The organism is Acrocarpospora sp. B8E8, from assembly GCF_039871605.1.
GTDB lineage: Bacteria > Actinomycetota > Actinomycetes > Streptosporangiales > Streptosporangiaceae > Acrocarpospora > Acrocarpospora macrocephala.
In genome coordinates, this window is the sequence record NZ_JBDPLV010000041.1 from 55264 (window position 1) to 99715 (window position 44452).

Genomic DNA, 44452 nt, shown 5'->3' on the forward strand with positions numbered 1-44452 from the left:
TCACGATCCACGCGTCCACTCTATTCGGCGTCCGCGACCACCTGTCCAGCGGATTTCCGCTCGCGGGACTCGGTCTCGCCGCGTTCCTGGTCGGCCCCGACGATGATCTGCACGGCCTCGGCCACGTCGTCCACGCACCTGATCAGGTCAACGTCCGGCGGCGAGATCTTGCCGTCGGCCAGCAGCGTGCCCTTGATCCAGTCGATCATCGGCCCCCAGAACCGGGTGCCCATCAGGACCACGGGGAAGGAGGTGACCTTGCGGGTCTGCACCAGGGTGAGCGCCTCGAACAGCTCGTCCAGGGTGCCGAAGCCGCCCGGCAGGGTGATGAAGCCGGAGGAGTACTTCACGAACATGGTCTTGCGGACGAAGAAGTAGCGGAACTCGACGCCGAGGTCCACGAACTCGTTCATGCGCTGCTCGTGCGGGAGCTCGATGCCGAGGCCGACCGAGATGCCGCCCGCTTCCAGGGCGCCCCGGTTGGCGGCCTCCATGCAGCCGGGGCCGCCGCCGGTGATGACCGCGTAGCCCTCCTCGGCGAGCGCGCGGCCGAGCCGCACGCCCATCTCGTACTCGGGCGCGTCCGGTTTGGTACGGGCCGAGCCGAAGACGGTGACCGCAGGCGGCAGTTCGGCGAGGGCGCCGAAGCCCTCCACGAACTCGGCCTGGATGCGGAGCACCCGCCACGGGTCCATGTGCACCCAGTCGGCGGGGCCACGGCGGTCGAGGAGGCGCTGGTCGTGGGTGGATTGGGACACCATGCTGCCGCGCAGGAGGGCCGGTCCCTGGCGTCGTTCAGGGCGGATCGTGTTCATGCCGACCCACCGTACCCGCGGCTCGGAAAGAATCTTGAAATTCTTCGGAAACGAGCGGAACCGGTTTTCGCGGAGGCCGCGTCTAAGAGTCGAGGGTGCTGCTCGGGACTGAAAGTGGCTTTCCCCGCCAAATGGCCGGCGAGGAAAGCCACTTTCTCCGTTCTGGGGGTGTTTCCTCAGGTCAGCCAGCTGGTCATTACGCGCTCGGCTTCGACGATCTTGGCAAGTTCGACGTACTCGTCCCGTTTGTGGGCGACTTCCGGATTGCCGGGTCCGTAGTTCACGGCAGGCACGCCGAGCGCGGAGAAACGCGCCACATCCGTCCATGCCACCTTCGCCTGGGGCGTACCCCCGACAATGGCCGCGAACGCCGAGGCGATCGGGTTGTCCAGGCCGGGCCGGGCGCCGGGCGCGCTGTCCACGATCCGGACCTCGAAGCCGTCGAAAACCTCGGCCAGGTACGCCTGCGCCTCCTCCTCGGTGCGATCCGGGGCGAACCGGTAGTTCACCGTCACCACACACTCGTCGGGGATCACGTTCCCGGCATGCCCGCCGTTGATCAGGACCGCGTTCAGGCCCTCGTGGTACCGCAGGCCGTCCACCACCGGCCGGCGGGGCTCATGAGCGCGCAGCCTGCTCATGATCTCGGCGGCCTCGTGGATCGCGTTCACGCCCAGCCACGAGCGGGCGCTGTGCGCGCGCACGCCGGTGGCGATCACGTCGGCCCGGACGGTGCCCTGGCAGCCGCCCTCGATCGCGCCGTCGGTGGGCTCCATCAGCACCGCGAAGTCGCCGCGCACCCAGTCGGGGTGGTCACGGACCAGGCGGGCGAGGCCGTTGCGGGCCGCCTCGACCTCCTCGCAGTCGTAGAAGACCAGAGTGAGGTCGCGGTTGGGCTCGGCCAGCAGGGCCAGTTTGAGCTGGACGGCCACACCGCTCTTCATGTCGGTGGTGCCGCAGCCCCACAGGCGGTCGCCCTCGACGCGGCTCGGCACGTTCCCGGCGATGGGGACGGTGTCCAGGTGCCCGGCCACCACCACCCGCTGGGCCAGGCCGAGGTGGGTGCGGGCCACGATGTTCGCCCCGTCCCGGTCCACGGTGAGGTGGCCGAGCCCGGCCAGCGCCCGTTCTATGGCGTCGGCGAGCGGTTTTTCCTGGCCGCTCTCGGAGGCGATGTCCACCAGTTCGGCGGCGAGCGTCCTGACGTCCTGATCCAATCGCATGGGACACCAGCCTAGGGACTGCGGGTAGGTTCTGGGACGTGACAACGCGCGTCCCCAGAACAGCTCTGATCATCCTGACCATCGTCGTCGTTCTGGGCGCCGGCATCTTCTTCGCGGTCTCCCAGCTGATCCGCCAGGCGGAACCGTACGTGCGGGGCGAGAACTGCCGGATCACCACTCCGGACGGCACGCTCGAACTCGACATCGAGCAGTCCCAGGTGGCCTCGACCATCGCCGCCGTGGCGTCCCGGCGCAAGCTCCCCGAGCGGGCCCTGGAGATCGCCTACATCACCGCCATCCAGGAGTCCAAGCTCAGCAACATCCCGTACGGCGACCGCGACTCGGTCGGCGTCTTCCAGCAGCGCCCCTCCCAGGGCTGGGGCACGGTGGAGCAGCTGATGGACCCGGTCTACGCGACCAGGAAGTTCTTCGCCGCCCTGGAGAAGGTGGAGGGCTACCTGGACATGCCGCTGCACGACGCCGCCCAGGAGGTGCAACGTTCCGCCGACGGCGGCGCGTACGCCGACCACCGGGCCATGGCGATCATCCTGGCCGGGGCGTTCGGCGGCCGGGTCCCGAAGGCGGTGCACTGCTGGTACCCGCCCGCCGAGAAGCCGGTCAAGACCACCCTCGACAAGGCCCGCACCGAGCTCGCCCGCGCGCTGGGCGCCGCCGCCAGGAAGGACAGCTGGCTGGTCGCGACCTGGTACGTCACCCACGCCCAGAAGTACGGCCTCCACCAGATCAGCTACCAGGGCGTGAAATGGACCGCGGAATCCGGCTACGACGGCTGGCAGCAGGACGAGTCCGGCAAGGACGCCCCGATGGCGGTCGCCTAACCCAGCCGTTCCACTTGGATCGAACCAGGGGTCAGCGGCGAGGCGTAGGAGGCCACCCACTGCCCGCCCTGCACCCGCTGGAACGACAACAACCGCCCGTCATTGGCCCGGTAGTCGGCGAAGTCGAGCAGCCCTCGGTCGGGCAGGCCGGTCATGCCCTCGGCCCGGAACGCGACAGTGCCCCGTTCGGTGGGGAAGAACTCCACGCCCTCCATGATGAGCATGCTCTTGGCGGGCACCATGCCCTGCGCCGGGACCTGGGTCCAGAGCAGGACCTCCAGGTGAACGGCCTCGTCCCGCTCGCCGCGCTCCTGGACCGAGAGCCACTGGTAGCGGCGGGTGCCGTCGTCCAGCAGGTGCTCGGTCCACTGCTCGCCGTGCCAGGAAAGATGCAACGCTCCCATGGCTTTGTAGCGCACACCCGCGATATGCACGGTGTCGCCCACCTTGATAGTTCGAGGGTCGAAGAACGCCGGTCCGTCGTTAGAGCCGAAGTCCAGTCCCCCGTTCGCCGGAACCACCCGCCGGTCCTGGCGGGTGGTGGCGATGAACGCGCCCAGCACGACGATAAGCGTCGCGACGCTCAGTCCGAGCACCACCGCTGTCGTCATGGCGCGCGATCCTACTGGAGCCGACGCACAACCGCATTTATCCGTTCATCTGTGGCGGTAATCGCGATGCGAATGTGTTGCTTTCCGGCCACTCCATAGAAATCTCCCGGAGCCACTAGGATCCCGGACTCCGACAGCCGCCGCACCTGCTCCCAGCAGCCGGAACCGTCGCTCGCCCACAGATAGAGACCGGCGGTGGAATGCTCGATCCGCCATCCCGCCGATACCAATGCGGTCCTGAGCGCGCTTCGGCGCGCCGCGTATCTGGCCCGCTGTTCCTCGGCGTGCGCGTCGTCGTCGAGGGCGACGGTCATGGCGGCCTGGACCGGTCCCGGCATGATCATCCCGGCATGCTTGCGGACTTCCAGCAGGTGCGCCACGAGATCGGGATCACCGGTGACGAAACCGGCGCGATACCCGGCCAGATTGGACCGTTTCGACAGTGAATGCACCGCCAGCAGGCCTTCGTGGGAGCCGCCGCAGACGTCCGGGTGCAGGATCGAGACCGGCTGTTCCTCCCAGCCGAGGCCGATGTAGCACTCGTCGGAGGCGACGATCGCGCCGCGCTCGCGGGCCCAGGCCACCACCTTGGCCAGGTGCCCGGCCGGGAGCACCCGCCCGGTCGGGTTGGACGGCGAGTTCACCCACACCAGCGGCACCCGCTCCGGCCCGAGCGCGACCAGCCCGTCGCTCGCGAACGGCTCCGCCCCCGCCAGCCGCGCGCCCACGTCATAGGTCGGGTAGGCGAGCTCGGGGAAGATCACCCGGTCGCCCGCGCGGACGTCGAGCAGGGTGGGCAGCCAGGCGACGAGTTCCTTGGTGCCGATGACGGGGAGCACATTGTCCGGGTCGACCGTGACCCCGTGGTGCCGGGCCAGCCAGCCCGCCGCCGCGGCGCGCAGGCCGGGCGTGCCGTGCGTCTGGGGGTAGCCGGGGCTGTCGGAGGCGGCGGCGAGCGCTTGCCGTACCACCTCGGGCACGGAATCCACCGGCGTGCCGATCGACAGGTCGGCGATGCCGTCCGGGTGGGCCTGGGCCACCTCCTTGTACGGTGTGAGCCGATCCCACGGAAAATCAGGCAGTTTGATCATTAAACTCCCCCAAACGGGCATGCGGAAGCCGCCCACCGAGGGATCAGCGGGCGGCCGAAGCGATATTCAAAACTATTAATCAGAAACCCGTCCCATAGACAGCCGCAGCGCCGCCGACCAGACGACTCACGGCTGCGGCTGTCCAGATCACGACTTTCTAATTATCAGTGGTCCTCAGCCTGCGGGGGCAGCACGGCGACGACCTCGTGGTCTCTTTCGATCTTGCCGACCTTGGAGGCGCCGCCCGGCGACCCCAGCTCCTCGAAGAAGTCCACGTTGGCGCGGTAGAAGTCCTTCCACTGCTCGGGCAGGTCGTCCTCGTAGAAGATGGCCTCCACCGGGCAGACCGGCTCGCACGCGCCGCAGTCCACACACTCGTCGGGGTGAATGTAGAGCATGCGGTTGCCCTCGTAGATGCAGTCGACGGGGCATTCCTCGATGCACGCCTTGTCCAGGACGTCCACGCAGGGCTGCGCGATGACGTAGGTCACCTCAGGCTCCTTCTCTCCAGCACGACATGGGCCGCGGGTTGCTAAGGCCTAGTATTGCGTTGCCTGCCAGGTGGCTGAAACAGGAGGGGGTCAAACCTGTGTCCTTTCGCCTTACGGTGAGCATTTCCGCGGAAGACGTGGGTCGTAAGGTGACCGTGCGCCGCCAGGTTCCGGAGGGTTTTCGCGACGTCGTCGGCATCCTGGAGGCCTGGTCAGACGGCACGCTGGCGGTCCGCAAACGGGACGGCACGCTGGTGGAGTTTCCCGAGAACACCATGGTGGCGGCAAAGGTCGTCCCCAGCTGACGGCGTGCCTCCTCGACCGGCCGGAAAATCACGCCAAGTATTCGAATCGTGACCACACGTGCTCTAGGTCTGGTAGCCCTGCTCGCGGTGGCCGCGGCCGCCTGCTCCGCCCCGGCTCCGGACAACAAGAACCTGCCGCCGGTGAACCCCAAGGCCGCCAGCCTGCAGTCGGGCTTCACCACCATGGACCGGCTGATCGAGGCGGCGCAGAAGGAGGGCCAGCTCGTCCTCGTCGGGGTGCCCAGGGACTGGGTGAACTACGGCGAGATCATCGACGAGTTCTCGGACAAGTACGACGTGAAGGTGACCGCCCTCAAGCCGGAGGCCACCAGCGCCCAGCAACTGTCCGCCACCGAGAACCCCGACGTGTACGACCTGAGCCTGGACGTGGCCGTCGCCAACGCGGCCAGGTTCGCCCCCTACCGAGTGCTCGGCTGGCAGGACATCGCCGACGACCTCAAGGACGCCGCCGGCGCCTGGTACGCGGGCTACGGCGGCTACATGTCGATCGGCTACGACCCCGCCAAGATGGCCGCCCCGGCCTCGTTCGCCGCCCTGCTGAAGCCGGGCACCACGGTGGCCCTGCCCGGCGACCCGATCCGCACCGCCTCCGGGTTCGGCGGCGTGATGGCCACCTCGCTGGTGGGCGGCAAGCCGGACGCCGCGCGCGGCCTGAAGTTCTTCGCCGACCTGAAGAAGGCGGGCGTGCTGGCCACCCCTGACCGGGCGGCCGCGCTGCTCGACTGGGACTACCTCAACATGGCCAGGGCCGCCACCGCGGCCGAGCAGGACAAGCCGGAGCTGCGGGTGACGATCCCGAAGGACACCGTGCTCGCCTCGCACTACGTGCAGGCCATCAACGCCAACGCCAAGCACCCGGCCGCCGCCCGGCTGTGGCAGGAGTTCCTGTTCTCCAACGAGGGCCAGAACTTGTTCCTGCGCGGGTACGCCAGGCCGGTCCGGCTGGAGGCCATGGAGATGCGCGGCGGGCTCGACCAGGAGGCGGCCGCCAAGCTGCCCAAAGTGTACGGAACCCCGGTGACCCTCACGATTCCCCAGCAGGACGCCGCGAAGACCTACCTCCAGCAACATTGGCCGCAGCAGATAGGCTGACCACCATCCATTCCACGAAGGCCGTACAGTATGCCATCAACGAGAAATTCGTTCCATAGACAGCCGCATAGCCGCCGACCAGGCGACTCACCCGTGCGGTGTCCAGATCACGAATTTCTCATTGAACCGTGGAATGAGAGCCGATCTTGCGATATGACACCCCTAGTCTCATACGGTGGAACGCTCGCGCCTATGACAGCTCGTTCGGCTATGTCTCGGCGCAGGGGGCTCCGCTGGTGGACCTGCTGGATCCGCAGCCGGGCGAGCGCGTGCTCGACCTGGGCTGCGGGACCGGCGTGCTGACCGCCGAGATCGCTTCACGCGGCGCCAGGGTGCTCGGCATCGACGGCTCGCACTCGATGATCGAGACCGCCATCGCCCAGTTCCCCGGCCTGGACTTCACGGTCGGGGACGGGCACGACTTCACCGTCGCCGAGCCGTACGACGCGGTCTTCTCCAACGCGGCGCTGCACTGGTTGAGCCGCGACCCGGACGCGGTGATCGAGTGTGTCCGGATGGCGCTGCAGCCGGGCGGCCGGTTCGTGGGCGAGCTGGGCGGCGCGGGCAACTGCGCCGCGCTCGTCGCCGCGATGCTCACCGCCTGGCGGGAACACGGCCTGCGCGACCCGCACCTGCCGTGGTACTTCCCCAGCCCCGCCGAGTATGCCGTGCGCCTGGAGCGTGCCGGTTTCACGCTTCGCCTGGTGGAGAACTTCGACCGGCCGACCCCGCTGGACGACTGCCCCAACGGCGCCGCCGACTGGGTGCGCATGTTCGCTCCCTCGCTGCTGGAGGGCGTGCCGGTGGCCACAGTGGAGCCGCTGCTGCGGCGGGTGAACGAGCTGGCCGCCCCCGCGCTGCGGCGGGAGTCCGGCTGGATGGCCGACTATGTGCGCCTGCGGTTCGCGGCGGTTCGGCAGTAGCCGCCAAGAGAGCTGAATCAAGGTCGTCACTGAGAAACTCCCGCCAACGCGGGGGATTTGCCAGACTATGGTCTGGTCTTACGTACGTGATGGGGATGGCGATGAACTTCTGCCTGAGTGACCTTGTGCCACCGCTGCGCTGGAGTGATGCCGCCACCATTCCCACCCCACCGGAGTTACCCGCGGCCTGGTGGCGGAGCCTGCCCATGAGCCGGGTGCTGGCCGCCGTCGGACCCGGCAACCTCGCCGAGCTGCTGACCGATCTGACGCTGAGCCAGTGGCGGGCCGCGGCGGTCGGCGACATCCTGCCCGCCCTGCACGTGCTCCACCCCGACGAGGCCGACGATCCGCAGGTGGCGATCGCGCTGGACCGGGCCGGGTCCTGGACCGGGCTGCTGGCGCTGACCGGCAGAGAGCTGGCCGACCAGCCGTTCGTGAAGGTGCGGCCGGTGCTGATCGCCCTGTTCGGCGCGGTGTTCAACCGGCTCGGGCAGACCCAGGGCGCGCGGCCCGCGCTGACGGTGCGGCCCGCCCTGGCGGCGGACGATGTGGCCGTGGTGCTGCCGCCCGCCGCCGGGGATCTGTGCGCGCTGCTGGACGGGGTGTTCGCGGCGCTGGACGACCAGACCTGGATGGTGGCGCAGAACAGGGTCTTCACCGACACGCCGACGGCGGTGGAGGAGCTGGGGCGGCTGCTGGCCGTGCCGGCCGGGCTGATCGAGGCGATGGAGAAGGCGCTGCGGGCCCGGCTGGAGGAGTGGCTGGAGTCGGCCGAGTCGGCGCCGTTCCGGGCCCACCTGGAGCGGGTGGCCGAGTTGCTGGGGGTGGCCGCGCCGAAGACGCGGCTCATCAACGCGGCCGACTGGCACGAGGAGGAGCTGCGCTCGCTGGACGTGCTGGCCTGGCAGTTCGTGCTGGCCTCGCTGCCCGGTTACCAGGTGTCCGGCGAGTGGCTGGTGGCCGGGGACATGGCCGAGCTGCAGGAGAAGACCCGCAAGCTGATCGTGAACTCCGACCGGCCGCCGACGGTGAACCGGGCCCGCGAGCTGGTCTCCAGCCTGGGGATCCGGCCCGAGGTGGCCAAGGAGTGGCTGGAGAACGTGCCCCAGCTGCGCATCCAGAGCGGCAGCAACGGCGCCCCGCCGCCGCCCAGACCCAAGCCCCGGCCGCGCCCCAAGCCCGCTCCCCCGCCGAAACCGGCGATCGACGTCGAACCCGAGCCGAAGCCGGAGCCGGAACCCGAGACCAAGGCGGTTCCGAGGCCCGTCCCCAAGCCGCCGCCGCGGACCGAACCGAAGCCCAAGGCCGAGCCGGGACTGAAGGACGTGGCGCACACCGTACGCTGCTTCCGGCAGCCCGACGGGCGGTGGTGGCTGCGGGTGGACGTCACCGCCGACCACCTGGCGGGCGCGGAGATCCCGCTGCCCAGCGGCTTCGCCTCCTATCTGGGGCTGACCCCCGGCGAGAGCAGGAGCGTGCGGAGCGCGGCCGGGGACGTGGAGCTGACCTGGGACGGCCGCCCGGCGGTGGGCTCGCTCCAGCGCATCCTGACCGAGGTCGCCGCCAAGGAGGGCGGCCACATCTTCCTGACCCTCTCCGAGGAGGGCATGCTCCGGGTCAGGCACCTGCCCTCGGCCACCGGCGGTGACGCCACCTCGCGGGCGCTGCGCCTGGTCGGCTACACCGCCCCCGGCGGCACCCCCGACCAGGCCACCAGGGTGATCGCCACCCGGATCGGCCTGACCGGACCGGTCGGCACCGTGGAACTCCTGGCCCGACTCCGAGAACGCGGGGACCGCGATCTGCTGTCCCTGCTCGGGTAGCCGCCCATGCCCCGGCTCGCGGTCTCCCTGGAGTTCACCAAGGAACTCGGCGCGCTGGCCCGGCCAGTCCGCCGAGACGCCGTGGTCGCGGTGCGCCGTTTCCTGCACAACTCCCCCGCCGGGCCCACTCCAGAACGGGTGCGCAACGCCCGCGACCCCCGCGTCTTCACGCTGCGCCTCAGCGACCGCTACCGGGGCGTGGTGCTGCGCCAGCGCGACGTCTACTGGCTGGTCGCGATCCTGCCCGACGCCGAGGCCTGGACCTACGCGCAGCGCCACCGGTTCACCGTCAACCCCGCCATCGGCGTGATCGAGGTCTGGGACGCCGAGGCGCTGGAGCGGGTCGAGCCCGCGCTGCGCCGCTCCTCGGCCGGCTCCCCCCGCCGCCTGTACGGCCACGTCTGCGACAGCGACCTGCTCAGCATCGGCATCGACCCCCAGCTGCTGCCGCTGCTGCGGCTGATGAGCACCGACGCGCACCTGGCGGCGGTGGAGCCGCTGCTGCCGGAGAGCCAGTTCGCGCCGCTGAGCGCGTTGGCCCAGGGCGGCTCGCTGGCCGAGGCCTGGCGGGAGCTGGACGGCTGCCGGTGCGTGCTGGCCGACGTGATCGACACCGAGGACCTGGCCACCGCGCTGCTGCGCAGCCCCGGCAAGGCCGCGTTCGCCGCCGACCGGATCGAGCTGGACCGGATCCTGACCGTGCCGGACTGGTGCACGTTCCTGTATCCGCCGCAGCACACGTACTCCAACTGGGAGAACTACGAGCAGCCCGCGCTGATCACCGGGGGCGCGGGCACCGGGAAGACGATCATCGCGCTGCACCGGGCCGCCCATCTGGCCCGCCACGGCACCGGGCCGGTGCTGCTGGCCACCTTCTCCCAGGTGCTGGTGAACGAGCTGGCCACCAAGCTGGACATGATCATCGACGACGAGGTGCTGCGCAAGCGCGTCGAGGTGACCAACGTGGACCGGCTGGCGTACCGGATCGTGGCCGAGCACGAGGGGCGGCCGCCGAAGGTGGTCGGGGATGTGGCCAAGCTCTGGCAGGAGGCGGCCGGGAGCAGGTTCGGGGCCGCGTTCCTGTTGCGCGAGTGGGAGCAGGTGATCCTGTCGCAGAACCTGCGCTCGCTGGAGGAGTATCTGGCGGCCGAGCGCCCTGGCCGGGGCACCCAGCTGTCGCCGGAGATCAAGAGCAATGTGTGGCGGGCGGTCGAGCACGTGGAGGGGCAGTTGCGGGCCTCGGGGCGGCGCACGCTGCTGCAGCTGGTCAGCGAGGCCGCCGATCTGCTCGGGCAGGCCACCGGGGACATGCTGGGGGATCAGGCGCCGGGGCGTGAGCCGTACAAGCATGTGGTGGTGGACGAGGCGCAGGACCTGCACCCGGCGCAGTGGCGGCTGCTGCGGGCGGCGGTGCCGCCGGGGCCCAACGACCTGTTCGTGGTGGGCGACCCGCACCAGCGCATGTTCGACACCCGGGCGGCGCTGGCCGGGATGGGCATCCCGGTCCGGCGGTTCCACCTGAAGATCTCGCACCGGCTGCCGCACGAGATCCTCTCCTTCGGCGTACGGCTGCGCGGCGGCGGCCCGGTGGACGGCCTCGCCGAGGGCGTCTCCGAGATGTACGGCTACCGCTCGCTCCAGCACGGCCCTCGGCCGATGGTGCGCAACTACGTCAGCCCGGAGGCGGAGATCGCCGGGCTGGTCGCGCATGTGACCGACTGGCTGGCCGACGGGGTGCCGCCGAACCAGGTCGCGGTGGCGGCCAGGACCGTGGAACTGGTCAGGACCGCGCGGGCGGCGCTGCGCGCGGCGGGCATCGAGGTGAAGGTGACGATGCTGCACGGCATGAAGGGTCTGGAGTTTCGCCGGGTGGCCGTGATAGGCGTTGCAGACGGGATCGTTCCGGCGCCGGAGCAGCTCACTCCGGCCTCGGAAGACCCCACGGCCCGAGCCCATGACCTGCAACGAGAACGGGGGCTGCTCTATGTGGCCTGCACGCGGGCGAACGAGCTGCTCTACGTGTCCTACTCCGGCCGGGCGAGTCCCTTCCTGCCCACCTGATCCCCTAATCTGAACTGCGGAGATACTCCCCTTGCCGGTTGGACCTGCATGAATCTAAGCCTGAGCGACATCGTGCCCTCCCTGCGCTGGACCGCGCCCAGCCAGGTCGAGCCGATCGCCAGCGACCCCGGCCTCCCCGACGCGTGGTGGCAGGCGCTTCCGCTGGACCGCGCGTGCGCGGCGGTGGGCACGGAGCGGGTGGCGTCGCGGCTGGCCGATCTGACCACAGCGTGCTGGGGTCATCTGGTGCTGGGCGACATCATGCCGTTGCTGAGGTTCACCAATCCGGTGGAGAGCCAGCAGCTGCCGGGGACCAGGGAGAGTGTGCTCCAGCTTTTCTCCGGCGTGCTGGACAAGCTGCTGGAGACCGAGCCGGGTGACCGGGTCGCGGCCCCGCCCGCGGTGCCGGAGCGGCCGCTGCCCGAGCTGGTGGACGAGGTCTTCGCCCGGCTCGACGACCGCCAGCGCGCCATCGCCAGGGACCGGCTGTACGCCGAGCAGCGCGCCACCCTGGACGAGCTGGCCCAGCGTTTCTCCGTCACCCGGGAGCGGATCAGGCAGATCGAGCGGGACCTGCGCGACCACGTGGACGCCTGGCTGTCCAGCCAGGACGCGGCGCCGCTGAGCGCGCACCTGAGCTGGCTGCGCACCCGGCTCGGCTCGGCCGTGCCGGCCGACGATCTGACCGCCGCCGTGCCGTGGCACCGCACCGAGCTGGCCACCCTGGGGATCCCGGCCTGGCGGTTCGTGCGCACCCTGCTGACCGGCTACGAGCAGGTGGACGGCTGGCTGATCGCGGGCGGCGCGGACGAGCTGCGGGAGAAGACCCGGGGCCTGTTCACCGACGGGCCGGTGCCGCTGGCCGAGGCGATCGTGATGGTCTCCCAGCTGGGCGTGCGCGAGGACGTGGCCGAGCGGTGGCTGGCGGCGGTGCCGCACCTGCGGGTGCTGGAAGGGCACGTGGTGCCGTGGCCGCGCAGCGTGAACGACAAGGCCGAGGCGGTGCTGGCGGTGGCCGGGATGCCGCTGTCGCCGGAGGAGATCCAGACCAGGATCGGCGAAGATTACAGCCTGGTCGGCATCCGTAACCAGCTGACCGCCGATGAACGGTTCCTGCGGCTGGATCGCAACAAGTACGGACTCACCCGGTGGGGCGGCGAGGAATATCTGGGCATCCGCGAGATGATCGCCAGGGAGATCCAACGGGCCGGGGGTGAGGCGTCGGTGAACACCATCGTGACCAGCCTGACCTCGCGGTATGAGGTGAGCGAGAGCTCGGTGCGCGCGTACGCGGGCGGGCCGGGGTTCGAGCGCACCCAGCGGGGGTGGATCCGGGTGGCCGGGGCGGAGCAGGGCGAGTACCAGCCGCGCCGGGACGTCTCGATGACGCGGCGCTGCTTCCGCAGCCGGGACGGGCGCTGGTGGCATCGGGTGGACGTGAACGCCGAGCATCTGCGGGGTTCGGGTTCGCCGCTGCCGACCGGGTTCGCGGCCCATCTGGGCATGGCGCCCGGCGGGCAGCTGACGGCGTCCACGGCGTCGGGCGAGGTCGTGATCAGCTGGCACAACCAGCCGACCATGGGGTCGATCCGGCCGGTGCTCGCGGAGTACAACGCGGCGGAGGGCGATCATGTCTTCCTGACCGTGTCGGACGGCGGCGAGTTGCTGACCCGGTTCCTGCCCGCCAGCCCGCCCGGGCTGCCGACGCTCAATCGCGCCCTGCACCTGATCGGGTACACGGCTCCGGTGGCTTCGGAGGCGGAGGGGTTGCGGCTGATCGGGGCCCGGATCGGGCTGCCCGACGGAGCCGCGCGGGATGAGGTGCTGGCCCGGCTGCGCGAGCGCGGCGACCGGGACATTCTCACGTTCCTGTAACGGCCTTTGTCGGGATCTGCCAGGATCTTGGGGCAATTGTCCGTTCGGGGAAGGATTTAGCGTGAAATTTCCGGCGATTTGGGCCGGGTCGGCGGTGATGCTCGCTGGCGTGCTGGGAGTGGCGACGGCCGCTCCGGCGCAGGCGGCGACCAAGGTCCTCGGCGTCGATGTCAGCAACTGGACCGGGGACGTCGACTGGGGTTCGGTGGCCGATGGCGGGGCCGGGTTCGCGTACGTGCACGCGACCGAGGGTTTGGACTATCGCAATCCGCGGTTCGCCGATCAGTTCGGCGGGGCGAAGGAGGCGGGCATCTTCCGGGGGGCCTATCACTTCGCGCAGCCGCACGAGTCCAGCGGGGCCGCGCAGGCCGATTTCTTCGTACGCAACGGGGGGCGCTGGATCGCCGACAGCAAGACGCTGCCGGGGGTGCTGGATGTTGAGGACAATCCGTACAACAACCGGAACGGGCTGAACCACTGCTACGGGTTAGGCCAGGACGAGATGGTGAAGTGGATCAGCGACTTCGCCAAGCGGTATCGGGCCAGGACGCACCGGGATGTGGTGATCTACACGACCACGGCGTGGTGGCGCAGTTGCACCGGCGACGCGAAGGGCTTCAGCAAGAATCCGCTCTGGGTGGCCCGCTGGGGCACGTCGGCGGGGCCGCTGCCCGCGTCCTGGAAGAGGCACACGTTCTGGCAGTCGGCCGAGAAGGGCAACCACGCGGGGGGCGAGGATCGGTTCAACGGGAGCAAGGCGCAGTTGCAGCGGCTGGCGTTCCCGCCCGCGACCTACTGGGCGACGGGGCTGGTGGTGCGGCGGAACGCGTACACGGTGACGATCAGCAACACCGGGCCGCGGACGGTCAGCAAGCTGTCTGTGTACGGGAAGACGTTCGGGGGGAACAAGCTGGTGAAGGCGCCCCGGGCGTGCAAGATCACCTCGACCGTGCTGCGGTGCACGCTGACCTCCATCGCGCCGGGCAAATCGGTCAAGCTCACGCTGGCGACCAAGCCGAAGGCGACCGGGCCCGTCGGGATCAACCTGAAGGTGGGCTCGTTGAAGCTGACCTTGCGGGCGTCTGGGTAGGCTCGGGGCATGCTGCGCCTCTATGACACACGTCACCGGCAGGTTGAGCCGATCCTGCCGGTGGGGGCGCGAGCGTTGCGCATGTATACCTGCGGGCCGACCGTCTACCGCTATGCCCATCTGGGCAACCTGCGCTCGTACCTGTTCGCGGATCTGATCCGGCGGGTGGTGGAGCGGCAGGGGGTGCGGGCGATGGTGTGCCAGAACATCACCGATGTGGGTCATCTGGCCGACGACGCGGAGATCGATCCCCTGGGCGAGGACAAGGTTCTCGCCCAGGCGCGGGCCGAGGGGCGGTCGGCGCTGGAGATCGCCCGGTTCTACGAGGACGCGTTCCGGCGGGACACGGGGGCCCTCAACTTGCGCGTGCCCGAGCACACGCCACGCGCCACCGAGACCATCGACCTGATGATCGAACTGATCATCAAACTCATCGAGAAGGGCCACGCCTACAAGGGCCCCGACGGCTCGGTGTTCTTCTCCGCCGAATCCTTCGCGTCGTACGGCGAGATTTCCGGAAACCGCCTCGACGCGTTGCGCCCCGGCCACTGGGTCGGCGGCGTGGACCCCCGCAAGCGGTTCCACGCCGACTGGGCCCTCTGGAAGCCCGCCCACCGCGAGCTGACCTGGGACACCCCCTGGGGCCGTGGCTTCCCCGGCTGGCACATCGAGTGCTCCGCCATGTCGCTGGCGTTCCTGGGCGAGCACGTGGACGTGCACACCGGCGGCATCGACCTACGTTTCCCCCACCACGAGGACGAGCGCGCCCAAACCGACTCCGCGGTCGGCCACGAGGTCGTACGGCACTGGGCGCACGGCGAACACCTCCTTTTCGACGGCCGCAAGATGGCCAAATCCACCGGAAACGTAGTCCTCCTCAGCGACGTGATCGACGCTGGCCTGGACCCCCTCGCCGTCCGCCTGGCCCTCATGGAACACCGCTACCGCCAGCAGATGAACCTCACCTGGGACACCCTCATCGCCGCCGACCGCACCCTGAACCGCTGGCGCTCAAAAGTCGCCGAATGGGCCGAGTCCCCCAGCAAACCCATCGCAACCGACTCCTCCACCGCAATCCAGTCAGCCTTCAACGACGACCTCGATACGCCTCTCGCCCTCCGCCTCCTCCGCGACCTCGAACGCGACCCCGCCATCCCTCCCGGCTCGAAGTTCGAGACCTTCCTCCACTTCGACCACCTCCTCGGCCTCGACCTCTCCTCCGCAATCGGCCGCATCCCCGTGCTCCCCCCAGGCGCGGCCGAGTTGATGGCCCAACGCTCCCGCGCCCGTGACGCGCACGATTGGCCAGAATCCGACCGCCTCCGCGACGCCCTCGCCGAACTGGGCGTCAAGGTAGCCGACACCCCCGAAGGCCAAACCTGGACCCGGTAGGCCGGACCCGGGGTTCTCGCGCCGCGCGCACCCTGCTCGTCGCGGCAGAGTCCGCTTCGTGTAGATCGGGGCGCCGACGTCCCCGTACATGAGCCCTCGATCTGTAACGAGGTGGGCACGCGGCGCGAAAGCCAGTTATACCGCCAGATCCATTGTCGGGCCTGCCGTGGAACGGGAGACGGATGAGTGAGCAGTCGACGGAGGACGGAGGTGTCCCGTCGCCGTTCGAGCAGGCCAGTGATCTCCATCGGCGGGGACGCCCCGATGAAGCCCTGGTCGTCCTGGAGGGCGTTCTGCGGGGGAGTCCCGACGATATCGCGGCGCGCTACGCGATGGGCATCTGCCTGACCGACCTCGGGCGTGCGGCCGAGGCCCAGCCGCAGTTCCGGCGTGTGCTGGACGCCGAACCCCGGCACTACGAGGCCGCGTACCGGCTGGGACGCCTGCTCCAGGCCGACGCCGACTACGAGGGGGCCGCGACCGCCTACCGGCAGGTGCTCGCGGTCACCGACTTCCGCGACGCTCAGCAGCGGCTTCGCGCCTGCGAAACCGAACTCGGCGGCACCCAGCGGCCGGGCGAGGTCAGTCCGCTGACCGGGTCCGCGTTCACGCCGGGACCGCCGCCCCTGCGCACATGGGTCGAGGGGATGCGCGTCGCCGAGCGCGGCAAAATCATCAGGAGGGTTCGCTTCCAGGCGCGCCACATGCTGTCGCAGATAGTCAAGCGGCTCTTTCTGGGCGCGGTTCTCGCGGTCGCGGTCACTTTCGTGATGAAAACGAGGATGTTCACCGTGCTCGCCCTCATCCCGGTGGTCACGCTACCGTTCGAGGCGCTCATCAGATCGGCCACGAACGGCACCGACTTCTACGAGTACGGCATGGAGGTGAGGTCGGGCCTCGTCCGCCGCCAAGTGCAGTTCATCTGGTACTACCAGATCGCCGAGTCGCCCACCTACCTCCGGACCCTGGGAAGCTACCTCACCCACACCGCGTCGCTGGGCGTTCGCTACAACGAGGCCGGAGCGTCCTCCGCCGAGTACATCGAACTGTCCGGGATCGGCACGCCGGAACAGGTGAAGGAGATCAGCCGCTACCTGGAGTCCCGGGTGCCGCCGGAGCGTATGCCGATCAGGGGGCCGTGGACCTGATCCCGGTCCCTGCGAAGGGAGGAACGCTCGCATGGGTGACCCACCTGGGGGACCGGTGGTCCTGCTCGACGCGAATGTCCTGCTGGACATCATGCGCGGAAACCTGCGCGTCGTGGACGAGATCAGGGACCTGCAACGTCAGGGCGCCCAGGTGGAGATGACCTGGCGGGGGTTCATCGAGGTGGTGAATCCCGAGGTCTTCGGCAGGCACGCGGTCGCCGCGCAGTATGTCATGCGGTCCCTGGACATCGGCGTGAACCGGGTGGTGCCCCCGGCCGAGGTGCTGGCCAGGGTCCAGGCCGACGTACTGAGCCTGAACCGGGCCGGTGGCGTGGTGCATCGGCTGGTCCAGGAGAAGGACGCCTCGCATCTGGCGGAGACCCTCACCCGGGGCGATGCCAGATTCTGGAGCTTCGAGTTCTCCAGCCCGCAGCGGGCGGCGGAACTGGAGAGCAGACTGGGCGTGCACCTGTACCAGCCGGGCATCCCCACCATGCCCAAGGGCAGCCCCGTCGACGTAAGACTGATGCAGCGTGTGGGCCTGGTGCCCGCCGACATCGAGATCTCCTTCGCGGGAAGGGTTTCCGGCGCCGCCGGGTCCGGCGCACTCGGTGCGATCGCAAGTGCCGTGGATCTTGTTCTCCTGACCGATCTCATCGGTTCCGACTCCTCGGTGGACGCCGCCAGCCGCCACCAGGCCATTCAGGATGCGTTGCGCTCCCACGAGCGCCAGTTCTCGGACGAGCTGCGGTGGCGGGAAAGCACCAGCGCAACTGGCCCCTTATGGGGATATGTCACCGTTTGGCTTGGCGAAGTTCCGGGTTCCGACTCCCGGTTGCACAGCTTCTACCACGACCATTCCGAAGTACGGTTCACCGCCGCCGCACCCGACTCCGACTCCCTCCTCGTCGAGGAGAACGGCTTCGGCCAGCAGTACGTCGTGGTCGCCGTCCCCCTCAACGACACCGCCCAAGCCCAGTGGGAGGCCCAACACGACGCCACCGCCGCCCAGACACCCACACCAGATCCCGATCACTCCCACAATGACGCAGGCGCACCCGCAGGAACGCCCTCTCTCCCCACCTCGGGCACACCGATAGCCGAAACCACATCTCCAGATGCCGGAACAACGGATGGGGTCGCCACGCCTTCGAATGCAGGGTCGGTGAATGCGATCGCCACGCCCTCGGACATAGGGCCTTCGGATGCCGCCGCCGCACCTTCGGATGCAGGGGCAGTGGATGCCGCCGCCATGCCTCCTGATGTCAGATCAACGGACGCCGTAACCACGTCCCCGGACGCGGGAACAATGGACGCCGCCGCATCCCCGGACACGGGAACAACGGACACCGCCGCATCCCCGAACGCGGGACCTCTGGCGGCGGAATCGTACACGCCAGCCGGTAGTGGCTTCGGGGCTGCCGACCCTTACTCAGGGCACCTGGTCGGCCACCCCCATGGTGATGGCGGTGGCTACAGCGCTCCGGGCGGTCCTTACTATTCGGCTGATGGCAGGCATTCGCCAAATGATCCGGTTTCTGCTCTGCCGGGGTCTGGTTTCGGGGCCGGCGGTGATGATGCCAAGCATCCAGGGACTGATTCTCATCAGCATGGCGATGCATCGGGTGGCGGCGGTTACAGTGCGCCGGGCGGTCCCTACTACTCCGCAGACGGTCGGCTTTCCCCGAACGACCCCACCTACGTTTCCTCAGGATCTGGCTTCGGAGCGACCGCGACCCATTTCGACGGCGCGCAGGGAGCGGAAGGCAATCCTGTCGTAAGTGGTTCAGATGCCGGTGCGTTGCCGCCCGCCGACCTGTGACCGCAGACGGACTCAGGGCCGAGACCCGGAGTCCGTTTGATCGGCTAGTGTTGCATGGCTGCTGTTGAGCTGGACGGAGTAAGCGGCCTCCCAGCACATGCACCCACCGAAGGTCGCCCACGGGTCAGGGAATCCCTTTTCCTTTAGCGCCGCGAAAATCCGGTCGCCTTGCACACTGATGGTACCGTGACCCTCCTAGATTGTTATCGCGACGCGGCGCACCTTTCCTTGAGATGCGACGCAAGCTCATCGATGGAGACATGATTCTGTTCGCCGGAATCCATGTCCCGCACCGTTACCAGGCCCCCGCCCCTTTCCTGCTGGCCATAGATAAGCGCGAAGCTTGCCCGCCTTTCGGCCGCCCACTTCAACTGCTTGGCCAGCTTCCGGCTTGACCCGAGATAGACCTCAGTCCGCAAGCCCGCATTCCGGAGCCTGCCCGCGAAATCCATGACGTCCGGGGATGAATCCTCATCCATAATCGTGACCGCGACATCGATTCGCGAGCCTTTCTCCCCATGGGAATGGAGCAGCCCGATAATTCGCTCCACGCCCAGCGAACCACCGCAGGCGGGAACCTCTTGAAGATAAGTTTGTCGCCCTCGTCGCCGTATTTCCCCGTGAGCGTCTCCAACCGCTCAAACGCCGGAGTCTGCAACGGCTCGAACCCATACCGCTCGAATACCTCACGGATCACCGAGAACACGTGATCCCGCACCCTCAGATCTCTCGCCAGGAAATCCCGCGTGCCAGAGGGAGGCTCAAACTGCTGCACCGCCATAACAGACTCCTCTGCCTGAGCCTTAACGGAACGAAACGACCTGAACCAGCCCAACCCGCTACATTTAGGCGTCCATTCGCGATACCGCCGCCTAAAGGTTCAGCCGTTCACTACCGGTGTGATGCTACCGGTCCACCCCTATTGCCGTTGCGCACCTCACGGTCGTGTGCCCCACAACAACCCCTGCATTGAGAAGTTTCTATCCTGAAGGTGCTGGTCAGGGGCCTGGTATGGGTGGGGTTGGCGGTGCTCGTGCTGGTCGGGGTGGGTTGTCTGCCGTCTTGATCGTCTGCCGGGGGTGGTGCCGGTCACGGCGGGTAGTGGGTCGTGGTGGGGGCGGGGTTTTCGGTTCGGGTGTTGCGGGATAAGTCGGGCGCTGGTGGCTGCGGTCCGGTCGGATAATGCGGTCCGGGAGGGCTGCGGTGGCGTGTTTCTGCTGCCCGGGTGGGGTTCCCGCCGGGGTGTCGGGGTAGTCGGGTTCGGACGCTATGTCAATCTGGCGGTCACGGGCCGTGACCGGCGGGGGGTGTTCAGCGGGTGATCTCGTGGTTGACGAGGACCTGCAGGGCGCGCAGGAGCTGAGTGCCGTGGGCGGTGTCCATGCGGAGCTTGGTGAGATCCGCCAGTTCTTGAGGTCGGCGAAGCCATGTTCGTTGGCGGCGCGTTCGGCGCTGATGAGCTGGTTGACCTGCTTCTGGGCGGTGGTGAGGGGCTTGTTCCGGGCGGCTTTGAACCCGGTGATGATGACCGGGTCGTCGCCGTCGCCGTCGTCCAGGCCGATGAAGGCGCGGTCGGCCAGGGCGCCGAGGCCCGCGTCGCGCAGACGGGCGCAGATGTTGTTGTGGCGGGCGGTGGTGATCTCGCCGGACTTCCCGGGCCGGGCCGCGGAGATCCATACGAGGTTGCCGTGGTCGTCGGTGACGGCGAGGAACAGCAGCCCGTGCGATTTGTGTTTCCCTGAGTAGTTCTTCCGGTTGTCTTTGCCGGTGCGGCGGCGGGTGCGGACCAGGGTGCCGTCCAGCAGCACGACGTCCCCTCCGGCTGCCGTGATCTTCTTGAGTGCGCGGTCCAGGCGGGGTGCCCGCTGGGCGAGGAGGGCGATGACCTCCAGGACCCACCGGCGGATGGTGGAGGCCGACACGTCGTTGCCGCCGGCCAGGTCGGCGAGGCGGTGGTCGTGCCGCAGGAACGCCAGCACCACGACCGCGATCCTGCCGGGCGGGAGTTTCCGCCACGGGGAGCGAATCTTCTTCAGGTGGCCGCGCAGGTCCGCGACCATTCGGGTGGTTTTCCGGGAAACAGGCAGCGCGCACTGGTAGACAATCGGGGAGTCCTCGGCGGGCGTTTTGGTCTTCACAACTCCGAAAAGCCCGCCGAGGCCGTCGTGTCTCGGTCCCCGGCGGGCAGCCGCTCGCGCCTCGCGCCGGTTACGGCATCAGCGCGAAGGATCCGTTCTTCCCGGCCCGCAGCCAGCCCCGCTCGACCAGGCGGTTCAGCTTGGTCCGCACCCCTTCGACCGTCGACTTGTCCTCGCCCAGCCCGGCCGCGACGCTCACCTCCGCACACCGCACCGGCCCGCCCGCCGCGGTGACGACCTCCAGGAGCAGCTGGTAGGAGGCGGGCAGCTCAGCGGGCCCGGCGGCCGCGTCCCGGCGGTGCGGGACGAAGAGGAAAGTCAGCAGACAGGCTGCGAGTGGGTGCCGGATGCCGGTGATCGCGCTCTGGATTCGTCGCCGCGGCTGTCGCGACCGCTGGTGGCCATGGCGCCCACCGGCGGTCGTACGGCCGGGCACCGGCGGTTCCTGCGTTGGCGTGGGTGGTATCGGGTGGTGGGTGGGCTGGTCGGTGAGAGGCAAGGAGGGGCCTGGCATGGTCTGCTTCCAGGGGTACGAGAGGGTGCGGCTGAGCCGGGTGGGGGCTGGCCTTGTCGCCGCACCCCCACCCGTCGGCGGGCCTACGGCGTCGCCAGCGCCTCGGTGGGAGAGAGGCGGGAGGCGCGGATGGCCGGGTAGAGGCCGGCCAGGGCACCGATGGCGATGGTGGCGGCGATGCTGCCGAGCATCGCCCAGGGCGGTACGACCGTGGGCCAGCCCTGGTAGAGGGCGTAGCCCGCGGTGACACCCGCGCCCAGCAGCGCGCCGGCCACGCCGCCCAGGGCGGACAGCAGCAGCGACTCGGCCAGGAACTGGGAGCGGATCTGGCCGCGGGTGGCGCCCAGGGAGCGGCGCAGGCCGATCTCCGAGCGGCGCTCCAGCACCGAGATGACCATGGTGTTGGCCACCCCCACCCCGCCGACCAGCAGCGCCACCGCACCCAGGCCCAGCAGCAGGCCGGTGAACGCCTTGCCGGCCGCCTGCTTGGCGGCCAGCGCGTCGGAGGGGCGGGAGACCTTGACCTCACTGGGGGATTCGGGGTTGGCGGTGGCGCCCAGCACCCCCTGGACCGATTCCACGGCGCTGTCCTCGCTACGGGTGAAGATGGTCGTCGGGTGCCCGTCGAAGCCCAGCTGCGTCTTGGCCGCCGGCCAGCCGATCAGCGCCGCGGAGTCCAGCTCGGCGGCCAGCGGCGTCTTCTCCAAGATGCCGATGACCGTGAACCAGCGGCCACCGATCAGCACCCGGGTGTCCGGCGTCGGGTGGCCGATGCCGAGGCGTTCAGCCGCGGTGGGGCCCAGCACGGTCGCCGGGTAGGTGGCGGTGGCGGCGTTGAGCCAGGTGCCGCTGCGCAGCTTCGCGCCGGTGCCTGGATCACCATCACGCTCACATGGTGGCTCACCACGTCGTGCAGCTCCCGGGCGATCCTCGCCTGTTCCTAGGCCACGGCGGCCCGGGTGGCCGCCTCCTGGCCGTACCGCAACGCCTCGGCGCGTTCGGCGGCGGCGGTGGCGCGCGCCCGGGTGGCCCTGATCGTGGTGCCGAACAGGGCGATCGGCGTGAGGATCGCGAACGCGCCGGCCCAGCCGGGTATCGGCGGGGTGACCTCGGAGAAGCTGAGCGCGGCAACGGTGGCGGCGGCCAGCAGGACGCCGATGGACACCAGCGGTCGCCGTCCCCCGGCGGCCAGCGAGTACGCGCCGATCAGCAACGCGAGGAAGGTGGCCCAGGTGCCGGCCCCCGCCACCGCCAGGCTGGCCAGGAACTGCACCGTGAAGACGATCAGCGGCGACCTGCGCCGCCACGCCAGCGGCAGAGTGACCAGCAGGCTCCACGCCGCGACGCCGACCGGGTCCTGACCGGACCCGCCCGGCTGCTGGACCGGCGGCCGGGACCTGGGTCCGGAGGGCTCGCCGAGGTAGGGCGTGGCAGCCGTCGCGTCCTGGCCGTGGCGCAGGGTGAGCCAGAGGGTCAGGGCACTGAGCAGCAGCGCCACGGCCAGGTCCGGCCACGGCGGCCGGACGGCCTCCAGTCGGCGGCGCAGGTGCCCGTGCATGCCTTCATTCTGGGGCGTCGCCTGGTGGCGTGGCGTCAACCTCACCGCCTACATCTCGAGGATGACTCCGTGGTCACGTCCGCCGCGAGATCAGACCTGCGGCCGACGCCCGCCCGCGAGCGGCGGATCTAGCGTCGTCGGCCTACGAAAGGGGCGAAATCATGGCCGGACTGGTACGGCTGGCGGCCGCGAGCAAGACCTACGAGCCGGCGAGCCCGCCCGCGCTCGACGGAGTCAGCATCGAGGTCGGCGCGGGTGAGGCGGTGGCGGTCATGGGGCCGTCGGGCAGCGGGAAGTCGACCCTGCTCAACCTGATCGCGGGGCTGGACCGGCCGACGGCGGGCACGGTTGAGGTCGCCGGGGTGAACCTCGGCGACCTCTCGGAACGGCGGCTGGCGATGTTCCGCCGCGCCCGCATCGGCATCGTCTTCCAGTTCTTTCACCTGCTCGACGAGCTGACCGTACGGGACAACGTGCTGTTACCCGCCCAGCTCGCCGGGACCCCGACCCGGTCGGCTCGAGCCCGCGCCGCCGAGTTGCTGGAGGCGCTGGGCATCGCCGAGCGGGCCGCCGCGTACCCGGCCCGGCTTTCCGGCGGGGAACGCCAGTGGGTGGCCATCGCCCGGGCGCTGGTCAACCGGCCGGACCTGCTGCTGGCCGACGAGCCCACCGGCGCGGTCGACGCCCGTACCGGCGCGCAGGTCACCGAGATGCTGCGCGATCTCGGCCGGAGCGGCCAGACCCTGCTCCTGGTCACCCATGATCGGGCGTTGGCGGAAAGATGCGCCACCAGGGTCATCGAACTGTCCGACGGGCGTGTCGCCGGAGCAGGATCATGAGGGCCTGGGCGACGATGACGCGGGCCGTGATCACCCGCCGGCGGCTGGCGAGCCTGGTGGTCGGGGTCGTGGTGTCGCTGTCGTCGGCGACCGTGGTGCTCGCGGCCGGGCTGCTGGTGGCGTCCGACGCGCCCTTCGACCGCGCGTTCACCCGCCAGGCGGGAGCGCACGTGTCGGCCGTCTTCGATCCTGGCCGGGCGAGCGCGGCAGAGCTGGCGGCCACGGCCCACCGGCCGGGAGTCACCGCCGTCGCGGGACCCTTCGACGCGGTCGCCGTCGAGCTCGCGGCCGGGGAGATCAAGCTGGGTACGGCACGGGTGGTCGGCCGCTCAGACCAGGGCGGACCCGTGGACCGGATCGTCCTTGACGCCGGTAGCTGGCTCACCGGCCCTGGTCAGATCGTGCTCGCCCGCGACCTGGCCGGCGGGCCACGCGGGATGGAGTACGGCTCCGTCACCCCCGGGATCCCCGGATCCCCCAAGCTGCGGGTCGTGGGCATCGCCGACTCGATCACCGACACCGCCGACGCCTGGGTCTGGCCGACCGAGGACGGGGTGCTCCACGCCCCTGGCGCCATGACGAGCAGGCGGATGTTGTATCGGTTCGCGGCGGCCGGTGACGAGGCGGCCGTGCACGGGAGCCTCGCCGCCGCGACGGCCGCCCTGCCCGGCGACGCCGTGATCGGCGTGTCCACCTACCTGACCGGCAAGATGGCCGTGGACAGGACGACCAGGACGGTGCTTCCCTTCGTGGTCGCCTTCGCCGCGCTCGGGCTGGTGGTGTCGGTGCTCATCGTGGCCAATGTGGTCAGCGGCGCGGTGGTCGCGGGCTACCGTTCGATCGGGGTACTCAAGGCCCTCGGATACACCCCCGGACAGGTTGTCGCGGTCTATGCCGGGCAGGTCCTCGGGTCCGCCGGGCCCGGCGAGGTGGTCGCCGGTTCCCGCCTCCTGGACGTCACCGGACGCGCGGTCGGCGACACGCTCACCGTCACCGGTGAACTGGGCGCCCGCCAGGTCCGCGTCGTCGGCGAGACCTTCGACAACACCCACGACGGCCTGGCCCTCATCGGCGACCTCGCCACGCTGTCCCAGCTGTCCACGCAGACCACACCGGACCGCTTCGACATCGCCCTGAGCCAGGCCACCGCCCCCGGCCCTTACCTGCGATCACTCAACGACGCGCTCGCTCCGCATCGAGCGATCGCGGAACGGCGGCGAGACCAGGACACCGCGATCATCCTCATGCACAGCCTGATCACGACTCTGACCATCCTGCTGTCGGCCGTGGCGATCCTGGGCGTCTTCAACACCGTGGTCCTCAACACCCGTGAGCGGCTCCATTCGATCGGCGTGCTCAAATCGATCGGCATGACCCCACGCCAGATCCAGACGATGGTCATCACCTCGATGGCCGGCATCGGCCTCCTCGCCGGCTTCCTCGCGACCCCCCTCGGGTACAGGTTCCACCACGCCATCATCCCCTTGATGGCTCAAGCTGCCGGTACCCGCATCCCGGTCAGCCTCCTGGAGGTCTACGCACCGGCACAACTGGCGGCCCTCGCGGGCACCGGCATCCTGCTCGCCCTCCTCGGCGCCCTGATACCGGCGAGCTGCTCTGCCCGCACCCGCGTCTCCACGGCGCTCCGCGCGGAGTAAAGCTCAGTCCAGGGCTTTCTTCAGGAAGTCCAGCTGCAGGTGGAGCAGGTTCTCGGCGACGACTTCCTGCGGGGTCATGTGGGTGACCCCGGACAGCGGGAGCACGCTGTGCGGGCGTCCGGCCGCCAGCAGCGCGGAGGAGAGCCGGAGCGTGTGCGCGGCCACCACGTTGTCGTCGGCCAGGCCGTGGATGATCAGCAGCGGGCGCTGGAGCTTCTCCGCGTCGGCCAGGAGGGACGAGCGCTCGTAGTGGCCTTCGGCCGGGTCGCCCAGGTAGCGCTCGGTGTAGGCGGTGTCGTACAGGCGCCAGTCGGTGACCGGGGCGCCCGCGATGGCGGCGTGGAAGACGTCGGGGCGGCGGATCACCGCGAGCGCGGCCAGCCAGCCGCCGAAGGACCAGCCGCGGATGGCCACCCTGGTCAGGTCCAGGTCGGGGTGGGGCATCGACTGGAGGGCGTCCACCTGGTCGTCCAGGGTGATGGTGAAGTCGTGCAGGACCTCGCGCTCCCAGGCGGGAGAGCGGCCGGGGGTGCCGCGGCCGTCGGTGACGATGACGGCGAAGCCCTGCTCGGCCCACCACTGGGACTCCAGGTAGGGGCGGCTGGCGGCGATGACCCGCTGGGCGTGCGGGCCGCCGTAGGGGTCCATCAGGACCGGGAGCTTCGCCGCGCCCTCCACGTGCCAGGAGGGCAGCAGGACCGCTGTGGACAGGCCGCGCGAACCCGCCCTGACCAGGGAGATCCGCAGGTCGAGGCCGGGGCGTTCGGCCGCCGAGCGGATCGGCAGGACCGCGCCGTCGGCGCGGATCGCCCGGACCGAGGTGCCTTCCGAGGTGAGCGTCTGACCGGCCACGACGGTGACCCCGCCTTGCCGGCGGCCGGAGTAGGCGCCCGCCTCGGTGACGACCGGGGTGAGCGTTCCGTGGGCGTATGTCCAGAGCATGATCTCGGTGGGTTCTCCGCTGGCGCGGAACAGCACGGTGTCGCCGTCGATATCGAGGACCTCGCGGACCTGCAGCGAGGGCGGCGTCACCGGGCGGTCGCCGATGATCAGGCGGCGGCCGCCGTCGGAGTCGGCCACCCAGACCAGGCTGCCGTCGGGCAGGTGGCCCGGCACGCCGGGGATGGCATCCACCCAGGCCGGATCGGTGTCCTCGCGGACCAGCGTGCTCACGCCGGTGGCCGGATCGATCTTGAGCAGCCGCACGCTGCGCTGGTCCCGGGAGAGCGTCACCAGGGCCATGCCGTGCGCGTCCCAGAGGGCTGTGACCAGGTATTCCTGCTCGAAGGGCACTTCGACTCTGGAGCCGCCCAGGTTGTACACATACAGCCGTACGTCCGCGTTCGGGGTGCCCGCCGCCGGATAGGCGACGACGTTCGGTTCGCGGTCGGGGTCGGCGGGGTCGGCGATGTGCCAGCGCTGGACAGGAGCCTCGTCCACCCGGGCCACCAGCAGCGCGTCGTTGTCAGGCGACCACCAGTAGCCGCGCAGGCGCATCAGTTCCTCGGCCGCGACGAACTCGGCCAGGCCGTAGGTGACACCCTCCTCCTCGGCCACCTCGACGTCCTCGCCGGATTCCACGTGATGGACCCGGAGCGCGCCGCCGGTCACGTACGCCACCCGCTCCCCGTCCGGGGACAGCCGGGGATCGATGACCGAACCAGGGGTGGCCAGGGCCCGTACCGCCCCTGACTCCCACAGGAACAGGTTGCCGGACAGGGCGAACACGATCCGGCGGGCGGTGGCGTCGGTCGCGTAGGCGACCACGCCGCCCGCCGACTCGCGGGCGCGCTCGCGGCGGGCGCGCTCTTCGGCGGGCAGGTTCTCCTCGGCGGCGCCGAGGGTCAGCGGGTCCACCAGCAGGCGCTCCGTGCCGGAGGCCAGGTCGAGTTCCCACAGGCAGGTGACCGCGTCCACACCGGAGTTGCTGCGCAGGAAGAGCACCCGGTCGGGGGCGATCGTGAAGTTGCGCGGCACCCCGAGGGTGAACCGCCGGGTACGGGCATGCAGTCGCGGGAAGCTCTCACTCATAGCTCTTCATAGTGCCAGTTAGGCTCGGGGCATGATTGATCGGCGATTGCTGCTGGTGCACGCGCATCCCGACGACGAGACCATCGGCACCGGCGCGACGATGGCCAAATACGCGGCGGAAGGCGCGCAGGTCACGCTCGTGACCTGCACGCTGGGCGAGGAGGGCGAGATCATCCCGCCCGAGCTGGCAGACCTGGGCGCCGAGCTGGGGCCCTACCGGATCGGGGAGCTGGACGCCGCCTGCGCGGCCCTGGGCGTGACCGATCATCGGTTCCTGGGCGGGGCCGGCCGCTGGCGGGACTCCGGCATGATGGGCGTGGCCAGTAACAAGGACCCGCGCTGCTTCTGGCGGGCCGACGTGGATGAGGCCGCGGCCGCGCTGGTGGAGGTCATCAAGGAGGTACGGCCTCAGGTGATCGTCACGTACGACAGGATCGGCTTCTACGGGCACCCTGATCACATCAAGGCCAATCGGGTCGCCTGGCGTGCTTTCCAGATGGTTCAGGACACGCCTTTGGAAGTCGCGAAGTTCTATCACACGGCCGTGGCCAAATCCGTGATGAAGCGGGCCACTGAGGACATGTCCGAGGTGGCCTTCCAGGCGGCGGAGTCCGTTCTCGGAGTCGCCGACGACGAGATCACCACCGAGATCGACGCCCGGCCCTATCTGGCGGCCAAGTTCGCGGCGTTGCGGGCGCATGCCACCCAGGTTTCGGTGCATGAGCCCTGGTTCGCGCTGTCCAACAACATCGGGCAGGAGGCGTACGGGGTTGAGCACTACATCCTGTGGAGTGGCGTGCGCGGTCCCGCCGGGGTGGGCGCGCCGGTCGAGGCGGGTGGCATCGGCGAGCCCTATGACCGTGAGGTCTGCCTGTTCGCGGGGATCGGCCATCAATGAGAAAGTCGTGATCTGGACGGCCGCCACGATGCGTCGCCTGGTCGGCGGCGATGCGGTTGTCTATGGGACGGGTTTCTCGTTGATAATCTCGGCCGCATGATGGGTACGGCCGCGCCCGAGGTCACCGAGGGGTCCGAGATTCAGGCCGGCTTCGGGGCGGCGATCTCCGGGGCCGCGTATGGGACGCTGGCCGTGCTCGGGGTGGTGCTCGGGGTGCTGGGCGGGTTCTCGCATTCCTGGGAGGTGCTGGGGGTGCCCGCCGCCGCGATCGGGTGGCTGGTGATCTTGTTTGCGGTGCCGTACGGCATGGGTCGGTTGATGCGGACCCGGATGGCGGCGGTGATTCCGGCGGTGGGCTGGATGGCCATGGTGTTCGTGTTCGCCGGGAGGCGTCCGGAAGGCGATCTGACCATCGCGGCGAACGTAGCGGGATATGTCTACCTTTATGGTGGCTCGGTGGCCGTGCTGGTCGCGATCCTGTTGATCCCTTCGACGGGGGGCTCCTGGTTGCTGCGGCAAAATGTCCGAATAAAGTGACCTTTGTGCAAGTAGACAGGGATCTTTACCGGAAGGTCGTCGGTCGTTATGCCAGCGGCATCGCGATCGTCACCACCGTGGACCAAGGCGTGGATCACGCGATGACGGTCAACTCCTTCACATCCGTCTCCTTGGATCCCCTTCTCGCGCTCTTCTGCGCCGAAAAGATCGCCAGATTCCATGATTCAGTGCTGAAATCCGGCGTCTGGGGCGTCTCGGTACTCCCCGAAGACGCCGAGGAAACCTCCCGCATCTTCGCCCACCGCGGCCGCCCCCTCCAAGACCAACTCGCCAACCACCCCCACCACCGCGGCTTCCTCGGCGTCCCCCTCCTGGACACCGCCATCGCCACCCTCGAATGCCGCACCACCGGCACCCACGACGGCGGCGACCACACCATCATCGTCGGCACAGTCGAACACGTCGGCACCCCCCGCGACGGCGAGCCCCTCCTCTACCACGAGGGCCGCTACCGCCGCTTATAGGCCCCTGCCTGCCGAAACCTCGCCTCCGCTGGTGAGCCCTGCCTAGCCGGAATCTCACCTCCCCTTGTGAGACCCTGCTTGCTATGTGGTACCGGATCCGCCGCATCATCAACTGGATAAACCTGTCCACACCGGCCGGCCTCCTCATCGCCAGGATCGGCGGTGCCCACACCCGAAAAGGCGAGTTCGGCCTGGTATACGCCCACGGCTACCGCATCCCGTTCCCCATCGCCAACGCGTTCACCGTCGGAAACGTGGTCCTCACCAAATACCCAGACGGTTTCCTCCAGGGCAGACTCCTAGCCCACGAATCCCGCCACGCCTCCCAGTACGCAGCCTGCATCGGCCTCCCAATGCTGATCCTCTACCCGCTCTCACTGGTCATCTCGGTCGCCATCTGCGGCGACATCGCCTCCTGGAACGTCTTCGAGCGCATGGCCAACCTGGAAGACGGAGGCTACCGCCGCCATCCCCCACGCTGGAGACGGATATCTCCACATTAAGGATTGCCCGTCCACGGGGTGCTCATCCTTATGCTGGTGCGGTGGTGAGCTCAAGGGCTGAGGGCCTACGTGATGCGATGGTGGACCGGCTCCTGAGCTGGGGCGGGGTGACCAGCCGCGCTGTGGAGCAGGCGCTCCGCACGGTGCCGCGCCACATGTTCGTTCCCGATGTGCCGCTAGAAGACGCTTACGGCCCGGAGTCCGTGATCACGCACCGAGACGCGTCCGGAGTACCGATCAGCTCAGCCACGGGACCGGGCGGCATCGCGATGATGCTCGAGCAGCTCGGCCTGGAACCAGGCATGCGGGTGCTGGAGGTCGGGGCGGGAACCGGCTACAACGCCGCCTGCCTCGCCGAACTGGTCGGACCTACCGGACATGTCACCACCGTCGACATCGACGCGGAAGTCACTCGCGAGGCACGCGACCACCTGAACACCGCCGGATACAACAGGATCGAGGTCGTCTGCGGCGACGGCGTCGCTGGGTACGCCGCGAACGCCCCCTACGCCAGGATCATCGTCACCGCCGGAGCATGGGACATCCCGCCCGCGTGGCGAGAACAGTTGGCCGGCGGCGGCAGGCTCGTGGTCCCGTTGCGGATGCGCGGAGTCACCCGCACGGTGGCGTTCCGCGCCGACGATGACGGCTGGATGAGCGAGTCGATCGCGGAGCTGGGCTTCATGCCTATCCGCGGCAACTACGGGGTAGCCGAACAAAACCTCAACCTCGGCCCTGGCTCGGGGGTATGGCTGCGAATCGATGACGGGCAGAGCGTCGACCCGGATTCGCTCGCCGAAGCGCTCCGACAGCCGCCAGAGGTGAACTGGTCGACGACCGTGGTCCCGCTCAAGCCGTTCGACCATCTCGACCTGTGGCTGGCGGGCGCTCCAGGCACGTCGGTGTGCAGGGTTCTGGTCGAGGCGAAAGCGGTGACGGCTGGCCTGGTCGAGCCCATCTACCCGTGGGGCAGCATGGGCGTATACACCTCGACGTCCTTCGCTTACCTGATCCGCCGCCCCGCGGAGGCTGGCGAAGGACAGGAGATGTGCGAAATCGGAGTGTGTGCCTACGGACCGGACCGGTTGTGGCTCGCCGAGCGCGCCGCCGCGCAGGTGCAGGCGTGGGGCCGGGCGCAACAGGCGGGCACCGCCGTACACATCGAGGTACGGCCACACGAAGCCGCCGCTTTCCCGGGGGCTTTGCTGACCGCCGACAAAACCCGCGACCGGGTCTTCGTCATCGCGGGATGAAGCGGCCCGGTTCAGCTGAGCAGCAGCGCGGTGTCCCAACGCACCCGGTCCGGTAACTCGGGCGGCAAGCCGGCGTGATCGGCGAGGGCCAGGGCGATACCCGCGGCACCGTACAGGTATCCAGGGCCCTCCGGTGCCGCACGGCTCACCTGGGCTGCGGTGACCGTTCGCACCTCCGGGGATGTCCCTGGGCAGGCGGTCAGAAACTGCAGGACGCCCGCGTAGCCGTGGCAGATGGCCGGTCCGATGACGTCCCATGTGTCAGGCCGACGGGTGAACGTTGCCACGGCCTTCTCGGCCACCGCTCGTACGGCCGTCGAGCCAAGCGCATCGCCCGCCTGCGCGAGAGCCCGGGTGACGCCAACCACGCCGTAGCACCACGCATCCCTGCGGCCCACGCGGGGTTGCGAACGATTGGCCACCAACTCCGCGCCGGTGACGTATGGCGGCCAGGAGCAGGTTGCGGCGTCCTGCCATCGGATCAGCCATTCAGCCCCCTTCTGGATCGCTTTGTCCTGCCCCAGGACGGTATGCCCGCTAAGGGCTGCCGTGGACAGGAAGGAAAGGGGACCGGCGATGCCGTGCGCCATACCGGTCTCGGCGACACCAGACGCCGGTACGACCGAGCCGTTGGGATGGATTCGCGCGTCCATCCACCAGCCAGGCTGGGAGCCGCGCCCGCCATTGTTGATCATGTCGGAGAGCGCGGTCAGCGCGTCGGTCAGTCCAGGTCCAGCTTCCTGGTGCCCGTTGACGAGAGCGGCGAGAAGCACCCGTCCGGTTCCGGCGAGCCCGCTGATCGCGTCGTACTGTGCCCAGCCAGGTGAGCGGCCCGCCGCTGTGCTTTCGCGCAGAGACGCAGCAACGCCGGCAGCGTGGTCGGACAACCAGCGAACCGCGCGCCGCACGGCGTGACGACGCCTGCTCGGGTCGATGAGGTAGGCCTCGCCCAAAATGATCGAGGTCGCCAGACCGCCCGGTGCTCCGTGTATCCCGGGATGGGTGGCGAGGTGGCCCCGCGCGCGTTGCGCGTCGGCGTCCCAGTGCGCATGCGCGGCGGACTCGAAGAGCGGATCAACGGCGGACAGCCGGGCGTGCAGCAGCGCCGATCCCGCCAGCCCCTGGAGGGACGCCGCAGGCAGATGAGAGTCGGCCATGACGACCGACTCGGGGTTGAGGAGGCTCTCCGCGATCTCAAGGGCTCGGTGGGCACTGGGGTGCATGCCGGTCACTCCGCCAGGAACGAGGCCGGGCCGCCCAGGTGCAGTAGATCCGCAGCGAGCGCCCTGACGGTCGCCTCCGTGCGCGGATCACTCCCAAGCATACGGTTGACGTGCATGTGGATCAGCGATGAGACGCAAGCCACCCGTCGGGACGGCGCCAATCTGCTCGCATACACGGCGAGGGCATCATCGAGGTGTTGCCTCTGCGCCCGGGCATCGGTTGCCGTCGCAGCGGAACGGGCTCGGGACCTGAGCGAGTCGAACGTGCGGCGGGTGGCCCGGTCGAGATGCCGACCGTTCATAGCCGCGGGATTACCGCCCACTACCCGCCTGATCATGGACGCTGCCACAAGGGCGGCATTGACTATCCGCTGCGCCCGGTCCGTGGTTGTGACGAGCCCCGCCAGGACGAGACGGGAGTCGGCGATGAAGACGTCCTCGGCTGCGGTCATCGCCTGCGGACTACCTCCGTAACGTTCGATTTCCTGCTCGTATGTAGTGATCGTGAGGCCCCCCGCGAGCCGTTCCGTGACCATCTGGCCGACCGTCCCTGAGACGGCCGGGAGGACGCTGCGACCCAGCTCCGCCGCGGAGCCGCGAACGCGGAGCCGCAGATGAGGCCCTTCCTTGTCGTGGTATCGCAGCCAGAACCACCCGAACCCGAAGGGGTCGATTACGGCGGCGAGTTCTCCGATGACGTCGTCCTGCCAGTGCGAAGCGGAGCGAACCGTCAAGGAGAGCCACGAACTGCCCGGCGGATACACGCCGACACCGGATGCCCGAGCGGCACTGGCGGGAACGTGGCTGGCGCGGGCGTTCCCTTGGTCAGCTGCTAGCAGCGGAACCACCAGTTCCAAGGCGTGCCTTCCGGTGCCGCTGTGGACAACGGCCCGGACCGCGTCCGGGCCACCCGGTTGCTCGGCGAGCGCGGTGACCCCGCGGGCGACATGCCGGCGAAGCAGTGCACGGTCGTCATCCCGGCGCAGATCCAACGGCAGTGTCTGGTCCGCGGCATCGAGGACGACGACATCGGGGACCGGTGGAATTGTGCCTGCCCGCCACTCCGTCAGCGCCTGCCCCCATTCGGCTTCGGAGGTGCCAGGGGCGATGATCGTTTGAGGTAGCCGCCATCGGGCGGGGCTGAGCACAGTCGTCCCGTAGGCGACGCGAGGCTGGAATGGGGCGTGCGCTAGTGGTCCCCAGTCCCAGGCGTGTACGGGACGGGACGGATGCTGACCGAGCGCCAGGAGGAGCCGGGCGAGTGGGGGCAGTAGATGGGGTGACAGGCGTGAATAGAGCACAGGGATGAACCGCTGTCGCCGAGCCGACGACCAGACCAGGAGTTGCTTACCGTCGGACACCAGGCCGAGCTCATCCACCGTCAGATCACCTGGTCGCGCGGCCACGCCGAGAGGGATCCGCGCCTGGGCGTTCCCGGTCTCCGGGGCGAGGCCGCCTGCGGCGGCGGAGACCGGCTGCACGACCAATTCGGCCACAATCGCCGGGGCGGTACCGTTGGGCCAGGCCAACGCCGGAAGGATCGGAGTGAAGCGGCCCAGTGACGATCCCGCCTGCTGAGTCACCCCGTACGGACCGACGGCCAGGCGCAAGCGGCCCGCAGCGAGATCTGCCCGGGAATCGGCGAACACCCTCACGTAGATCTCCGCTGAGCGCGGCGGAGCACCGCGATCCGCTGGAGCTGCCATAGCTGCGATCACAGCATCGTGCAAGCGCACCTCGACATCGCCTCGCCGTGCCGCGCCCATCAGTAGATCTATGAGCGCGGCTGTGGCCTCCGGTGTTTCCGGCGCTGCTGCTGTCCCGACGTCGCTGCCCAGACCGAGAACGGGGTCGGCGACGTCCAGGAGCGGTACGACGCGGCCCTTGCCGTAACGGTCCAGGAACCGGTCGTGGTACTGGGCGACCGGGTCCACGGTGCGGCTGACGCGCCATAGCACCCCAGCCGCTTCCGCCGCGCGCGACATCAGATCCCCGGGGACGAGCAGATCGGTGTCCGCGACGACATCGACCGTCCAGGGCCGGTCACATTCGTGGATCTTGTCAGCGATGTTTCTCGCGGCGGCCATCAAGTCCCGCCGGTTGGGATCGCCCGGCGTGAGCTCATCCGCATGGGCCAACAGAGATCGAAGCTCAGTCAGATCACCACGAAATCGATGATCATCCGGTAGCTTACCCAGCACATGAGCAAGAGGATCGGCCGCCAACTGGGCCGGAAGCAGATCATGCAGCACGAACCCGTGCCTGACCAACTCGCTGAGCGTCCCGTGTACCACCGACCTCGCGACGGTCGGCCACCTGGCGAGAACCGCTTCGAGGGCTTCACCGTACTTGGCGCCCGTCCGGCACAGATCCATGATCAGCTTTGTCGGCGCCGTCGCTTTCACCGTGACCCGCCGCGGCCCTGACTCACCTTCCTCGCTGGGGCGCTCGACCTCCCACCGGCTGCCGCGTAACACGGCGAGGCCGTTGGCGGACAGTCGAAGACGGTCCCAGACTCCGGCATCTGGGAGAATCTGTGCCGCCAAGGAATACAGCCAGGTCGGACTCGGTCGGCTGAAGGCGCGATGGGCGTCGCCCATGACGAACGATGGACGTTCGCACGGCCCGGCGGCGATCATGGCGATCGACACCCCGGCGAACACCCCCTGGGGCGTGGGACGTGACCGCGCACGCAGTTCGTACCCTCGCACGGTCAGCGCGGCCCGGCCAAGCGGCGCGCGGATCGCCTCGGCCAGGATCGCGTCGGCCTGACGAGTCGCCAGGCCGATCCCCTCCTCAACCACCGGGTGGGCACCGGCTCCCTCGGGGATCAGGTCGCCGGTGCCGTCCGGTAACAGCGGGGTGCGTACAAGAACCGGCTCTTGCGGAAGAAAGGTCTTCCTTGTCATCGGGAATCCGAAACTGACGATTCAGCAGTTGGCACCGACACAACTGGCCGTGCAGGTGTCGTTCGTGCAGTCCGCGGAGCGATTGGCCCCACCCGACCCCGGACCCATGGCCTCGATGCGAACATCGAGCTCGAAGAGATCAGCGACCGGATCGGTGGTACCGAAGGTGTCACTCGCAGCCATTCCTGGTCCTCCCTGATTGCCTCGGCTTCCACAGCCGACCCGCTGTTGCCGACGATCCTGTTCGCGGGGCGGCGTGCTCCCCGCCGATACAACCGGGCGGACTCCGGCGTGCCATCCCCCATGCTGGAGGTGCACGCAGCGTTCACCCCCAAATTGGGGGACCCCAAATCCGCCCCCAGCCGTTACGTTCGATCTGAGCCCCTCACGCCGGAAGGAGCCTGAGATGCCCGCGGCCCAGTCCTTCGGGTCCATCCAGGACTTCTCGCGCCGGATGCGTAGTGAGGGCGCCCCGATCGACCAGATCGCGGCCGCCCTCATCGAGACGTACGCCCTCACCCCGCTGGCGGCCTACCGGCACGCTCACGGGTTATCTCAGGCACAAGCCGCCGCCAAACTGAACGCCCGCTTTTCCAACATCACCTGCCGGACCGCGAAGACCGTCTCCTACTGGGAGAACTGGCCCGGCCCGGGAGCCTCCCGCTCCCCTTCCGCCCGGCCCCCGTCCCTGGTGGACCTGCAACAGCTGGCCAAGCTGTACGGCTGCCTGGTCGACGACCTCCTAACCGGCCCTCGATCACGCCACCACCGGCCACACCTGAGCGTGCCCTATTCCGTTCTGACCGACCTGCTGGCCGCCCTACCCGCTGGTCCGCACAATAGAGACGTCGACAGCGAACCTGTGGTAACGCTTCGCGCCGGCATCGGCGAAGGGAACCTGATTTTGGAACTGAACCGGCGTGACTTCGCCACCCTCCTAGCCAGTGGAGGACTGGCCGCGCTGCTGCCCGCCTCCCTCATTCCCCCGGCCGCCGCCGACAGCAGCCCCGCCGCCACCTTCCGCGCCACGCTCGCCGCGCATCAGGCCGGCCACCACTTGATGAGCCCGGCCCAGCACATCCACGCGCTCCAAGACGTGCTCGCCGATATCGACACCAAGATCGCCGTGGCACGGCCCTCCGCCCAGACCGAACTGCGGCTGGCCAAAGCCGAATTCGCCGAGCACATCAGCTGGCTGTACCGCGAGCACGGCCGCCTGGACGCCTGCCGACGCTGGGCCGACCACGCCACCAGCTGGGCCATCAGCAGCGGCAACACCGACATGGCCGCCTACATGATGCTCCGCAACGCCTCCGTCGCCCTCGACTCAGGCCACCACCGCGCCGCCGGCGACCTGGCCGCGCAAGCCCGCGCACTCTGGCCTCTCCCGCCCGCGCTGGACGCCGTCGCCCACCTCTACCAAGCCCGTGCCCACGCTGCCACCGGCATCATCGACCTCGCCCGCCTGGACGACGCCGACGAACTCCTCGCCGCCCCTACCTCTCCCGACTACCCGGCCTTCTTGCGCTTCTACGACAGCGGCTGGGCAGACCTCCAGCGTGCCACCTGTTACACCACCGGCGGGCAGCCCGAAAAAGCCATCACCATCCTCAACGCCCGCATCACGGCTCTCCCCACCACCTTCCACCGCGACCGCGCCCTGCACCACACGCGCATCGGCACCGCCTACGCCGCCATCAACGCGCCCGACGCAGCCGCCATCGCTGCCATCGCCGGCCTCGATGAAGCCCGCCGCGCCGGATCGCAGCATGTCGTCGACGAACTGCGCTCCCTGCACGTGCTGCTCACCAACCGCTGGCCCGCCCAGCCCAAGGTCCGCGAGTTCAAGGACGCCTTCGCCGCCGCCTGACGGCCGAGATCATTAGAGAGTCTCAGCGCGACTTGCCGTGCCAGCTGTCCCAGAGTGCGGCGTAGGCGCCCTTCGCGGCGACCAGTTCGTGGTGGGAGCCCAGCTCGCTGATCAGGCCGTCCTCGACCACGGCCACCCGGTCGGCGTCGTGGGCGGTGTAAAGCCGGTGGGCGATGGCGATCACGGTCCGGCCGTCCAGTACGGCGGCCAGCGAGCGTTCCAGGTTGCGGGCGGCGCGCGGGTCGATGAGGGAGGTGGCCTCGTCCAGGACCAGCGTGTGCGGGTCGGCCAGGACCAGCCGGGCCAGCGCCAGCTGCTGGGCGTGTGCCGGGGAGACGGCCGCGCCGCCGGAGCCGACCACGGTGTCCAGGCCCATGGCCGAGACCCACTCCCAGGCGTCCACCGCCTCCAGCACCCGGCGCACCTCCTCGTCGGTGGCGTCGGGGCGGGCGATCAGCACGTTGTCCCGCAGGGTGCCCCGGAACACGTGGTGCTCCTGGGTGACCAGGGCGACGTGGCCGCGCAGCTCGTCCAGCGGCAGCTCCACCAGGGGAGCGCCGCCCACGGTGACCGCGCCGGTGCGCGGGGGGTGGATCCCGGCCAGCAGGCGGCCCAGGGTGGATTTGCCAGCGCCGGACGGACCGACCATTGCCAGGCGTTCGCCGGGCCTGATGTCCAGGTCGATGCCGTGCAGGACGTCGTGGCCGTCGCGGTAGGCGTACCGGACGCCGGTGGCGCGCAGGTCCTCACCGTCGGCCTGGACGCCGGTGGCGACGCGGTCGTCGCTGACGTTGGCCACGCCGAGCAGGCGGGCCATGGACGCGCCGCCGACCTGGAGCTCGTCGATCCAGGAGAGCAGCCGGTCGAGCGGGTCGATGAGCTGCTGGATGTAGAGGATGGCGGTGGTGGTCTGGGCGATCGTCACCCAGCCCTCGATGTAGAGGAGGCCGCCGACCAGGGCGGTGGCGACGATGGGGATCACGTAGCCGAGTTCCACAGCGGGGAACCAGACCATGCGCAGGCCCAGGGTGTAACGTTCGGCCGCGAACGAGCGGGCGATGTCGGTGTCGGTCCTGGCCCGGCGGCGTTCGCGCAGGCCCAGGGCCTCCACCGTGCGGGCGCCCTCCACGGTCTCGGCCAGGCCCTCGGTCATGTCGGCGTAGGCGGCGTTCTCGCGGAGGTAGCCGTCCCTGGCACGCTTCAGGTACCACCGCGTGGAGATCCACAGCAGCGGTACGGCGACCAGCGAGGGCAGCGACAGCAGGGGCGCGACGATCAGCAGGCCGCCCAGCATGAAGACACCGGTGACGACCGCGATCAGGGTCTCCGGCACGGCCTGCCTGACCGTGCGGGACAGCGCGTCCACGTCCCGGGAGGTACGGGTGATGAGGTCGCCGGAGCCCGCCCGCTCGACGGTGGACAGCGGCAGCGCGAGCACCTGGTCGACGAACTCCTCGCGGAGCTCGGCCAGGACCCGCTCGCCCAGGGCGGAGGAGGCGTACACGGCGAATCTGGTCAGCACCGCCTGGGCGATCATGAAACCGGCGAAGGCCAGGACCAGTGTGTCCAGCTCGATGGAGGTGCCCTCGGAGACCGCCTGGACCAGGTTGCCGAGCACCACGGGACCGGCCAGGCCGGAGATCGCGGCCAGCACGTGCAGGCCCAGCGCCCCGCCCAGCTGCCGGGGGTATTTCAGGGTCAGCCGCCGCGCGTAGGCGCGCACCTGCGCCCGGTCCGCGACGGGCAGGATCTGGCGCGCCATCAGTCCTCCCCTCGGGTGACGGTCGATCGGTAGCCGGGGTCGGCCTGGAGCAGCTCCCGGTGGGTGCCCTCGGACCTGACCTGGCCGTCGGCCACGTAGAGCACGAGGTCGGCCCGGTCCAGGACCAGCGGGCTGGTGGTGCACACCAGCGTGGTGCGGCCCGCCCTGGCCTTGCCCAGACGTTCGGCGATCCTGGCCTCGGTGTGCGCGTCCACCGCGCTGGTGGGCTCGACCAGGATCAGGATCTCCGGGTCGGCCAGCAGCGCCCGGACCAGCCGGAGCCGCTGCTGCTGGCCGCCGGAGAACTCCCGGCCCGCCTCGGCGATCTCGGTGTCCAGGCCGTCGGGCAGGGCCTCGACGATGTCCAGCGCGCACGCGGTGTGCAGGGCCCTGGCGAGGTCGTCGTCGCGGGCGGCGCCGCGCACGTCGAGCTCGTCGCGGAGGCGTCCGGAGAAGAGTTTGGCGGCGTTGTCGGCGACCAGGACACGTCCGCGCAGCGCGGCGAAGTCGAGATCGGCGACCGGCATGCCGTCCAGGGTGACGTCGCCGGGGGTGTAGTGGCCGAGCCGGTCGGCGATGGCGATGGCGTCCTCGGCGTCGGCGGCGGCCAGCGCGATCAGCAGGCCGGGCCGGACGACCACGCCGGACTCCCGGTCGGCCAGCGGCCCGTCCGGGACGGCGAGCGCGCCGCCGGTGATCTCCGGGTCCAGGTTCAGGATCCGGCAGACCCGGCGGGCGGCCACATGGCCTTTGGTCAGCTTGTCGGCGGCCTCGGTGAGGGTGCGCAGCGGGGCGATCAGGAAGACCGCGTAGCCGTAGAAGGCGACCAGGTCACCGCCGCTGATCTGGCCGTCGAGGGCGAAGCGCGCGCCCAGCCAGGTGACGGCGGCCACCAGCAGGCCGGGGAGCAGGATCTGCATGCCCTCCAGCAGCGATTCCATCGAGGCGACCCGGACGCCGGCCTGGCGGGTTCGCTGGGACTCCTCCCGATATCGGTCGGCGAAGACCTGCTCGCCGCCGATGCCGCGCAGCACGCGCAGGCCGACCACGATGTCCGCGGCTCGGGTGGCCATGTCGCCGTACAGGTCGCGCTGGCGTTGCTGGCGGTGGTGCAGGGGTTTCAGCAGCGGGGCCACGGCGGCGACCATGACCGGCACGCCGATCAGCACCATCAGGCCGAGCGGCAGCGAGCTGGACAGCAGGATCACGGTCACCACGGCGATGGCCACCAGCGCGCCGCTGCCGCGCAGCATGATGTCCAGGGCGTTGCCGATGGAGGCGATGTCGGAGTTGCCGACGCTGACCACCTCGCCGGTGGACAGGCGTTTGGGCAGGGTCGCGCCCAGCCGGGTGGCCTGGCGGCCGGTGACCTGGACGGTGCGGTAGGCGGCGCTCAGCCAGGTGATCACCGCGAACCGGTGGCGCAGCACACCCGAGACCGCCTGCACCCCGCCGAGCCCGAGCAGCACGACCGACCAGCGCACCAGGGCGCCACTGTCCTTGGCCGTGAAGGCGTTGACGGCCGCGCCGATCACGTACGGCACCAGCGCCTGCCCGAGCCACCAGAGGATCGCGAAACCGATGCCGATGACCAGCGGCCGCCACTGGGTACGCATGGTCCACCACAGGTACCGGGACGGGCTGCGGGTGTCTGGAGTGCCGGGATCGGGCACGGGTAAGGCGCGCATGACCCCCAAAGACTCGCAAGTCCGCAGGTCAATCAGCAAATGATTTTCCCGTCGTGGCGCGGATTCGCACAGATCTTGCACCGTCAACCAGGGTTGACATATCCCCATATGTCAACCTACATTGACATACATGAATGAGACAGCGCAGCTGGCCAGTGACGCCAGCAGCAGAGATCCGGCCGTGGGGCTGCGGGCCGTTCGCGCCCTGCGGATCCTGGTCGACCGCCTGGAGGCGCTCCAGGTGGAGAACGCCCGGGACCAGGGCTGGTCCTGGCAGGACATCGCGGTGCTCCTGGACGTGAGCAGGCAGGCCGTGCACAAGAAGTACGCCGGGGGCCGCGGCCTGTTGAGACGGGAGAAGTGATGTTCGAACGATTCACCCCGGAGGCCCACCAGGTGGTCGTCCAGGCCCAGGTGGAGGCCCGGCGGCTGGGGCACCGCTTCATCGGCACCGAGCACGTGCTGCTCGCCCTGCTGGCCGACCCGGAGTCACCCCCCGCGATAGCCCTGCGGGGCATCGATCACGCCGAGGCCGAGGCCGCCATCAGGGCCTGGATCCAGCGGCCCTCCGGCGAGGAGCTGGACGCCGACCTGCTCGGCACGCTCGGCATCGACCTGGACGCGGTCCGGGAGAAGATCGAGGCCAGCTTCGGCCCCGGCTCGCTCGACCGCGCGCCATACCGGACCAGGCGCGGCGCGCTGGTCAGCGGGCGGCACCTGTCCTGGTCGGCGAAGGCCAAGAAGGCCCTGGAGCTCTCGCTCCGGGAGGCTCTCGCGCTCAAGAGCAAGGAGATCAACACGACGCACATGCTGCTCGGCCTGATCCGGGAGGGCAGCGGCCTGGCCATGCAGATCCTCGTCGAACGCGGCCTCAACCCGAGCGCGATCGCGGAGACCTTGCGCGCCAGGCCCGCTTAACCAGAAACCCGTCCCATAGTCAGCCGCATAGCGCCGACCAGGCGACTCACTGCCGCGGTAATTACTAACGAGACGCCTTCAGGAAGTCCGCGTTCATCCGGGCGATGACGTCCAGCGAGATGCCCTTCGGGCAGACCGCCGTGCACTCCCCGGTGTTGGTGCACCCGCCGAATCCTTCCAGGTCCATCTGCTCGACCATGGCCTTGGCCCGAGACGCGCGCTCGGGCCGGCCCTGCGGCAGCGACCCCAGATGGGTGATCTTGGCGCCGGTGAACAGCGACGCGGAGCCGTTCGGGCAGGCCGCCACGCAGGCGCCGCACCCGATGCAGGTCGCCGCGTCGAACGCGTCGTCCGCGTCGTCCTTCGGCACCGGTACGGCATGCGCGTCCGGCGCCGCCCCCGCCGGAACCGACACGAATCCCCCGGCCTGAATGATCCGGTCGAACGCCGACCGGTCGACCACCAGATCCTTGATCACCGGGAACGGCGCGGCCCGCCAGGGTTCGATGGTGACGACGTCACCATCCTTAAGGTCGCCGTCCTTGAAGTGGCGCATGTGCAGCTGGCAGGTGGTGGTGGCCTTCTGCTCGCCGTGCGCGACCCCGTTGATCACCATGCCGCACATGCCGCAGATGCCCTCGCGACAATCGTGATCGAACGCCACCGGATCGTCCCCGGCCAGGATCAGCCCCTCGTTGAGCACATCCAGCATCTCCAGGAACGACATATCCGGCGACACACCTTTGACGTGATATTTCACCATCTCGCCGGGTTCGTCGGGGCTGTGCTGGCGCCAGATCTTGAGGGTGAGGTTCACTTGTAGCTCCGCTGGCTCATCGTGACGTACTCGTACGCCAAGTCCTCCCGGTGCAGCACCGGGCCTTCCAGGGTGTGCTCCCAAGCCGCGACATAAGCGAAATGTTCGTCGTCACGGAGGGCCTCCCCGTCGGCGTCCTGGGATTCGGCCCGGAAGTGGCCGCCGCAGGATTCGGTGCGGTGCAGCGCGTCCAGGCACATCAGCTCAGCCAGGTCGAAGAAATCGGCCACCCGCCCGGCCCGCTCCAGCGCCTGGTTGAGCTCCTCGTTCGTACCGGAGACCTTGACGTTCCGCCAGAACTCCTCCCGCAGCTCTGGAATGCGCTCCAAAGCCTTGGTCAGCGACGCCTCCGTGCGTTCCATCCCGCAGTAATCCCACATGAGCTTGCCCAGCTCGCGATGGTAGGAGTCAGCGGTCCTGTCCCCGTCCACCGACAGCAGCCGGTGGATCCGATCCCGCACCGCGATCTCGGCCTCCGCCACGCTGACCTCGTTCACCGGCCCGAAGTCGCGCGCGTCGGCCAGGTAGTCGCCGATCGTCGCGGGCAGCACGAAGTAGCCGTCGGCCAGGCCCTGCATCAGCGCGGACGCGCCCAGCCGGTTCGCCCCATGGTCGGAGAAGTTTGCCTCCCCGACGACGAACAGGCCGGGGACGGTGGACTGCAGGTCGTAGTCGACCCACAGGCCGCCCATCGTGTAGTGGACGGCGGGGTAGATGCGCATCGGCTGGGCGTACGGATCCTCGCCGGTGATGCGTTCGTACATCTCGAAGAGGTTGCCGTACTTCTCCTCGACGGCCTCGCGCCCGAGGCGGGTGATGGCGTCGGCGAAGTCCAGGTAGACGCCGAGCCCGCCGGGCCCGACGCCGCGGCCCTCGTCGCAGACGTTCTTGGCGGCGCGGGAGGCGATGTCCCGGGGAACCAGGTTCCCGAAAGCCGGATATATCCGCTCAAGGTAGTAATCGCGCTCGTCGTCGGGGATCGCGGCGGGCGGGCGCGTGTCGCCCTTCCGCAGCGGCACCCAGACGCGGCCGTCGTTGCGCAGCGACTCCGACATCAGCGTGAGTTTGGACTGGTATTCGCCGGAGACCGGGATGCAGGTCGGGTGGATCTGGGTGTAGCAGGGGTTGGCGAACAGGGCGCCCTTGCGGTGGGCGCGCCAGATCGCGGTGGTGTTGCAGCCCTTGGCGTTGGTGGACAGGAAGAACACGTTGCCGTACCCGCCGGTGGCCAGGACGACGGCGTCGGCCAGGTGGCTCTCGATCTCGCCGGTGACCATGTCGCGGACCACGACGCCGCGGGCCCGGCCGTCGCTGACGATGAGCTCCAGCATCTCGTGCCGGGCGTGCATGGTGACCGTCCCGGCGGCGATCTGGCGCTCCAGCGCCTGGTACGCGCCGAGCAACAGCTGCTGCCCCGTCTGCCCCCGGGCATAGAACGTACGGGAAACCTGGGCGCCACCGAACGACCGGGTGTCCAGCAGGCCGCCGTACTCGCGGGCGAACGGCACGCCCTGCGCCACCGCCTGGTCGATGATGTTCACGCTGACCTGCGCCAGCCGGTAGACGTTGGACTCCCGAGCCCGGAAGTCGCCGCCCTTCACGGTGTCGTAGAACAGCCGGTAGATCGAGTCGCCGTCGCCCCGGTAGTTCTTGGCCGCGTTGATGCCGCCCTGCGCCGCGATCGAGTGCGCCCGCCGGGGCGAGTCCTGGTAGCAGAACGCGGTGACCTGGTAGCCCAGCTCCCCGAGGGTGGCCGCCGCCGAACCCCCGGCCAGGCCGGTGCCAACCACGATCACGCTGAGCTTGCGCTTGTTGGCGGGGTTGACCAGCCGCGCCGCGAACTTACGCTTCTCCCAACGCTCCTCGATCGGCCCTTCAGGGGCCTTGGTGTCGCGAATCGGCTCGCCTTCGCGATAGTTCACCGAGACCTCCGGAGGAAGCCCGGTCCTTCAGGACCGGGAGAAATTCGGACCCCGCTGGGGGCGGCCCGGCGAAGCCAGGACAGCCGTGGGCGCCAAGCGCACATCAAAGTTTGTCGGTCCTTCCCGATAGGTTGCTGACCATGTCGAGGTCGCAGGCGGGGTCGAGGTCGCAGGCGGGGGATGCCGGGCACGCTCGGTACACCTACCGGTTGCGTGTGTCCCAGGCCGCGCTTGCCGCGCTGGAAGCCGAGTGGGCGCGCTGCCGGTGGGTCTGGAACGAGTCCGTCGCCAAGTCCAAGCAGGTCTA

The 44452-nt window shown here is 69.4% G+C and carries 40 protein-coding genes (1 of these 40 cut by a window edge); 21 read left to right on the top strand and 19 right to left on the bottom strand.

All coding sequences use genetic code 11. From position 1 onward, the window contains the following. The 3 genes from ABGB08_RS32930 to dapE form a co-directional block, all read right to left on the bottom strand. Positions 1–11 carry the 5' portion of a TIGR00730 family Rossman fold protein gene (locus tag ABGB08_RS32930; RefSeq protein WP_347598259.1) on the bottom strand. Its footprint begins 634 nt before the window's first position, so 11 of the gene's 645 nt are visible here — the first part of the coding sequence; the start codon lies at positions 9–11; its stop codon lies off the left edge, out of view. A 9-nt stretch (positions 12–20) separates the two neighbouring features. Further along, positions 21–815 carry a TIGR00730 family Rossman fold protein gene (locus ABGB08_RS32935; protein WP_347598262.1) on the bottom strand — a complete coding sequence of 265 codons (795 nt, stop codon included), beginning with the start codon at positions 813–815 and terminating at the stop codon, positions 21–23. 176 nt (positions 816–991) lie between these two features. Then, positions 992–2038 carry a succinyl-diaminopimelate desuccinylase gene (dapE, locus tag ABGB08_RS32940; protein WP_347598265.1) on the bottom strand — a complete coding sequence of 349 codons (1047 nt, stop codon included), beginning with the start codon at positions 2036–2038 and terminating at the stop codon, positions 992–994. A gap of 38 nt (positions 2039–2076) precedes the next feature. On the opposite strand from dapE, the gene ABGB08_RS32945 reads away from it, so the two are divergent. Beyond that, the gene (locus ABGB08_RS32945) at positions 2077–2877 is read left to right on the top strand and encodes a hypothetical protein (protein ID WP_347598268.1); all 801 of its coding nucleotides are present in this window, start codon (positions 2077–2079) and stop codon (positions 2875–2877) included. Here ABGB08_RS32945 and ABGB08_RS32950 read toward each other — a convergent pair. The 3 genes from ABGB08_RS32950 to fdxA form a co-directional block, all read right to left on the bottom strand. Continuing rightward, positions 2874–3488 carry a DUF4178 domain-containing protein gene (locus ABGB08_RS32950; protein WP_347598271.1) on the bottom strand — a complete coding sequence of 205 codons (615 nt, stop codon included), beginning with the start codon at positions 3486–3488 and terminating at the stop codon, positions 2874–2876. The genes ABGB08_RS32945 and ABGB08_RS32950 overlap by 4 nt on opposite strands. Before the next feature lie 11 nt (positions 3489–3499). Further along, on the bottom strand, positions 3500–4579 hold the full coding sequence (gene dapC / locus ABGB08_RS32955; RefSeq protein WP_347598274.1) for a succinyldiaminopimelate transaminase: 1080 nt from the start codon (positions 4577–4579) through the stop codon (positions 3500–3502). A gap of 164 nt (positions 4580–4743) precedes the next feature. Next, positions 4744–5070 (bottom strand): ferredoxin, encoded by a 327-nt coding sequence (gene fdxA, locus ABGB08_RS32960; protein ID WP_155350205.1) that lies wholly within the window; start codon positions 5068–5070, stop codon positions 4744–4746. Positions 5071–5186: 116 nt separating this feature from the next. On the opposite strand from fdxA, the gene ABGB08_RS32965 reads away from it, so the two are divergent. The 10 genes from ABGB08_RS32965 to ABGB08_RS33010 all read left to right on the top strand — a co-directional run bounded on the left by ABGB08_RS32965 (position 5187) and on the right by ABGB08_RS33010 (position 18622). Beyond that, positions 5187–5375, top strand: a complete 189-nt coding sequence (locus ABGB08_RS32965) for a hypothetical protein (RefSeq protein WP_347598277.1) — start codon at positions 5187–5189, stop codon at positions 5373–5375. Between the two features lie 48 nt (positions 5376–5423). Further along, the gene (locus ABGB08_RS32970) at positions 5424–6488 is read left to right on the top strand and encodes an extracellular solute-binding protein (protein WP_347598280.1); all 1065 of its coding nucleotides are present in this window, start codon (positions 5424–5426) and stop codon (positions 6486–6488) included. A 146-nt stretch (positions 6489–6634) separates the two neighbouring features. Continuing rightward, positions 6635–7411: a methyltransferase domain-containing protein gene (locus ABGB08_RS32975; RefSeq protein WP_347598283.1), complete on the top strand. Its 777-nt coding sequence runs from the start codon at positions 6635–6637 to the stop codon at positions 7409–7411. Between the two features lie 101 nt (positions 7412–7512). Continuing rightward, positions 7513–9234, top strand: coding sequence for a hypothetical protein (locus tag ABGB08_RS32980; RefSeq protein ID WP_347598286.1), 1722 nt, complete (start codon positions 7513–7515; stop codon positions 9232–9234). Positions 9235–9240: 6 nt separating this feature from the next. After that, on the top strand, positions 9241–11295 hold the full coding sequence (locus ABGB08_RS32985) for a UvrD-helicase domain-containing protein (protein ID WP_347598289.1): 2055 nt from the start codon (positions 9241–9243) through the stop codon (positions 11293–11295). A gap of 48 nt (positions 11296–11343) precedes the next feature. Beyond that, positions 11344–13170 (top strand): sigma factor-like helix-turn-helix DNA-binding protein, encoded by a 1827-nt coding sequence (locus ABGB08_RS32990; RefSeq protein ID WP_155359745.1) that lies wholly within the window; start codon positions 11344–11346, stop codon positions 13168–13170. Positions 13171–13231: 61 nt separating this feature from the next. After that, a complete protein-coding gene (locus ABGB08_RS32995; RefSeq protein WP_347598292.1) occupies positions 13232–14260 on the top strand; it encodes a lysozyme in 1029 nt (342 codons plus the stop codon). Positions 14261–14269: 9 nt separating this feature from the next. Beyond that, complete coding sequence (gene cysS / locus ABGB08_RS33000) at positions 14270–15652, top strand: cysteine--tRNA ligase (protein WP_347598295.1); 1383 nt, start codon at positions 14270–14272, stop codon at positions 15650–15652. Positions 15653–15834: 182 nt separating this feature from the next. Then, on the top strand, positions 15835–16800 hold the full coding sequence (locus ABGB08_RS33005) for a tetratricopeptide repeat protein (RefSeq protein WP_347598298.1): 966 nt from the start codon (positions 15835–15837) through the stop codon (positions 16798–16800). A 31-nt stretch (positions 16801–16831) separates the two neighbouring features. Then, positions 16832–18622: a hypothetical protein gene (locus tag ABGB08_RS33010; protein WP_347598301.1), complete on the top strand. Its 1791-nt coding sequence runs from the start codon at positions 16832–16834 to the stop codon at positions 18620–18622. 203 nt (positions 18623–18825) lie between these two features. On the opposite strand, the gene ABGB08_RS33015 is transcribed toward ABGB08_RS33010, so the two are convergent. From ABGB08_RS33015 to ABGB08_RS33040, 6 genes are all read right to left on the bottom strand, one after another. Beyond that, the gene (locus ABGB08_RS33015; RefSeq protein ID WP_347598304.1) at positions 18826–19173 is read right to left on the bottom strand and encodes a His/Gly/Thr/Pro-type tRNA ligase C-terminal domain-containing protein; all 348 of its coding nucleotides are present in this window, start codon (positions 19171–19173) and stop codon (positions 18826–18828) included. 447 nt (positions 19174–19620) lie between these two features. Next, complete coding sequence (locus ABGB08_RS33020; RefSeq protein WP_347598307.1) at positions 19621–20760, bottom strand: transposase family protein; 1140 nt, start codon at positions 20758–20760, stop codon at positions 19621–19623. 70 nt (positions 20761–20830) lie between these two features. Then, positions 20831–21196: a hypothetical protein gene (locus tag ABGB08_RS33025; protein WP_347598310.1), complete on the bottom strand. Its 366-nt coding sequence runs from the start codon at positions 21194–21196 to the stop codon at positions 20831–20833. A gap of 161 nt (positions 21197–21357) precedes the next feature. Continuing rightward, a complete protein-coding gene (locus tag ABGB08_RS33030; protein WP_347598313.1) occupies positions 21358–22080 on the bottom strand; it encodes an ABC transporter permease in 723 nt (240 codons plus the stop codon). Beyond that, on the bottom strand, positions 22014–22181 hold the full coding sequence (locus ABGB08_RS33035; protein ID WP_347598316.1) for a hypothetical protein: 168 nt from the start codon (positions 22179–22181) through the stop codon (positions 22014–22016). The genes ABGB08_RS33030 and ABGB08_RS33035 overlap by 67 nt, the downstream gene beginning before the upstream one ends. Before the next feature lie 33 nt (positions 22182–22214). Beyond that, complete coding sequence (locus ABGB08_RS33040) at positions 22215–22832, bottom strand: hypothetical protein (protein ID WP_347598319.1); 618 nt, start codon at positions 22830–22832, stop codon at positions 22215–22217. 161 nt (positions 22833–22993) lie between these two features. On the opposite strand from ABGB08_RS33040, the gene ABGB08_RS33045 reads away from it, so the two are divergent. Then, positions 22994–23671, top strand: a complete 678-nt coding sequence (locus tag ABGB08_RS33045; RefSeq protein ID WP_347598322.1) for an ABC transporter ATP-binding protein — start codon at positions 22994–22996, stop codon at positions 23669–23671. Next, complete coding sequence (locus tag ABGB08_RS33050) at positions 23668–25329, top strand: FtsX-like permease family protein (RefSeq protein WP_347598325.1); 1662 nt, start codon at positions 23668–23670, stop codon at positions 25327–25329. The genes ABGB08_RS33045 and ABGB08_RS33050 overlap by 4 nt, the downstream gene beginning before the upstream one ends. A 3-nt stretch (positions 25330–25332) precedes the next feature. Here ABGB08_RS33050 and ABGB08_RS33055 read toward each other — a convergent pair whose 3' ends face one another. Further along, the gene (locus ABGB08_RS33055) at positions 25333–27360 is read right to left on the bottom strand and encodes a prolyl oligopeptidase family serine peptidase (RefSeq protein WP_347598328.1); all 2028 of its coding nucleotides are present in this window, start codon (positions 27358–27360) and stop codon (positions 25333–25335) included. 31 nt (positions 27361–27391) lie between these two features. Between ABGB08_RS33055 and mshB the strand changes: the two genes are divergently transcribed. The 5 genes from mshB to fxlM all read left to right on the top strand — a co-directional run bounded on the left by mshB (position 27392) and on the right by fxlM (position 31036). After that, positions 27392–28258 (top strand): N-acetyl-1-D-myo-inositol-2-amino-2-deoxy-alpha-D-glucopyranoside deacetylase, encoded by an 867-nt coding sequence (mshB, locus tag ABGB08_RS33060; RefSeq protein ID WP_347598331.1) that lies wholly within the window; start codon positions 27392–27394, stop codon positions 28256–28258. 96 nt (positions 28259–28354) lie between these two features. Further along, complete coding sequence (locus ABGB08_RS33065) at positions 28355–28795, top strand: DUF6113 family protein (protein ID WP_347598334.1); 441 nt, start codon at positions 28355–28357, stop codon at positions 28793–28795. Positions 28796–28800: 5 nt separating this feature from the next. Further along, the gene (locus ABGB08_RS33070) at positions 28801–29280 is read left to right on the top strand and encodes a flavin reductase family protein (RefSeq protein ID WP_347598337.1); all 480 of its coding nucleotides are present in this window, start codon (positions 28801–28803) and stop codon (positions 29278–29280) included. Positions 29281–29363: 83 nt separating this feature from the next. Further along, a complete protein-coding gene (locus tag ABGB08_RS33075; RefSeq protein ID WP_347598340.1) occupies positions 29364–29783 on the top strand; it encodes a hypothetical protein in 420 nt (139 codons plus the stop codon). 41 nt (positions 29784–29824) lie between these two features. Beyond that, positions 29825–31036, top strand: a complete 1212-nt coding sequence (fxlM, locus tag ABGB08_RS33080) for a methyltransferase, FxLD system (RefSeq protein WP_347598343.1) — start codon at positions 29825–29827, stop codon at positions 31034–31036. 11 nt (positions 31037–31047) lie between these two features. Here the strand turns inward: fxlM and ABGB08_RS33085 are convergent, their stop codons facing one another. Then, the gene (locus tag ABGB08_RS33085; RefSeq protein ID WP_347598346.1) at positions 31048–32259 is read right to left on the bottom strand and encodes a lanthionine synthetase LanC family protein; all 1212 of its coding nucleotides are present in this window, start codon (positions 32257–32259) and stop codon (positions 31048–31050) included. A 5-nt stretch (positions 32260–32264) separates the two neighbouring features. Next, positions 32265–35168 (bottom strand): lantibiotic dehydratase, encoded by a 2904-nt coding sequence (locus ABGB08_RS33090; RefSeq protein ID WP_347598349.1) that lies wholly within the window; start codon positions 35166–35168, stop codon positions 32265–32267. Positions 35169–35574: 406 nt separating this feature from the next. On the opposite strand from ABGB08_RS33090, the gene ABGB08_RS33095 reads away from it, so the two are divergent. Beyond that, entirely contained in the window at positions 35575–37038 is a 1464-nt protein-coding gene (locus ABGB08_RS33095; protein WP_347598352.1) for a helix-turn-helix transcriptional regulator, read from the top strand. A gap of 22 nt (positions 37039–37060) precedes the next feature. On the opposite strand, the gene ABGB08_RS33100 is transcribed toward ABGB08_RS33095, so the two are convergent. Together ABGB08_RS33100 and ABGB08_RS33105 are read right to left on the bottom strand one after the other, a co-directional pair. Beyond that, positions 37061–38800 carry an ABC transporter ATP-binding protein gene (locus ABGB08_RS33100; protein ID WP_347598355.1) on the bottom strand — a complete coding sequence of 580 codons (1740 nt, stop codon included), beginning with the start codon at positions 38798–38800 and terminating at the stop codon, positions 37061–37063. Continuing rightward, positions 38800–40488, bottom strand: a complete 1689-nt coding sequence (locus ABGB08_RS33105) for an ABC transporter ATP-binding protein (RefSeq protein WP_347598358.1) — start codon at positions 40486–40488, stop codon at positions 38800–38802. Before ABGB08_RS33105 ends, ABGB08_RS33100 begins: the two co-directional genes overlap by 1 nt. Before the next feature lie 130 nt (positions 40489–40618). On the opposite strand from ABGB08_RS33105, the gene ABGB08_RS33110 reads away from it, so the two are divergent. Then, positions 40619–40852, top strand: a complete 234-nt coding sequence (locus ABGB08_RS33110) for an RNA polymerase subunit sigma-70 (RefSeq protein ID WP_155347118.1) — start codon at positions 40619–40621, stop codon at positions 40850–40852. Then, positions 40852–41406, top strand: a complete 555-nt coding sequence (locus tag ABGB08_RS33115; RefSeq protein WP_347598362.1) for a Clp protease N-terminal domain-containing protein — start codon at positions 40852–40854, stop codon at positions 41404–41406. Before ABGB08_RS33110 ends, ABGB08_RS33115 begins: the two co-directional genes overlap by 1 nt. A 64-nt stretch (positions 41407–41470) precedes the next feature. On the opposite strand, the gene ABGB08_RS33120 is transcribed toward ABGB08_RS33115, so the two are convergent. Together ABGB08_RS33120 and ABGB08_RS33125 are read right to left on the bottom strand one after the other, a co-directional pair. Continuing rightward, entirely contained in the window at positions 41471–42223 is a 753-nt protein-coding gene (locus ABGB08_RS33120) for a succinate dehydrogenase/fumarate reductase iron-sulfur subunit (RefSeq protein WP_347598365.1), read from the bottom strand. After that, on the bottom strand, positions 42220–44145 hold the full coding sequence (locus ABGB08_RS33125; RefSeq protein ID WP_347598368.1) for a fumarate reductase/succinate dehydrogenase flavoprotein subunit: 1926 nt from the start codon (positions 44143–44145) through the stop codon (positions 42220–42222). The genes ABGB08_RS33120 and ABGB08_RS33125 overlap by 4 nt, the downstream gene beginning before the upstream one ends. Positions 44146–44452: the final 307 nt, after the last annotated feature.

Bases quoted from the DNA above. Each gene is read 5' to 3' on its own strand.
- ABGB08_RS32935 (WP_347598262.1), bottom strand. From the start codon at position 815: ATGAACACGATCCGCCCTGAACGACGCCAGGGACCGGCCCTCCTGCGC.
- dapE (WP_347598265.1), bottom strand. From the start codon at position 2,038: ATGCGATTGGATCAGGACGTCAGGACGCTCGCCGCCGAACTGGTGGAC.
- ABGB08_RS32950 (WP_347598271.1), bottom strand. From the start codon at position 3,488: ATGACGACAGCGGTGGTGCTCGGACTGAGCGTCGCGACGCTTATCGTC.
- dapC (WP_347598274.1), bottom strand. From the start codon at position 4,579: ATGATCAAACTGCCTGATTTTCCGTGGGATCGGCTCACACCGTACAAG.
- ABGB08_RS32980 (WP_347598286.1), top strand. From the start codon at position 7,513: ATGAACTTCTGCCTGAGTGACCTTGTGCCACCGCTGCGCTGGAGTGAT.
- ABGB08_RS32985 (WP_347598289.1), top strand. From the start codon at position 9,241: ATGCCCCGGCTCGCGGTCTCCCTGGAGTTCACCAAGGAACTCGGCGCG.
- ABGB08_RS32990 (WP_155359745.1), top strand. From the start codon at position 11,344: ATGAATCTAAGCCTGAGCGACATCGTGCCCTCCCTGCGCTGGACCGCG.
- cysS (WP_347598295.1), top strand. From the start codon at position 14,270: ATGCTGCGCCTCTATGACACACGTCACCGGCAGGTTGAGCCGATCCTG.
- ABGB08_RS33005 (WP_347598298.1), top strand. From the start codon at position 15,835: ATGAGTGAGCAGTCGACGGAGGACGGAGGTGTCCCGTCGCCGTTCGAG.
- ABGB08_RS33010 (WP_347598301.1), top strand. From the start codon at position 16,832: ATGGGTGACCCACCTGGGGGACCGGTGGTCCTGCTCGACGCGAATGTC.
- ABGB08_RS33040 (WP_347598319.1), bottom strand. From the start codon at position 22,832: ATGCACGGGCACCTGCGCCGCCGACTGGAGGCCGTCCGGCCGCCGTGG.
- ABGB08_RS33045 (WP_347598322.1), top strand. From the start codon at position 22,994: ATGGCCGGACTGGTACGGCTGGCGGCCGCGAGCAAGACCTACGAGCCG.
- ABGB08_RS33050 (WP_347598325.1), top strand. From the start codon at position 23,668: ATGAGGGCCTGGGCGACGATGACGCGGGCCGTGATCACCCGCCGGCGG.
- ABGB08_RS33055 (WP_347598328.1), bottom strand. From the start codon at position 27,360: ATGAGTGAGAGCTTCCCGCGACTGCATGCCCGTACCCGGCGGTTCACC.
- mshB (WP_347598331.1), top strand. From the start codon at position 27,392: ATGATTGATCGGCGATTGCTGCTGGTGCACGCGCATCCCGACGACGAG.
- ABGB08_RS33065 (WP_347598334.1), top strand. From the start codon at position 28,355: ATGATGGGTACGGCCGCGCCCGAGGTCACCGAGGGGTCCGAGATTCAG.
- ABGB08_RS33075 (WP_347598340.1), top strand. From the start codon at position 29,364: ATGTGGTACCGGATCCGCCGCATCATCAACTGGATAAACCTGTCCACA.
- ABGB08_RS33085 (WP_347598346.1), bottom strand. From the start codon at position 32,259: ATGCACCCCAGTGCCCACCGAGCCCTTGAGATCGCGGAGAGCCTCCTC.
- ABGB08_RS33090 (WP_347598349.1), bottom strand. From the start codon at position 35,168: ATGACAAGGAAGACCTTTCTTCCGCAAGAGCCGGTTCTTGTACGCACC.
- ABGB08_RS33095 (WP_347598352.1), top strand. From the start codon at position 35,575: ATGCCCGCGGCCCAGTCCTTCGGGTCCATCCAGGACTTCTCGCGCCGG.
- ABGB08_RS33100 (WP_347598355.1), bottom strand. From the start codon at position 38,800: ATGGCGCGCCAGATCCTGCCCGTCGCGGACCGGGCGCAGGTGCGCGCC.
- ABGB08_RS33105 (WP_347598358.1), bottom strand. From the start codon at position 40,488: ATGCGCGCCTTACCCGTGCCCGATCCCGGCACTCCAGACACCCGCAGC.
- ABGB08_RS33110 (WP_155347118.1), top strand. From the start codon at position 40,619: ATGAATGAGACAGCGCAGCTGGCCAGTGACGCCAGCAGCAGAGATCCG.
- ABGB08_RS33115 (WP_347598362.1), top strand. From the start codon at position 40,852: ATGTTCGAACGATTCACCCCGGAGGCCCACCAGGTGGTCGTCCAGGCC.